Consider the following 57,671-nt stretch of genomic DNA (forward strand, 5'->3'; position numbering starts at 1 on the left):
CCCACTGGGCGCCGACGTCGGCGGCGGAGGGCGTGGAGAAGGGCGTGGCGGGGCTGGAGGGGGTGGGCATGCTGCTCGACTTCTCGCTCTCCATATTTGTTAGCTGGTGAACTATCGGCTACCTTTATTTTCATGGTAGCTCCGTCATCCTCGCGCAACCGCGCCGACGCCGTCCCCCACGCCGCCGGACCTGCCCCTTCGGGTCGTACCACCACCGCTCTCATCGCCGTGCTCGGCGCCCTGACCGCGGTCGCCCCGCTCGCGACCGACATGTACGTCCCCGGGTTCCCCGCGCTGGGGGAGGCGCTCGGGGCGAGCAGTCCGGCCGTGCAGCTGACGATGACCGCGTTCCTGGCCGGACTCGTCGTCGGCCAGCTGGTCATCGGCCCGCTCAGCGACGGGCTCGGCCGGCGCCGGTTGCTGATAGCCGGTGCGGCCGGGTTCATCCTCTTCTCCCTCGCCTGTGCCGCCGCCCCGAACATCGCCGTGCTGACCGGCGTCCGCTTCCTGCAGGGGGTGGCCGGTGCGGCGGGCATGGTGCTGGCCCGGGCCGTCCTCACGGACCGCTTCCACGGGCCCGAACTGCCGCGCTACTTCGCGGTGTTGTCCCAGGTGGTCGGGGTGGCACCGGTGGCCGCGCCGGTGCTGGGCGGGGCCGTGCTCTCGGTGTCCACCTGGCGGACGGTGTTCATGGTGCTGGCCGTGCTCGGGGTGCTGCTCCTGCTCGCCGTGGTGCGGGCGGTCCCCGAGTCGCTGCCGCCCGAGCGGCGCCACGGCGGCGGACTGGCCGGCACCTTCCGGGCCATGGGCGCGCTGCTCACCGGCCGCACGTTCATGGGGTACGTGCTGGTCGTCGCCCTCGTCTCGGCCGCGCTGTTCGCGTACATCGGCGGTTCCAGCTTCGTCTTCGAGAACCTCCACGGGGTCTCCTCGACGACGTACTCCCTCATCTTCGCCGCGAACGCGGGCGCGATGCTGGCCGCCGGGGCCCTGTTCGCCCGCCTGGCCGGGCGCGGCGTGCGCCTCAACACCCTGCTCTGCGCCGGAGTCGCCACCGCCCTGCTGGGAGCGCTGGCACAGGTCCTGCTGGTGCTGACCGCGGGCGAGACCCTCGCCGGCACCTGGATCACCCTGTTCGTGACCGCCGGCGGTATCGGCCTGGTCTTTCCGAGCGTCATGAGCATCGGCCAGGCGGTGGGCCGTACGGCGCCGGGCGCGGCGTCCGCACTCCTGGGCGGCCTGCAGTTCCTCTTCGGGGCGCTGGCCTCACCGCTGGTGGGGGTGTTCGGGGAGAACAGCTCCCTGCCGATGGCGCTCGTCATGCTGGTCGCGCTGGCGGGGGCGGGGCTGGCACTCGTGGGGCTGGCCCGGCCCTGGGAGGGGCATGGGGAGCCGGAGCCTACGGCGGCGATGCGTTAGCCGATACGGCGGCGCGCGCGAGCTGTTCGGGGACAGACGCGCGTACCGATTCGAGCCGTGCACACTGGCCGTCCCGCGCGCCCTGGCCCGGTCGGCCACCGAGAGGCCGCGATGAACGCCGGTACCCGTCGTACAGAGTCGGCCGAGGGCCCCGTCGAACTCGCCGGCCCCGTCCGGGCCGCGACGGTGCGATCACGGAAGCTGCCGGTGCGACTGCGACGCCCGGAGGAGATCAGCTCGACGGCGGGCTGAGCAGTCCGTCCACGATGTCGCGGAGCGGGCCCAGGAGATCGTCGGGGGTCGCGTCGGCCAGCGGGCGCAGGCCCACGGCGGAGCGTACGACGGCGACCCCGACGCCCAGGGCGACCAGCAGCTCCGCCCGCAGCAGGGCGTCGGGGGCCGGCGCGGCGCCCGACGCTTCGAGCACCTGCCGGCTGAACTCCTCCAGGGCCCGCCGGCGCAGCTCCGCCACCTGCTCGTCGCCGGAGTCCCGCAAGAGCATCAGCACCGGATGCTCGCCGAACTCCGCCCATGCCCCGGCCGCCAGCTGACGGCTGAGGGCCTCGGCCAGGGCGGCGGGGTCGCGCGGGAACTCCGCCTCGCCGCCCAGCAGCCGGGGTGTCGACGCCAGCGCCGCCTTGAACAGGCCTTCCTTGGAGCCGAAGTACCGCTTGATCAGCGCCAGGTTGACCCCGGCGTCCGCGGCGACATCCCGCAGCGTGGTGCGGTCGTACCCCAGCTGGGTGAACCGGGCGCGGGCGGCCAGGAGCAGGGCACGGCGTGTTGCCGCCGCGTCCCGGCGCCGGCGCCCGTCGGCGGCCTGATCGGTCGTGTCGTCCGATGACACAGCGGCTCCTCTCGTCAGCACAGAGTGTTCCTTCGGCGGACCGAGGTCGCGCCACCGGGTAATCATGCGTTGACATCGTCCCGGAGCGGTACTACGTTCCTAAGTAATCACTTGATGACTAACCCGGTCAGTGTGGAAGGAACAGCGACGGTGCCTCAGCAAGCCCTCCTCGTCATGGATGTCCAGCAGGTCGTCGCCGACCGCTTCCCCGCCCCCGATTACCTCCCACGCCTGAGCAAGGCGATCGACGCCGCCCGCGCGGGCGGCGTCCCGGTGATCTACGTGATCGTCGGCTTCCGCCCGGGATACCCGGAGGTCAGCCCCCGCAACAAGATGTTCCGCGGCCTCGTGGGCGCCGCACCCCGGCCGGCCGGTGACGACCGGGCCACGCAGGTCCATCCGGAGGTGGCTCCCGCGCCCGGCGAGACCGTCGTCACCAAGCGACGCGTCAGCGCCTTCGCCGGCAGCGACCTCGACATGGTGCTGCGGGCCCGCGGGATCGATCACCTCGTCCTCACCGGCATCGCCACCAGCGGCGTCGTGCTGTCCACCCTGCGCCAGGCCGCCGACCTCGACTTCGAGCTCACCGTCCTGTCCGACGGCTGCCTCGACTCCGACCCGGAGGTGCACCGGGTGCTCACGGAGAAGGTGTTCCCCATGCAGGCGGAGGTCACGACCGTCGACGAGTGGGTGGCGGCACTCTGACGCCTGCCGTCAGGCGAGGGTCACCTCCACCGGCAGCTTCTTGATGCCGTTCACGAAGTTCGAGCGCACCCGCGGCACCTCGCCGACCAGGCGGATGTCGGCGAGCCGCGGGATCAGCTCCTCGAACATGATCCGGATCTCGGTGCGGGCCAGCAGGTTGCCCAGGCACAGGTGCGGGCTGCCCTTGCCGAAGGTGACATGGTCGTTGTCCTGCCGGGCCACGTCGAAGTCGTACGGGTTCCCGAAGACCTCCTCGTCGCGGTTGCCCGAGGCGTACCACATGACGACCTTGTCGCCCTCCTTGATGTTCTTGCCGCCGAGCTCGACGTCGCGGGTCGCCGTGCGCCGGAAGTGGTAGACGGGGGACGCCCAGCGCAGGAACTCCTCCACCGCCGTCGGGATCAGCGACGGGTCGTCCCGGAGACGGGCCAGTTGCTCGGGGTGCTGGAGGAGGGCCAGCATGGAGTGGGTGATGGTGTGCCGGGTGGTCTCGTTGCCGGCCACCACCAGGAGCAGGAAGTAGTTGTCGAAGTCCTGCGCGGACAGCGGGACTCCGTCGCGCGGGGTGGTGTTGACCAGTTTGGAGATCAGGTCGGTCCCCTCGCCGCCGCGCCGCTGCCGGGCCAGCTCCCGCCCGTACTCGAAGACTTCGAGCGAGGCGGGGGAGCGGAACGGCAGGTCGCGGTACTTCTCGCTCTCCGCGCTGTGCAGCAGGACGTCCGCGTAGTCGGGGTCGGTGTTCCCGATGATGCGGTTGCCCCAGTCGATCAACTGCTGGTTGTCCTCCGGCGGTACGTCGAGGAGCCGGGCGAGCACGTTGATGGGGAAGTCGGCGGAGACCTCGCGCACGAAGTCGAACCGCCCTTTCGCCAGCGCCGCGTCGAGCGTCTTCGCGGTCAGCCCGCGCAGGAAGTCGGTGTAGCTGTTGATGACACCGGCGCCGAACTGGCGCTGGATCACGCTGCGCAGGGCGCGGTGCCGGACGCCGTCCAGCTCCAGGATGGAGGCGCGCTTCTTGATCTGGTCCTCGTCGACCTCCTCCAGGTTCACGAACTTCGTGGAGGTGAACGTCTCGGCGTCCCGGTCGACGCGTGCGACGTCGGCGTGCCGGGTCACCGCCCAGAAACCGGAGTTGGGCGCCTCCTCCGGCTGCCAGTGCACCGGGTCCTCGTGACGCAGGGTGTGGAACATTCGCCAGGGGGTGACCCCGTCGGTGAAGTTGTCGAGGTTCGCGAGGTCGACGTCGGCGAGGGCGACGGGCTCGACGCCGGTGGCGGCTGTGGTCATCGCTGATCCTTCACAGGTGGTAGGCGTACTCGGTGAACTCCCAGTCGGTGACGTGCCGTTGGAAGCGTTCGACCTCGTTGCGCTTGTAGGAGAGGTAGGAGTCGGTGAAGTCCTTGCCGAGCAGCTCGGCCAGGTCGGTGTCCGCCTCCAGCGCGTCCAGCGCGGCGGACAGGTCCATGGGCAGCACGGCCGCCTTCGAGGTGTCGTAGCCGTAGCCCTCCAGCGGGGCCGGCGGCTCCTCGCCCGCCAGGACGCCGAGCAGCGCGGCGGCCGTGGTCGCGGCGATCGCCAGATACGGGTTGGCGCTCGCGTCGCCGAGGCGCAGTTCGAGCCGGGCGCCGGTAGCCCGCTCGGGCGGGACCCGCACCATCGCGCTGCGGTTGTCCAGGCCCCAGTCGATCAGCCAGGGAGCGAGGGTGTCCGGGCCGAAGCGCTTGTACGAGTTGACGGTCGGGTTGAGCAGTGCGGCCAGGGCGGGCGCGTGGGCGAGGATGCCCGCGATCGCGTGCCGGGCGGTGGCGGACAGGCCGTAGGCGCCGGAAGGTTCGTCGAAGGCGTTGCGGCCCTCGGGGTCGGCGCAGGACAGATGCAGATGGAAGCCGGAGCCGCCCGCGTCGTTGAAGGGCTTCGCCATGAAGGTGGCCAGTCGGCCCTCGCGCCGGGCCAGCTCCTTGATCGCGGCCTTGAAGCGGAACGCCCGGTCGGCGGCGGACAGGGCCTCGGAGTGCAGCAGGTTGATCTCGAACTGCCCGCCGTCGAACTCGTGGTTCCCGCTCAGCACCCCCAGGTCGAGGCCGCGCACCTGCCGCAGGGTGCGCAGCAGGTGGTTGTCGGGGTCGGCGCGCAGGCCCGCGGTGTAGACGACACCGGGGTTGCCGCCGTAGCGCCGCCAGCCGCCGGACGGGTCCGGCTCGCACAGGAAGTACTCCAGCTCGGGTCCGACGACCGGGCTCAGCCCGTGCTCCTGGCACCGGCCCAGCACCGACCGCAGCAGATCGCGCGGCGACTCGGGCGCGGGGGCCCCGGTCGCCGGATCGATCACATCGGCCAGACAGGCGGCCACCCCCGGCTCCCAGGGCAGTGCGACCAGGGTGCCGAGGTCCGGCCGTACACAGATGTCCGGCAGACCCGCGTCCAGACCGCCGCTGACCGGGACCACATCGCCCTGCGGACTGGTGTGGTACACGGCCCGGCAGAAGGCCAGCCCGTGCTCCACGGCCCGGGGCAGCTCCTCCAGCAGGACGTCGCGGGCCCGGTCGGTGCCGATGAGGTCGGGAAAGGTCACCCGGACGACATCGATGCCGTCGGCGGCGAGCCGGTCCATGTGCCGGCGGACTTCTGACAGGTCTTGATCGCTCACCGTTGTCTCCTCGGGCGGACGGACGTCGGGGCACCGCCTCCGGGAATCCGGGAATCCGGGGATCCGGGAATTCATGGATCCGGGGATTCGTGGGTCCCGGGAGGCGGGTGGCGTGGGACATGAGGGCCGGGGCGCGTCTACTCGGCAGCTCTCCGGCCTGCTGTTTGAAGCCAAACGGTAGGCAGGGGTGCGTCTTGCCGCAAGGGGGCGGCGGAAAGAATTTATCCATACGGATAGGTATTGACCAGGGGGTGGCGCCTGCCTACCTTGTTTGAAGCCAAACGAGTTCGGGTCGCGGCTCGCCGCAACCCGTTGGCAGGGCCCGGTCGGCACGACCGGCCGGGCCCACTTCCTCCCCTCCCTTCGCTTCCGCTCCCTCAGGAGGACCGGCCATGAAGGTCGTCGTCGACATGAACAAGTGCCAGGACCACGGCCAGTGCGTCTTCGCGGCCCCCGACGTCTTCTCGATGGACGACGCGGGCCACCTCGTGTACGTCTCCGACCCGGACGACGCACTGCGCGACGAGGTCGAGGAAGCGGCCGACGTCTGCCCGCTCCAGGCCATCCGGATCGAGGCCTGACCGTGGACGCGCGCATCGTCGTGGCCGGCGCCTCCATGGCCGGCCTGCGCGCCGCCGAGCAACTGCGGGCTGCGGGCTGGACCGGCGCGATCACCCTCGTCGGCGACGAACCGCACATGCCCTACAACCGGCCGCCCCTCTCCAAGGAGGTCCTGGCCGGCAAGGCGCCCTTCGAGTCCCTCGCCTTCCGTCCGCGCGCGAGCGTGTCGGACGTCGAGTGGCGGCTGGGCAGGAGGGTCGTCTCGGCCGGGCTGGACGAGCGGACGGTCCGGCTCGACGACGGCGGTGCGCTGTCGTACGACGGACTGGTCGTCGCCACCGGGATGCGCCCCCGGCGTCTGAACTGCCCGGGACCGCTCGCCGGCCGGCACACCGTCCGCACCCTCGACGACGCCCAGGGCCTGCGCGAGGCACTGACCCGGCCCGGTGCCCGGGTCGTCGTGGTCGGCGCGGGATTCATCGGCTGCGAGGTCGCCGCGACCGCGGTGGGCCTCGGTGTCGCCGAGGTGACGGTCGTCGACCCGCTGCCGCTGCCGATGGCCGGGCCGCTCGGGGAACTGCTGGGCCGTTCCCTGCGCAAGCGGCACGAGGAGCGCGGGGTGCGCTTCGCGCTGGGGGTCGGCGTGGCCGGGTTCGCGGGCGAGGAGCAGGTCACCGGCGTGGTGCTGAGTGACGGCTCCCTGCTGCCCGCGGACGTGGTGGTCGAGTCGGTCGGGTCGGTCGCCAACACGGAATGGCTCGACGGCAACGGACTGGATCTGACCGACGGGGTCCTCACCGACGCGTACCTGCGGGTCGGCGGCCGGCCGGAGGTGGTCGCGGTGGGTGACGTGGCACGGTTCCCCAACGCCCGCTACGACGGCGTCCCACGCCGGGTCGAGCACTGGAGCATTCCGACCGACACTGCCAAGCATGCGGCGAAGACGCTGGTCGCCGGTGCCGAGCCGGTGCCCTTCGCGCCGCTGCCCACGTTCTGGAGCGACCAGCACGAATTCCGGCTCCAGTCCTTCGGCGCGCCCGTGCTCGGCAAGGACGACGTCCGGATCCTCGACGGCGACCCCGACGGGGACGTGCTCGTCGGGTACCACCGCGACGGCCGGCTCGTCGGTGTCGTGGCACTCGGCGGCCAGGCCGTCGCCGCGTCCGCCGCCCGTTACCGCACCGAGCTGCTCAAGCAGCCCGCCCTCACTGTTTAAGGAGCCCCAAGTGGCCAGTCTCCGTGGTTACTTCCATCCGAAGACGGCGAGCGGTGCCTCGTCGCTGATCCCCTCGCCGCCGTGGCGGTACTCCGGTGACCTGCTCACGATCGAGTACCGGACCGACCCCGCGCGGGTGCGTGAACTGCTGCCCGAGCCGCTGGAGCTGGCCGACGAGGATCCCGGGGCGGTCGCCCTGATCTGGGCCGACTGGCAGTCCTGCTCGGCGTCGGGGGAGGAGCTGCTCGATCCCGTGCGGGCGCAGTACAAGGAGGCCTTCGCGGTCGTGCGCTGCACGTACCGGGGGCAGACGTACTCGCGGTGCGTCTACATCTGGGTCGACAAGGACTTCGCGATCGCGCGGGGACTGCACCAGGGGTATCCGAAGAAGCTCGGGTCGATTCACCAGACCCGTCCGCATCCTTATGGGCCGGCGCCCCGGATCGAGGCCGGGGCCCGGTTCGGGGCGACGCTGGCGGCCGCGGACCGGCGGTTGGCGCAGGCGGTGGTGACCCTGCGGGAGCCGTCCGGGACCAACGGGTTCGTCAATGGGCACCCGATGGCTCATCACCGGTGGCTGCCTTCGATCGAGAAGGGGAAGGGGCTGGCGCTGGATGAGTTGATCGAGTCCGGGGCGGCGTCCTTCGAGGGCGGTCAGCCGTGGGTGGGGGACGCGGAGTTGGAGCTGTTCGAGGCGCCCACCGAGGAACTGGCCCGCCTGGAGATCCATGAACCGATCGCCGCGTACTACCGCCAGGTCGGGGTCGTGTGGGACGGCGGTCGCCTGCTGGAGAGCGGGATGTCCGGAGCGGCTGCCGGGTGAGCTGCGTGGTCGGGTGCGGGTGCGTTGTGGCTGGTCGCGCCCACGCGGCGGTAGCCGCAAATTCAACACAGCCCCGCGCCCCTGAGGTAAGTGGCGGACCCCTTCGTATGAATGGAAACCCTTCTCATGCCTGACAAGATCATCGTTGCCGGTGTGTCCGTCGATACCCGGCACTGGATCGGTGGTGAGCGTGTCGCCTCTGCCGAGACGTTCACCGACCACTCGCCCATCGACGGGCAGCCGGTCGGCGAGATCGCCCGCGGCGGTCCCGCCGAAGCCCAAGCCGCCGTCGCCGCTGCCAAGGCGGCTTTCCCCTCCTGGGCCGCCACCTCCCGCGCCGAGCGCGCACGCCTCCTCCACGCCATTGCCGACGGTGTCGAGAAGCGGCTCGAAGAGCTCGCGATCGTCGAGACCACCGACAACGGCGCACTGCTCCGGTCCCACCGCCGTGGCGTGATGCCTCGCGTCGCCCACAACTTCCGGTTCTTCGCCGACTGGCTGCTGACGCTGGAGCACGAGGACTTCGAGACCCGCGGGCACACGAACCACGTCAGCTGGGATCCGGCGGGTCCGTGCGTGCTGATCACCCCGTGGAACGCCCCGCTCATGCTGTCCACCTGGAAGGTCGCCCCGGCCCTCGCCGCCGGGAACACCGTGATCCTCAAGCCCGCCGAGTGGTCCCCGCTCACCGCCTCCCTCCTCGCCGACATCGCCGCCGAGGCCGGGCTGCCCGCCGGTGTGCTGAACGTCGTGCAGGGGTACGGCGCCGAGATCGGCGACGCGCTGACCTCGCACCCGGACGTACGCCGGATCAGCTTCACGGGGTCCGTGCCGACGGCCACCCGGATCGCCGCCTCGGCCGCCGCCAACCTGACGCCCCTGAGTCTCGAACTCGGCGGCAAGTCGCCTCTGTTGGTGTTCGCCGATGCCGATCTCGACCTCGCCGTGGACCTCGCGGTGGAGCAGTACGACAACGCCGGGCAGGTGTGTCTGGCCGCCACCCGGTTCCTTGTCGAGGAGCCTGTTGCCGAGGAGTTCACGCGGCGGTTCGTCGAGAAGGCCACGGCCCTGAGGCAGGGCGACCCGCGCGACGAGGCCACCGACATCGGGCCCAACATCCATCCCCGTCAGCTGGAGAAGATCGACGGGTTCGTGCAGCGGGCGGTCGCCGCAGGGGCGCGGGCCGTGATCGGAGGGCAGCGCAAGGACGGGCAGTTCTACGCGCCGACGCTCCTCACCGATGTCGCGCAGGACTCCGAGATCGTCCAGGAGGAGGTCTTCGGGCCGGTCCTGACCCTCCAGACCTTCACCGACGAGGAGGAGGCAGTACGCCTCGCCAACGACACCCGGTTCGGGCTCGCCGCCACCCTCGCCACCGGCGACCCCGAGCGTGCCGAGCGCGTCACCGCGCAGCTGGTCGCCGGCACCGTCTGGGTCAACTGCTTCTTCGTCCGCGACCTCCAGGCACCCTTCGGCGGCTCCCGCCTCTCCGGTGTCGGGCGCGAGGGCGGCACCTGGAGCTTCGACTTCTACTGCGACCTGAAGAACACCGTCACCGCACCGAAGGGCTGGAAGGACCATGGGTGAGATCGTCGGGGCGGGGCTTCTCGCCCATGTCCCCACCATCGTGCTGCCGGAGGCCGACCGGCTGGAGCTCAACGAGGGCAAGGAGATCACCCTCGTCACCGGACTGCGGGAGCTGCGCCGCGAGGTGTTCGAGCGGGACGACTACGACACCGTCGTCGTCCTCGACTCGCACTGGGCGACCACCGTCGAGTTCGTCGTCACCGCCCAGCAGCGGCGGGCCGGGCTGTTCACCTCCGAGGAACTGCCGCGCGGGATGTGCCGGATGCCGTACGACTTTCCCGGTGACCCCGAACTCGCCCGGAACATCGAGCAGTTCGCCGACAAGCACGGCACCTGGATCACCGCGATCGACGACGAGTACCTGCCGATCTACTACGCCACCCTCAACCTCTGGAAGTACCTGGGCGAGGGTCTGCCCGACAAGCGGTGGGTGACCATCGGGGTCTGCCAGACCGGGGACATGGAGGATCATCTGCGGTTGGGGCGGGCGCTCGCCGACGGTATCGCCGCGACCCCGGGGCGACGGGTGCTGCTCATCGCCTCCGGCGCCCTCTCGCACACCTTCTGGCCGCTGCGCGAGCTGCGCGACCACGAGGCCAGCGACCCGGTGCACATCCGGACCCCGGAAGCGCGCGAGGCCGACTACCAGCGCATCGCCTGGTTCAAGGAGGGCCGTCACGACAAGGTCCTCGACACCATGGACGAGTTCTGGAGGTTCAAGCCCGAGGCGAAGTTCTTCCACTACCTGATGATGGCCGGCGCCCTCGGCGAGCAGGCGTGCGTCGCCAAGGCCCGGCAGTACGGCGCGTACGAGAACTCCGTCGGCACCGGCCAGGTCCACCTCTGGTTCGACCGGCCCGCCGACGGCTGGACCGGCACGGAGGCATCCGCGACCACCGCGCCCCGGAACCCGCACCGTCGCCCCTAGGAAGGCAGCCATGCCCGAATACCGCCGTATCCTCCTCGACGGCGCCGCCGTCCAGGTCACCGTCGACGGGGACGAACTCGTCGCCGGGGACGGCCGCCGCGTGAAGACCGAGGACGCTCAGCACCTGCCGCCGGTCGTGCCGTCGAAGGTGATCGCCGTCCACCTCAACCACCGCAGCCGGGTGGACGAGTTCCGGATCGAGCTGCCCGACACGCCGACGTACTTCCACAAGCCGACCTCCTCCCTCAACTCCCACAAGGGCGCGATCGTCCGGCCCGAGGGCTGCAAGTGGCTCAACTACGAGGGCGAGGTCGCCATCGTCATCGGGAGGACCGCCCGGAACATCTCCCCGGCCGAGGCGGGGGAGTACATCGCCGGGTACACCGTCGCCAACGACTACGGGCTGCACGACTTCCGGGACACCGACGCCGGGTCCATGCTGCGGGTCAAGGGGTCGGACACGCTGTGCCCGCTGGGCCCGGGGCTGGTGACCGACTGGGACTTCCACGGCAAGCGGCTGCGGACGTACGTCAACGGCGAGGTCGTCCAGGACGGTTCGACCGACGAGATGAAGTGGGACATGCACTACCTCGTCGCCGACATCGCCCGGACCATCACGCTGTACCCCGGTGACGTGCTGCTGTCCGGGACCCCTGCCAACTCGCGGCCCGTCCAGCCGGGCGATGTCGTCGAGGTGGAGGTGGAGGGCCTCGGGCGGCTGACCAACCACATCGTCACCGGGCCCACCCCGGTCCGCAGCGACGTCGGCGCGCAGCCCACCGAGTCCGAGGAGGTGCTGTCCACGGCCCTCGGCGGCGACTGGGAGTTCCGTGGCATCCGCGCGCCCCGCAGGTAGACGTCACGACAGGCGCCGGGACCCGGCGGGTAGGGTCGCGACCATGACCGAATCCGCCGGGACCCCGCAGCCGTCCGACGCCCGGTCGCGCAAGCGGCTCGGGTACGGGGAGGGGCGCGAGGCGCTGCTCAAGGCCGCGGTCCGGGTCGTGGGGCGGCGGGGGCTGCGCCACCTCACCTACCGCGCCGTGGCCGAGGAGGCCGGGGTCACCCACGGCCTGGTCGTCCACCACTTCGGCTCCCGCGACGCGCTGATCGAGGAGTCCCTCGCCTACGCCATCCGCCTCAGCCTCAGCAGCAGCCTGCTGGAGCCCGGCACCGGGAAGCCCGAGGACTTCGTGGCCGGGCTGACCGACATGGTGGAGGACGACGCGGACGGGCAGGCGTACCAGTACGAGCTGCTCCTTGAGGCACGGCGCCGCCCCGAGCTGCTGCCGCAGGTCCGCGCGCTGTACGACGAGTACTTCGGCGCCTCCCAGCGCGAGCTGGCCCGCATACTGCCCGGCGACGCGAGCCCGGCGTTCAACCGGCTGGTCTTCGCCGCGCTGGACGGCCTGGTGCTGCACCAGCTCACCGGGCTGGGTGACCGCACCGACACCGAGGCCGCGCTCGCCGAGCTGCGTGCGCTGCTGCGCACGCTGGGTGAGCGTCCGCCGGAGAACCACGACTGAGCGTGCCCGACCCGGAACCCCCCGTCGCGGTCGCGCCGGGGGGTTTGCCATGCCTGGGGAGCGCCGGTTTCCCTGGCGTAAATTCCCTTTCCCACCCCCTTGTCAGATGGATAGTTCCGGCCCACCATGAGGCAACTCGTTTGGCTCAAAACGAAAACTCCTCCCTTCCCCTCAGCAGGTGATCCGAGTGGACAGTCAGACGGTCGACGCCTCTCCGCAGACCGGAGAGGGCAGCCGCCCCGCGGCCACCCTCAAACGCAACGCCCTGGGTGTCCTGGGCATCCTCTTCTTCGTCCTGTCCGCCCAGGCGCCGCTCACCGGTATCGCGGGCGCCGTCCCGATCGCCGTGGCCGTCGGCAACGGCGCCGGGGCCCCGGCCGCCTACGCCATCGCCGGAGCCGTGATCCTGCTCTTCTCGGTGGGCTTCGTGGCCATGGGCCGACACGTCGTGAACGCCGGCGCCTTCTACACGTACATCGGCAAGGGGCTGGGCCGGACGACGGGCAGCGGCAGCGCCGCGGTCGCGCTGTTCGCCTACTGCACGGTCCAGGCCGCCATGTACGGCCTGTACGGGTTCACCGTCAGCGGCCTGGTCGAGCACTACTCCGGCGCGCACATCGCCTGGTGGGTGTGGGCCCTGGTGACCATGGTCGTCGTCCAGGTGCTGGGCGCCGCGGGCATCGAACTGGGCGCCAAGGTGCTCGCCGTGTTCGTGCTGGCCGAGTTCAGCATCCTGCTCGTCTTCGCCCTGGTCACCTTCGTCAAGGGCGGCGGCCCCGAGGGCCTCGACTTCGGCGGCACCTTCTCGCCCGGTGCCGTGCTCCAGGGCGCGCCCGGCGTGGCCCTGATGTTCGCCGTCGCGTCGATGTTCGGCTTCGAGGCCACCGCCATCTACGGCGAGGAGGCCCGCGAGCCCCACAAGACCGTCCCCCGGGCCACCTATCTGTCGGTCGCCGTCGTCACCGGCTTCTTCGCCTTCGTCTCCTGGATGCTGGTCTCCTCGTACGGCCCCTCGAAGGTCACCGCGGCCGCGGGCAAGGCCCTGTCCGGCGGCGACTCCACCGTGTTCGTCTTCGCGCCGATCGCCGCCCAGTTCGGCGGCTGGGTCAACGACGTGCTGCCGATCCTGCTCGGCACCTCCCTCTTCGCCGGCATCCTCGCCTTCCACAACTCCGCCAACCGCTACCTCTTCTCGCTCAGCCGCGAGGGCCTGCTGCCGGGCCGGCTGCGCACCCTCAACCACCGGCACTCGCCGTGGGCCGCGGGCCTCGTCCAGACGGTGATCGCCGTGCTCCTCGTGATGCCCTTCGCCCTCGCCGGCAAGGACCCGGTCCTCACCCTCTTCTCCTGGTTCAGCGGTGTCGGGGTCCTGGCCTGCATGCTCCTGTACTTCCTGACCTCGGTCTCGGTGATCGTCTTCTTCCGCCGGGAGCGCCTCGACACCCGGCGCTGGAACACGCTGATCGCCCCGGCCCTCGGCGCCCTCGGCATCGCCGCCGTGATCTGGGTGGTCCTCACCAACTTCACGACCCTCATCGGCGGCGACCCCACCACGGCCACCTGGCTGGTCCTGGCCGTACCCGCGGTGCTGCTGCTCGGGGCGGGGACCGCACGGGTCGTCCGCGGTCGCTGACCCACCTTCGCCGGGCCCGGCCGCCACGCGGCCGGGCCCCCGACCCCCCGACGGGACCCCCATGCTGGATCTCACCCACGACGAACTGCTCCACCGGGCCAAGGCTCTCGACCTGCCCGCGCAGCACCACATCGACGGAACCGACGAACCCGGCGCGGGGGCGGCCTTCGAGGTCGTCTCGCCCCGCGACGGACAGGTCCTCACCCGGGTCGGCGACGCAGGCCAGGCCGAGGTCGACCACGCGGTCGCCGCCGCCCGCCGCGCCTTCGACTCCGGCCCCTGGCCACGCCTCGCCCCCGCCGAGCGCGGCCGGATCCTGCTGCGGATGGCCGAACTCCTCGAAGAGCAGCGGGAGAAGCTCGCCCTCACCATCACCCTGGAGATGGGCAAGCCGATCACCGAGTCGTACGCCATCGAACTGCGCGCCGCGATCAACACCTTCCGCTGGTACGGGCAGTTGGCCGACAAGCTCACCGACGAGTCCCCGCACACCGCCCCCGACGCCCTCGCCCTGATCACCCGCGAGCCGACCGGTGTCGTCGGCGCGGTGGTCCCCTGGAACTTCCCCCTCACCCTGGCGAGTTGGAAGGTGGCCCCGGCGCTCGCGGCCGGCTGCACGGTCGTCCTCAAGCCGTCGGAGTCCTCCCCGCTCTCCGCCCTGCTGCTCGGCCGCATCGGCACCGAGGCCGGACTCCCGCCGGGCGTCCTGAACGTCGTCACCGGCGACGGCCCCACCGCCGGCCGCGCCCTCGGCCTCCACCCGGACGTCGACGTCCTGGCCTTCACCGGCTCCACCGCCGTCGGCCGCCACTTCCTGCGCTACTCCGCCGACTCCAACCTCAAGCGCGTCTGGCTGGAGCTCGGCGGCAAGTCGCCCAACATCATCCTCCCGGACGCCCCCGACCTGGACCGGGCCGCCGCCACCGCCGCCTGGGGCATCTTCTTCAACCAGGGCGAGATGTGCACCGCGCCCTCCCGGCTCCTGGTCCACTCCTCGATCGCCGAGCGCGTCACGGACGCGATCGTGCGCCGCGCCGAGGAACTGCGGATCGGCGACCCGCTCGACCCCGCGACCGAGATGGGCGCGCTGGTCGGGGAGGCCCACCTGGGGCGCGTACAGGACCACATCGCCGACGGCCGATCGCAGGGTGCCAGGCTGCGTACGGGCGGCGAGCGCGCGCTGGCGGAGACCGGCGGCAGCTATCTGCGGCCGACCGTCTTCGACCGCGTCGACCCCGGGATGCGCCTGGCCCGGGAGGAGATCTTCGGCCCCGTGCTGTCCGTGCTCGCCTTCGACGACCTCGACGAGGCGGTCCGGCTCGCCAACGCCACCGAGTACGGGCTCGCGGCCGGACTGTGGACCTCCGACCTGTCCACCGCGCACCGGGTCTCCCGCGCCCTCAAGGCCGGCACGGTCTGGGTCAACTGCTACGAGGAGGGCGACCTGACCGTGCCCTTCGGCGGGATGAAGCAGTCCGGCAACGGGCGGGACAAGTCCGCGCACGCGATCGACAAGTACACCGAACTCAAGACGACCTGGATCCAGCTGTGACCCGTCCGCTCATCGCCGTACCCGCCCGCTTCTCCGCCACCACCTCGGCCCTCCGCTTCGCCGCCGAGGTCAACGCCCGCGCCCTGATCGAGGCCGTCTGGCGGGCCGGCGGCGAACCCGCGAGCATCCACCCCGCCGACACCGACGTGGCAGGCCGGCTCGCCCGCTTCGACGGGGTGCTGCTGCCCGGCGGCGGCGACCTCGCCCCGTACCGCTACGGCGCCGGCGACACCCACGAGAGCGTCTACGACGTCGACGACCTCCAGGACACCTTCGATCTCGAAGTCGCCCGCCGCGCACTGGAGTCGGGGCTGCCGCTGCTGGCGATCTGCCGGGGGCTCCAGGCCGTGAACGTGGCGCTCGGCGGCACCCTGGAGCAGGACATGGGCGGCCCGGACCGCACCCACCGGCACCTGCGGCACCCGGTGACCGTGCGAGCCGGCTCCCATGTCGCCCGGGCGCTGGGGGAGGAGAAGGCGGACGCCTCCTGCTACCACCACCAGCGGGTGGACCGGCTCGGCGACGGGCTCACCGTCACCGCGACCGCCGCGGACGGCACGGTCGAGGGACTGGAACTCCCCGGCGCCCGGGGCTGGTTCACCGCCGTGCAGTGGCATCCGGAGGACACCGCGCACGAGGACCCCGTCCAGCAGCGGCTCTTCGACGCGCTGGTGCGGGCCGCCGCCTGATCAGGCCTTCGGGCGGCGCCCGCTGCGACGCGGTGCGGGCTCGGCCCCGTCGAGCAGCTCGCGGCGCCGCTCCTCACCGTGCTCCTCCACCTGGAGCACGACCCGCCGCAGCCCCTCCGCGAGACCCCGGCACTCGGCGTCGCTGAGCCCGGAGGTCACGAAGGCCTCCTCCTCGTTGAACGCCGGGAACACCCGCTGCATCAGCTCCTCGCCCTTGTCGGTGAGGCTGAGCAGCACCAGCCGGCCGTCGCGCGGATGCCCGGACCTGCTGAGCAGCCCGCGAGACTCCAGCGTCCTGGCCACCCCGGTGAGCGTGCCCTTGGAGATCCCGGCCTCCTCCGCCACATGCCGGGTCTCCGACTCGCCCCACACCCAAACGACCCACAGCACCACGAACGCCGTCCAGGTCAGGTCGGAGCCGCGCAGCACGGAGTTCTCCAGGTGCTGGCGCACGGCGGAGGCGGCCCGGTAGATGTTCGCCACGGTCGCCATCTGGTCCCGGCGGATCGGGGTGCCGCCGAGCTTCGCCGAGGCGAGCTTCTCGGCTTCGGTGATGGACCGCTGACCGGGCACGGGTGGCTCCTTCGCGAATTTCGTTCGGCCTCAAATTGTACGGAACGCCGCGTGCCCTCAGCGCGCGGCCGGATGGGGCAGGTCGTGGGCCTCCAGACTGATCAGCTGCTCCGGCGTCGGGGCGGCGAGCTCGGCGACGCGCTGGGCCTGGCGTTCGGTCGTCTCCTGGAAGATCTGCCGGGCCGAACGGCCGTTGCCGAAGCCCTCGCCCCGGGGCATGGCCTCGAAGAGGCCGACGAGCTCGGTGCGGGCCGTGGGCGTGAGCTCGTAGCGGTGCTGGCCGGCCTGGTACTCGACGATCGACACCAGCTCGGCCGGCTCGTAGTCCTCGAAGAGCAGGGTGCGGCCGAACCGGGAGGCGAGGCCGGGGTTGGATCCGATGAAGCGGTGCATGTCGCCCGGGTAGCCGGCGGCGATGACCACCACGTCGTCGCGGTGGTCCTCCATCAGCTTCACCAGGGTCGCCACGGCCTCGGTGCCGAAGTCGTTGCCCGCGAAGGCCGGGGCCAGCGAGTAGGCCTCGTCGATGAAGAGCACACCGCCGAGGGCCCGGTTGAAGGCGGCGGTGGTCTTCGGGCCGGTGTGGCCGACGTACTCGCCCACGAGCGCGGTCCGGTCGACCTCGACCAGATGACCCCGGCGGAGCAGGCCGAGGGCCTTGAGGAGGCGGCCGTAGAGGCGGGCGACCGTGGTCTTCCCGGTGCCGGGGTTGCCGGCGAACACCAGGTGGCGGCTGAGCGGCGGGGCGGGCAGCCCGGCCTCCTCACGGCGGCGGACCGTCTGCATCAGCTTGACCAGGGAACCGACGTCCTGCTTGACGCGGTCCAGGCCGACCAGCTCGTGGAGTTCGCCGAGCAGGTCCTCCAGGTTCTCCTCCTCCGGCTCCTCCGCGTCGGCGGCGGACTTGGCGGCAGTGGGGGAGGGGGCCGTGCCGGGCGTACCGTTCGCCGGGGCCGCGGCCGGGGTGCCGAAGGTCAGCGGGGTGCCGTCGGCCGAGCAGTCCTGCAGGACCGGCTTGGCGCCGTCGTCCGTGCCCAGCGCCTCCGCGCAGTCACGGATACGGCAGTGCCGGAAGACCGGGTCGGCGCCCTTGGCGACATGCAGCGCGGGGAAGCCGGAGCGGGTGACGTCGAGGGAGGTGAACGTGCCGCCCGCGCCCTCCGCCAGGAACACGCCGTTCTTGCCGGGCCGGTCGATGTGCAGCCCGGTGACCTCGGGTCTGGCGCCGGTCCACACGACCGCGCCGGAGCCCGCGCAGTCCTCGACCCAGCCGCCGGTGACCGTCGCCTCGGCGCCCTCGTCGACCACCAGCCCGGCCGCCCCGGCGCCGCTGATCCGGATCCCGGCGAGCGAGGCGACGGCGCCCTTGGCGACCTGGACGCCGATCTCCTTCGTCCCGGTGACCGTGCTGTCGGCGACCGTGCTGCCGGCGGGCGAGCCGATACCGATCCCGGCGGCGGACCCGGCGACCCGGCAGCCGGTGAGCGTGGCCGTCGCCCGCTCCAGGACGCTGATCCCGGTCATGGCGACGTCGGCGATCCCGCAGTCGGTGAGCTCCACCCGCGCCTCGCCGGTGGCGTGCACACCGTGCTCGGCGCCGCCGCGCACCCGGCAGTCGGCGAGCCGGCCGACCGCCGTGCCCGCCAGGTGGATCGCGCTGAAGGCGCTCCGGTCGATCCGGCAGTCGGCCAGGTCCGCCTCGGCCGAGCCCGTGACCAGCAGCCCGTTGGCCCCGGCATCGGCCACCGAGCAGCCGGAGGCGCTGAGCCGGGCCGTCTCCTGCACGACCAGTCCGCTCGCGGCCGCGCCACGGATCCGGCAGTCGGTCAGCTCGGCACACGCCGACCCGGTCAGATGCACCCCCGCCGCACCGGACGTCTCGATCCGCGACTCCCCGGCCGTGGCCTCGGTGGAGTCCTCCAGGAGCAGCCCCGCACGACCGCTCCCGGCCAGCACCGAGTCCGTCAGCCGCAGCCGGGCCCGGCCGCGCAGCCGTACCCCGGACCCGGTCGTGCGCTCCAGACGCAGCCGTACGGCGTCCAGGCTCGCCGTACCGGACAGGACGACGCCGGTGCCGTCGATGCCGGTGACCGCCGTGTCCTCCACACGCGCGCGGACACCCCCCGCGAGGTGCAGACCCGCCAGCCGGGCGCCCTCCACACGGCAGCGGCGCAGTACGACGGCCGTCGTACCGCCCTCCTCGTCCTCCGGGCCCTTCACCTGCACCCGGCCGCCTTCCACCGAGCACTCCTCCAGGACCAGCCCGGCGCCGGGCGACACGCTCACGGCCGGCAGGCTCGCGTCGGAACCCCACACGGTGATGTTGTGCAGGGCGCAGTCCGGCCCGTCCACGGCCACCGCGGGTGCCTCACCGGGCGGCGCCGCGATCACCACGCTGCCCCGGCCGTGCTCAGCCGTGAGCACCACGGCACGGTCGAGGACCAGGTTCTCGGTCCAGGTGCCGGGGGCGATCACCACCAGATCGCCGGGCGAGGCGGCGCGTACCGCCTCGCCGATGGTCCGGTACGCGCCCCGGCCGCCCTGTCCCTTGGGCGCCACGGTGTGACGGGTGGTCATCTACGTTCCTCAGTCCTCGGTGATCGCCGCTGCCTTGATCACGGTGCCTGGTAATAGGTGGGATTGATGCTCGCACGGTAGGTACTGGTCAGGTACAGCGACTGGATCGACTTCTCGAAGATCTTGAAGGGTAGCTGGATCCAGAAGTCGGCGAAGCCCTGGCGGTGGAAGAGCCGGCTGCCGGCGCTCATCACGAAGACGTTCTTGACCAGTCCGGTGGTCGCGGCCGTGGTGACGGAGGCGGCGGCGTTGATCCCGCCCTCCCACACCGCGTCCCCGCCGTGCAGCTTCACGGTCTGCCCGTCGGCGTTGGTGACGCCCCAGACGGCCGCGTTCATACTGCCGTTGACCCAGCCGGACAGCGCGCTGCTGAACACACCGAACGAGTAGTCGTAGATGCCGCCGCGCCAGCGGGTCGGCGTCTCGTTGCCCGCCCACTCGTTGACCCAGGTCTTGTCGTGGTTGAGCGGACGCCGGGTCCACGGCTTGCCGCCGTCCACGTTGGCGATGCCCGCCTTGAACTTGCCGAGATTCTCGAACCCGAGGGCCCGGTTCTCGTGCACCGCGGTGCTCAGACCGGTCTTGATACCCGCGCCGACCGCCGCGTTCGCGAACGACTTGAGCGCGTCCTTGCCGGTGAACGGCTTGTTCTGGACGGCGGCCACGATCCCGTTGACGGCGAGGTTCGCACCGAACTCCAGGATGAACTCCTGACCGAACTCCAGCGCCGCCTTCTTGGCCACGCTCTTCCAGTACGGCTCGTAACGCGCCTCGCGCAGCGCCGCGTTGCCGTCCGGCAGGACGGTCCCCGACCAGGGCATGCGCTGGGCCTCACGGGTCGTACGGCCCCAGCCGCGGATCTCGGTGAGCGGACCGCGGAAGTCGTACTCGTTGCCCACCAGCCGCCAGGTGTTGAACGTGTCCCGCTCGAACACCAGCCCGTTGGCGGTGCGTTGGGCGATCAGATCACCGTTCCCGTTGTAGCGGTTCCACTGGCCGCGCCAGGCGTCGGTCTCCAGGAACCCCCCGCCGTCCGCCTTGCGTTCCCGGACCACAGCGCCGTGGTCGAACTCCTTCCAGACCGAACCGGCCGGGGTGTTCGGGGTGACCGCCGTGCTGTACGCCCGTACCCGCACCGGACCGCCGTTGTGCAGCGGCGTCTCGCGCAGCACGACGGGCGGTGCCTGACCGGGACCGCGCAGCTCGTCCCGGAAGTGCCGGGCGCCGTCCGTCCACCGGTCCTGCCAGGCACGGCCGTTCCACCAGCGGCGGACCTGGTCGCCGTTGCCCACGGCGATGGGAGTGCCGTTGCGTTCACGGGCACCGGCGTGCCAGGCGCCCTGGTTGTCGCGCCAGGCGTCGACATACCGGCCCGAGTCGAGCATGCGGCGTTCGCGCACCAGGTTCCCGTGGGCGTCGTAGTCCCGGTAGGAGTCGTCCCACGGGAGCCGGGAGTCGGTGGAACCGCGGAAGAACTCCCGCCGTCCGGACCCGACTTCGGCACCCTGGGCGTCGAACTCGCGCCAGGTCCAGCGGCCGGAGTCGGCGCGGCCGGAGCCCTGGACCACATGACCGGCGGTGCCGTCCGGGTTGGCATGGCTCTGCCCGACGAGATTGCCGTGCGGGTCGCGGTCGACCCACAGGCGGTCACCGGTGAACTCCCGGACGACCCCGCCGGGGCGGCCCTCCCGGGCCACCTGGAGGTTGCCCGCGTCCATGTGGACGTCCCGCCAGAGCACACCGTTCGGGTCGTTCTGAACCTGCACGCGGAAGCCCCGGCGGCCACCGGACTCCGACCAGGCGTGGGCGTTGCCACCGGCGGGCGGCTGGTGGACGGCCGGGTCCGGGACCTGGGCGTGGTCGCCGACCTTCAGGGTGCTGCCGTCGTGCAGCTTGCCGCTGAACCGTGCGAAACCGCCGTCGGCCGCCAGGTCGAGGGCGCTGCCGTCCATGCCGACGTACCGCACACCGGAGCCGCTCACGGTGCCGTCGCCGGCCTCCCTGCTCCAGGTGAACACCTGGTAGGTGTCGTCGCCCCGGACATGGGCGTATGGCGGCCGGGTGTGTTCGGCGCCGGCCAGCCAGCGGGTACGGACCCAGGTGGGCGGGCGCTGCTCGCGCCACCGGTCGGTGGTGAGGAAGCCGTCGCCGAACACCTCGTGCTTGCCGACCTCCTTGCCGTGCGGGGACTGCCGCTCCCAGGTGCCGCGCAGGGAGCCGTCCGCGTTCATGGCGTGCTCCTGGTACTGGCCGGCCCGCTCGGGCCACTCGGCCATGCCCCACTGCCGCTGGGCGAGGTCACCGCCCGCGGTGCGGTCGGTCCAGCCGCTGCCGACGTGCTCACGGGTCCGCGGACCCGAGGCGATCTCCGTGCCGGTGCCGTCGTAACGGTGCCAGGTCCAGGCGCCGTTGCCGTTGTCGACGCCCAGGGTGTGCCCGGCCCGGCCGTTGAACTTCTGCAGCCCGTCGCGGTACTCGCGCACCGTGCGGCCCCAGCCGTCGGTGTCGCGCCAGCCGGTGCCCGCCGTGTCGTAGTGCCGGCTGCCGGTGCCCACCGGAGTCCCGGTGTCGTCCCAGCGCACCCAGTGGGTACGGGGGTTGGTACGGGCGAAGGCGATCGTGTCGGTACGGCGGAAGGAGTCGACGACATCGCCGGCCGCACCCGGCAGCACCCGCCGCTCGAAGACCGGCACCTGCGTCCTGGTCGAGCCGAGCAGCCGGATCTGCCCGCGGGCGGCACCGGAGAGGTCGGCGGTGCCGTGGTGGAACGCACCCGCGGCCGTGGGAGCCCCGGCCCGGGTGGTCCGTCGCCAGGTACCGGCGTTGTGGTCGACGACGTACAGGAAGTCCGTGCGCCGTCCCTTGTCCAGCACGTTGAAGCCCTGCCGGACCGCGGCGCCGCCCGCGTCCAGCTCCAGGAACTCGCCGTGCCGCGGACTCGTGCGTCCGTTGAACTCGATGCGCGTGGTGCCCTGGGGCCGGTGTACGACGTCCCAGTGCGGGAGCCTGGTGCCCGCCGCGTCCTCCAGCCAGGCGCCGGGACGCGCGGCGGTCGGCGGCTCCATGACGAGGAAGCGTCCGCCCTGGCCCGCGGGCAGCGGTGAGCCGGTGGCCGTGACGGCGCCCTGGCCGTCGTACCGGGTGAAGGTCCGGTCGGACAGGGTGATCCGGTGGCCGCCGCCGGGCAACCCGACCCGGTCCCCGACGAACAGGCCGGTGTTCCGGTCGAAGAGCTCGTGGCCGCCACCCGGCAGCGCGATCTCGATCCGGCCGGCCGCATCGATGGTGACCGCGCGCGTCGGGTCCGGTGCGAAGCCGTCGTCGAGGCGGCGGGGGGCGTGGCCGCGCGGGCGGTCGAGATGTCCGGCCGGACCGCCGTCGCGTCCCGTCAGCCGCAGTCCGTCGCCGGCGAAGTCGCCGTTGGGCCCGAAGGTGTGGTGGCCGGTGGCGTGGACGGTGCGGAAGCCGCCGTTGCCCGGGAGGGCGGTGACCGCGTCGGGCAGCGGGTTGCCGTCGGCGTCCGTGAGGCGGTGGCCGCCCGCCCCGTCGGGTCCGGCGAACCGCCCGCCGCGCTGCCCGCCGGCCGGGTCCGCCAGCGCGGTCGAGGTGCCGGCCGGGCGGCCCTGCGGGTCGTGCAGCACGGAGTCGCCGGTGATGTCGTCGATGGTGCGCAGCCGGTTGCCGCCCACCTCCACGACCCGCTGCGGCAGCGGCTGCCCTGCCATGTCGGTGAGCCGGTGGCCGCCCGCGCCGTCCGGTACGGCGATCCGGCCGCCGCGCGCGTTCGCCGCCGGGTCGAACAGGGCCACGCCGGTGTCCTGGAAACGGCCGTCGACCGCGTACCGGGTGGTGACACCGGTCGTGTCGTCGGTGACCCGGAACCCGGCGCCGCCGGGCAGCTCGGTGACCGTCCCGGTCCCCCGGGTGCCGGCCGCGTCGGTGAGGGCGAAGCCGCCGGGGCCGTCGTCGGCCAGGAAGCGCTGCCCGCGCCCGCCCTGCGGGTCGGTGAGCGACACACCGGTCTCCTGGAGCCGGCCCTGGCCGTCATGACGCACGGACACGCCGGTCGTCCCGTCGGTGACCCTGACCCCGTTCCCGTCACCCAGGTCCTGGACGTGCCGGTCCAGGCGGTCGCCCGCGAGATCGGTGACATGGACGCCCGTGCCGTCGGCGACCCGGACCAGGTCGCCCTCGGCCGGGACGCCGTTCCGGCCGGTGAGCTGGACGCCCTCGTCGAGCCGGAGGCCCAGCGTGTCGACGCGGTGGGTGACGCCGGTGTCGAGGTGGGTGATCCGCGTCGTGTCGCCGGGCAGCGTGAAGGCGGTCAGACGGTCCGCGCCGGGGCCCTCGACGGTCACGGTCGCCGGACGGCCGTGACCGTCGAGATCCGTGTGCAGACGCAGGCCCGTAGGCTGCCCGCCGCCGTCGTACAGCGGGATGTCGTCGGCGATCCGGTGACCGTCCGCGGTGTACGTCGTGACGGTGTCCGACGCGGTGTGCCGCACGTCGAAGCCGCCGTCCTGTTGACGGGGGGTGACCGTGCGTCCCGGGTCCGGCTGCAGCTGCCCGTCGAGCACCCGCAGCGTCACCGCGCCGTTCTCGCCCACGCTGCGCTCGATGGTGAGGTGGTTCGGCCCGGACACACCGGAGTTGCTCAGCGCGATGTGGTTGACCGTGGCCGGGACGGAGTCGGGCAGCGTGTTCAATTTGCCCGCGCCCAGCGTCGCGCCGCGCCGGGTGGCCTCCACGTCGATCTCGTGGATCCGCGCCTCGATGTCGGTCGGACGGACGCCGATGTCCTCCAGCCTCTGGTACGCGGCGCGGAAGTTGTCCTGGGCGGCGATCAGTTCGTGGTTGAGCTGCACGTCGAAGGCGCTGACACCCTGCGAGGTGCTGGCTCCGCCCGGTCCACGGCGCAGTTCCTCGACCCGGTTCAGCTCCTGCCGGGCCGACGCGAGGTCGGTCCAGGCCTCGCGCAACGGCCGGCCCTCGCCGCCGAGGAACTCGTCGAGCTGGGCGGAATCCCCGGCCCACGGCGTCTCACCGCCCTGCTGCGCAGGCATGGCCCGGCCCTTGCCGCGGCCTTGGCCGGGCGGCGTGGTGATGGTGGTGTCGCCGTCTTGGAGGTGGGGTGTGGTGATGGTCGGGTCGCCGTCCTGGCGGTGGGGTGTGGTGATGGTCGGGTCGCCGTCATGGCGGAGGGGGGTGGTGACGGTCGTGTCGACGTCCTGGCGAAGGGGGGTGGTGACTGCGGTGTCGTCGCCCTGCCGGACGGGTGCCGCGGGGGTGGTGTCGCTGTCCAGTCGGACCGGTGCCGCGGGGGTCGTGTCGCCGTCCAGGCGGACCGGTGCGGGCGGAAGTGTGTCCCCGCCGTTCCTGACCGGTGCGGGCGGGGCGATGTCGAGGAGGTCCAGGGCGTCGGTCCGGCGCTGGGCCTGCTGGATCCGTTCGAGGCTGCCGAGCATGGTCTCGAGCCGGGTGCGCGTTTCCGGGCCGGTGCCGCCGGTCGCGAGGGCGGAACGAGTGCGGTCGGCCAGCCCGTTCGCGCCGCCGAACCGCCGGTAGTCGTCGAGCAGACGGTACGCGTCCGCCTCGGCCCGTACCTGGTGCAGGAGCCGTTCCACACCGGCCCTGCGCACCGACTCCGGACGGACCCCCAGGAAGTGCTCGGCGGCTCCGGCCAGGTTGTCGAGGGCCTCGGCCCGCCGAGCCAACTGGTCGGCGGGGACGCGGTGGAAGGCGGCCAGCGCGTCGTCGACATGGCGGATCTGCGACTCGGAGCGGATGCCGGTCGTGCGCCAGGTACTGCGCCGGAAGACGGCCCGGTCGAGGAGGTCGGGCGCGGCGGCCTGGTGACTGGTGCCGCCGGGCGCGGTCGTGCTCGGGGTGGTGTCGGTGTTCCGCCGCGGGGGCTGGAGCATGTCGTCGAGGACGGAGTCACCGAGCGGCCGCCCGGAGCCGCCGCGACCCGGCCGGCCGCTGTCGTTCGGGGACAGCGGCGCGGTGCCGCCGGTGTCGCTGTGGTGGGGCGCCGGCGTGTGGATGTCGCCGAAGTCGCGCACGACGGTGCCGGTTTCGGTGTCGGCGGTGTGCGGGGTGATCGGGTGCGTGTCCGCGGGGTGCGGCGTGATGGTGTGCGTGTCCGAGAGGTGCGGTGCGGTCGTGTCCGTGTCCGCGAGGTGGTGCGTGACGGTCTCGGTGTCGGCGAGGTGCGGTGTGGTCGTGTCGGTGTCCGCGAGGTGGGGCGCCGTCGTGTCGGTGTCGAGTGGGTGAGGGCGGAAGGAGTCCGTCTCCGTGAGGCGGGACGGTGTGGTGGTGTCCGTCAGGCGCGGGGGTGCTGCCGTCTCCGTGTCGGTCGGGTGCCCGATGGTCACGGGGTCGTCGATGCGCGGCGGTGGCGTGCCGGTGTCGATGCGGTGCGGTGCGGGGGAGTGGGTGTCGAAGGCGTGCGCCGTGGTGCCGTCCGAGGCGAGGGCCGGCGGCTTGGTCTCGGGGCCGAACGGAGCGTGTCCGAGGGGCGGTTGGCTGTGCGCCGGGCCCGCGAGGCCCTCGGTCACGGTGGACGTGGAGGGCACCGGCAGGTCGGTGTCGGGCTTTGCCGGCAGCAGCAGCCTGCGGCCGTCGGCGGTGAGGCGGAGACCCTCCGGTTCCCCCTGTACCAGCCCGGCCTTGTGCATGTGCTCGAACGCGGCCTTGAACTCGGTCTTGCCGAGACCGACCGCCGCCTTGGTGTGGGAGGGCCTGCTGGCGTTCTTGAGAACGCGGAAGCCGTCCGAGTGGCCGAGCGCCCGGGCCATCTGCTTCATGTCCTCGGTGATGCCGGGGATCGACGCCAGCGCGTGCTCGGCCCGCTGCGGCAGCTCGCTCAGGTCGACCGTGCCCGCGCCGGGGGCCGCCGTGGAGGTCCCGGCATCCGGGGTCTTGACGGCCGGGGCCTTGGCCGCCTTCGGCTCCGTCCTCAGCTGTGTGATGCGGTCGTCGATGTCGCCCAGGAGCTTCACACGCTCTCCGAGCAGCTTCTGCGCCATGTCCTTGCGCGGGCCGTCGGCGACGGCGTGGAACTCCCGCGTCAGGTCGACCGACTGCTCCGCGTGCGGTCGCGCCTTGTTGAGGTTGTAGCGGAGCCCCTTGTTGTTGCCGCTCTTGACGGCGTTGTCCGCCTGGCGCACCCGGTCGGACGCCTCGTCGAACGCCTTGCCCGCCGCCCGTGCGGCCGGGTCGACCGTGCCGTCGGCGAGATAGCGTCCGTCGCCGTCCTTGTCGTGGACTTCGAGGGGTTGCGGCCACTCGGTCCTGACGTCGCTCCCGTGCGGGTTGATGGGCAGTCCGGAACCGAACTTCGCCTCCGGCCGATACAGCTTGGAGATGACCGCGCCCAGTTCCTCCGGGCTCTTGGCGTCGGCGAGCAGCCGGAAGACGTCGTCCTTGAAGGTGCCGCCGATGAGGTGCACTTCGCGCACCACCGACAGGGAGAGCGCCTCCCGCACGTGCTCACCGTGGAAGACCTCCTGCTCGAAGGAGACCTGGCGGGTTCTCGTGCCGTTGTACGTGTACGTCCAGCGGCCGCGCTTGCCGACCTCGTCGAAGCCGTCGTCGTACTTCGCGCTGCGGACGACGTCGTCGCCGACCTTGAGCCGGCTCATCGTGTCACGGTCGAGCGGGTGCAGCTGGTCGTGCAGCGAGACCCAGCCGCCCCGCTCCTCGAGCACCTTCGCGTCGAAGACGAGGGTGGTCGGCCCGTACCGGGTCGCCATCGGCTTGTCGCCGACCTCCATACGGAAGAACACGAAGTCGTCGTTGCCGAGGTTGGAGGTGTTCTTCGCCGAGCTCTTGCCGGAGGCGAGGAACTTCATGCCCCGGCGGGCGAGGTCGCCCTGGGACGACATCACACCGCTGTTGGCGATGGCGTGGTAGGCCGGAGTGGCGTGCTTGATCCGGTAGGGCAGGTCCTGAAGCCTGTCCAGCAGCTGCTCGAACTGCGCGCGCTCCGTGGCCGGCATGTTCTTCAGCAGGTCGTCGACCTCGGTGCGCAGGTCCTTGATGTTCTTCTCGGAGAGCGCGCGCACGAACCCGTGCTGCTGGGACCGCGACAGCTTGTCGAAGTCCTGGAACTTGTCGAACACCTTCTGCCACTGTGCCTCGGTGCCGGGCAGCACGGCTTTCCACTGGGTTCCGGTGTGCACGTCCCCGAACGCCTGGTTCTCGCGGTAGCGCCGGACCAGAGCGGGCAGATCGCGCTGCACATGGGCCACCGAGGCGTCGGTGCCGAGGAAGCGCTCGAGGACGATGGAGTCGCCCGGCTTGGCGGCCTGGGCGGCCTCGTCGACCAGCTTGGCGAGGTGGTGGGCGACGGCGGCGACGGGACCGTGCTCGTTGCGCAGGGTGTAGCCGCCGCCGAACCGGGCGGCGTCGGTGACATGGCCCTGCAGTGCCGCGTCGAGTTCGGTGGCGGCCTTGTCGAGCTTGCCGGCCAGCTCCTTGAGTTCCGCCGGGGCCATCGAGCCCGCCTTGACGTGCCCTTCGAGGTCGTTGGCGAGCTGCTGCACATGGCGCGACTGGTCCTGGATCTCCTGGCCGGTCCTGATGAACTGGTCAGGGCGGGCCGAACCGTCGGCCGTGGCGCGGGTCCGGACGTCGAGCTCCAGCGCGTGGCTCTGCAGGGCCCGTGCCCGCCCGATGTCGCCCGCGCCCGCGAACTGGTCGACGAGCTGGTTCAGTTCACGCTGTGAGAGCCGGCTGTTGTCCAGCTCGTGCTGGAACGCGTCGTCCAGTTCGCGGGAGGTCTCCTTGAACTTCGTGTCCGCCTGGGTGAACTCGTCCTTCGCCTCCGCGATCTTGTCGGCGTCCTTGCCGGCCTGCGTCCGCTTGATCTCCGCCTGCTGCAGCTCCTGATGGGCCTTGGCCTGGTCGTTGAGGATCTCACCGAGCCGGCGGGGCGGCGGCGCGGCGGCGGCCGCGTTCGTCTCGCCGTGGACGGCGGGAGCGGGCGTCGCGGGCGTGGGTGTCGCGTCGCTCGCCGGGGTGGCCGTGCCGCCGGTCAGCCGGGGCCGTTCCTTCAGGCTGAGCTGGCGCAGGGCGGTGAGGTCGGCCTCCATGCGTACCGGGTCGATGCCGAGTTCGGACAACCGGTGGTGGGTGGCGTCGTACCGCTGCTGCGCCATGTCGACGTTCTCGCGGGCGCGGATCTCGTCGGGGCTGGGGCCACGGGAGCCGCCCGCGAGGCCGTGGTCGGGCAGCAGTTGCTCGGCGCGGCCCAGGTCGTAGCGGGCCTGCACATGATCCCGCCAGGCCTCGCGGCGGGCCTGGCGCAGCGGGTTGTCCACGTGGCCGAACAGCGCGTCGACCCGCTGGCCGTCCCGGAACCACGCCTGCTCGATCTCGGCCGGAGTGAGCCGCGCCCCGCGCCCCGGCAGCTCCTGGCCCCCGGCGTGCGGGGCGTCCGGCCGCGGCGCGGTCGTCGTGCCGGGGGTGGAGTGGGTCGGGCTCGGGACGGTCGTCTCGGCGTCGGGGGTGGTGTGGACCGTGGCGGGGACGGCGGTGTCCGTGTCGGGGTTGGTGTGGACCGTGGCCGGGACGGTCGTCTCCGTGTCGGGCGTGGCGTGGGTCGGGCCGGGGACCGCCGTCTCCGTGTCGGGTGTGCCGCGCGTCGGGCTCGGGACGGTCGTGTCCGCGTGGGTGGTGGGGCCGGTCGGGCGTGGGACCGTCGTCTCTGCGTGGGTCGTGGGGTGGACCGGGCTCGGCAGCTCCTTGCCCCATGACGTGGGTGTGGGCAGGGAGTTGAGCAGCTCGTTGTTGTGGAGCACATGGCCGCGCAGGTCGGCGGCGAGCTCGTTGAAGCCCGTTCCGCTCCACTCCTTGCTGAACGTGCGGGCACCGCCGGTCATCGTCACCGAGACGGCGTTGTCGTCCACCTTGTGGGTGACGGCGATGGTCATCTCGTCCGCGAAGCCCGGTCGGCTGACGGTGAACGTCTTCACATGCGGGCCGTCACCGCCCTCCCGTACGACCGCGTCGCCCAGGCCCTCCCAGCGGCGCACCGCGTCCTGCCCGAAGGCGCGGCCGAAGTCCTCGAACGCCTCGCCCGACGGCAGCCCTTGCCACTTCTCCTCGATGAGCTTCCCGAGCTGGCCGTCCGGAATCTGCTTGGCGCGCACCGGGACGATCGTGATGCCGTCCTCGACCCGGGCCGGTCCGGTGCGCTCGAGCCGGGTCGGGGAGAGGGTGATCTCCCACTGGTCCTGGTTGAGCGCGACCGCGTCGTCGGCGGCCCGCTCGTATCCCGGCGGGTAGGCCATGGCGACCTTGCCGTGGTCGGCCGGTACGTCGATCTCGAAGACGACCCGGTTGCTGTTGACGCCGTTCTTCGCCCACTCCGCCTGGAAGGCGCGGTTGTTGGAGGTCGAGGCGGGCAGCCGCTCCACGAACACGTCGGCCTGGGCCGCCCGCGGGTCCATGGACACGCCCCGCCACACGGTCATGCGCTGGTTGGGACCCTCGAACATCAGGTCGGTGGCGACCTTGTTGAACCGCTCGACCTTGCCGACCAGGCCCGGACTCGCCTCCAGGGCACTGGGGTTGACGAAGCCGCCGTACCCCTTCTTCGAGGTGAAGGCGCCGCCGATGACGCCCTGCATGAACAGCTTGACGTCGGTGTCGGCCGCGGCCGTGCCCATGTGGCCGCGGGCCGCGTGGGCGGCGGCGTCCCAGCTGTCCGCGGCCGCGCCGGTGAGCTCGGCCGGACGCGGGGGCAGGGCGACGTCCGCCGTCGCGGAGTGGAGGAGTTCGCCGGTGGACCGGTTGTAGACATGGCTGCCGGAGGACGAGGCGATCATGATCCGGTTGTCGCCGAGCAGCTTCGCCGGCCAGGTGCCCGTGCCGTCGGTCACGGCGCCGACGGACCTGCCCGCGACCTTGACGCTCACGCCGCCGAACGGTCCGTCGCCGAACCGCACGGTCTCCTCGGCGAGGCGGATGCCGCCCAGCCGCTTGAAGGTCCAGGTGTGCACGACGGTGCCGCCGACGGAGTCCAGCTGCTGTACGACGAAGCCCATGCCCTGCTTCTGGACGGAGTACAGGCCCGAGTCGACCGCGGTGCCGTGGAGTTCGGGGGTGCCGCCGCGCGGGGCCTTGACCGCCAGCTCGTGGTTGCCGGGGACCCTGATGACGTCGGCGTCCTGGAGGAGCTGGTGGAAGGGGACGCCGCCGTCGGCCGTGTGCGGCGCGGGCGCCGGGGTGTGCTGCCCGGCGAGCGGCGTGTGGGTCTCCGGCGGGGTCGGCGTGGTGTGCGGCGACAGGCTCTCCGGGGTGTGCCCGGAGGCACCCGAGGCCGAGCCGGCCAGGCCCTTGTCGGTGTCCGTATGGGCGGGGGTACCGGCGAGGGCGGGGGTGTCGGTCCCACGGGCGCTGCGACCGGTGTCGACGAGGCCGAGCGCGGAACGGCCGTGGTCACCGCCACCGGGGCCGCCCGGGTGCCCGGAGCCGCCGACGGGGGCGGGAGCCGACTCGTGCGTGCCGGGGTTGACCGTGACCCGGTCGGGGGTCGTGGAGGACCCGGGGCCGACCGTGAGCCGGTCGGGCGTGGCGGGGTGCACGGTCAGCCGGTCCGGTGTCGCCGGAGTGATCGTGAGCCGGTCCGACGCGCCGGGGCGGACGGTCAGCCCGTCCGACGCACCGGGGTTGACCGTCAGCCGGTCCGGCGTGCCCGGCGCCGGGCTCGGCGAGCCGTGCGGCAGTTGCTCCGGCGGGGTGCCGGGGCGCGGCGAGCCCGGGTGGTGGACCAGTTCGTCGAGGTGGAGCCGGGTCTGGTTGGCGTGCAGGGCGCTGGTGGTGCGGTCGGCGAGGGTGCTGCCGGTGCCGGGGGCCACGGGGGTGTTCGGTGTGTTGCGGTGGCCGCCCGCCAGCAGGTCGAACGCCGAAACGTTGGCGTCGACGGCGCCCGGCCCGCCGTGCCCGATCCCGGTCGGGGACGGGTGGGCCACCGTCGTCGGGCCGGTGAGCAGGCTGTTCGGGGCCGTCACGTCGTGCGGGGCCCCCGGCGCGGGGGACGAGTTGAGTGCGGTGTGCGCGAGGTTCGTGCCCGGCGTGCCGGTCAGCGTGGTGTGGACGGCGCCGAGGCCGGGGGTGCCGGGCGCGTGGACGGTGCCCACGCCCGGGTTGCCGGTGAACGCGGAGTGCAGGGTGCCCGCCGTCGGCGAGCCCGGCGTGGACAGGTCGCCGAGCGTGGCGGCCACCGGGGGCGGCGAGGCGTGGGTGCCGGTGAGGATCGAGGTGCCCGGTGCGTGCGTGCTGCCGTGCGCGCCGCCCGGCACCAGGACCTCGCCGGTGGCGGTGACGGCGTGCGGGGTCGCGGGCAGCCCGGTGAGCGTGGTGTGGGCGCCCCCGGAGACGGCCGTGACCGGGGTGTTGGTGATGCCGTGCGTGGCGCCGGGGACACCGGCCGACGCGGGCACATGGAGGCCGGACGCGGTGGTGATGGTCGGCGTGGCACCGACGCTCACCCCGACCGGCTCCGAACGCCCGCCCAGCGCCCCGAAGTTCTCCACGTGGACGTTGCCCAGCTGCACATGGGGCATGTCGACCAGCGCGTCCACCGTACGCGCCGCGTGGACACCGAAGTTGCCGCGGTGGGCGATCGCGCCCACGTCACCCAGGTTCAGGGTCGGCGGGCGCAGGGTCGAGGTGACGTCCAGATGCGTGCTGGGGATGTTGAGGTCGAGGTTGCGGATGCTGCTCTGCCCGGAACCCGTCCCGAACCGCACCTCGTTCAGCTGGATGCGCGGCATGTCGACGAGGGCGTCGACGGTGCGCGGGTCGACCGGGACCGAGCTGATCGTGCGGCCGACGGCACCGGTGATCGGGGCGCCGAAGACGTGCTGCCCGAGCACTCCGCGGTCGAAGAGGCTGATCCGCAGGGCGCGCGCGAAGCCGTACTCGCCGATCTCCGCCGCGTCCACCGGCAGGAAGATCCGCAGCCACTTGGTGCCGCCGAACTCCTGGCCCACCCATGTCTTGGTGGCCTGCCAGCCCCGGGAGAAGGTCTCGGGCAGTCCGCGGACGAACCCGGGGATCGCCTTGAAGCCCTGCACGATCGTCAGGCCGACGGAGTTGACGCCGTGGCTGATGATGTTGGGCAGGTTGTGGATGCCGTCCAGCACCCACAGGCCGCCCTTGTAGACCCAGGTGCTGCCGAGCCGGACCAGGTCCCTCAGCCCGAGCAGCAGGGTGGTGGGGCGGAACCCGTTGGTGAACAGGTTGCGCAGGGCCTGGAAGGTGCCCCGGGCGATGTTGGCGAAGCCCTTGGCGAAGGCCGTCGTACCGACACCCTTGATGATCTGGAAGATCGGCAGCGCCTTGGTGGTGGGCGCCAGGATGCCGAGCCCGGCGAGGAACAGGTCGAGGAAGCTGGCGTCACCGTTGGCGAAGTCGACGATCGTCTTGATGAAGAGGGTCAGGTTGACGCCGAGGGCGAGCAGCGCGATCGGGCCGCCGAAGATGAGGGCGGGCACGATCAGGATGATCGCCAGCCACTGGAACGCCTCCCAGAAGATCTGGCACTTGGAGATCGGCAGCTGGATGTTGGAGACGCCCGAGATGCTGCCCGCCGCCGTGGCGGCGCCCTCGCCGTGCTCGGTGCCGGCCTGCCGGGCCGTCGAGGCGTAGGTGTCCCGGTTCGGATCGTCCTCGGACAGCCCCCGGCCCGAGTTGAGGGCGCCGTCGGCGCGTGACTGGAGATCGACCAGCTTGTCCGCCCAGGTGGTCAGCGCGCTCGCCGCGGTCTCGAAGGACTGCGCCACGTCCTCGATGTGCCCGCGCAACCGGTCGTTGACCTTGTCCCGCAGGGCGTTGGCGGCCTCGCCGACGAAGACGCTGTCACCGGCGGTGTTCATCACCGCGTCGATCGCCGTGCTGATCCGCCGGGCTTCGGAGCCCAGGTTGTTGAGCTCGGTGGACAGGGTCCGGATCTGGTCGGGATCGCCCGGTGTGGGGTCGCCGTCGAGCCCGATCGCGTTCCAGTCGGTCGGGCGTGGCATACGAGTTCCTCCCGGAAGCTGCGGGGCTCGGGGCGGTCACTCCCCAACAGACCACGCCACAGCGGCCGATGCGGTTCACGTGATCTGAGTTACACCCTCCGTTTGCGGTGAACCGGCGGGGCGTGTGCGGCGTGGTCCAACTGACCGGAGTCTCGACTGGGAGGCCCACGCATGGCCGATTCACTGAAAATCGAATACAACGTCCTGAACGACGCCAAACGGGACCTGGAGAACCTGGCCGGTGACATCGGTCCGCTCCTCGACAACAGCACGTTCTCCCGGCTGGGCCAGACGGACTACGACGGCTACACCTCCAGCGACGCCCTGACGGTCCTCGGCGACCAGACCCTGGCCGACGCGCTCGCGGGCTTCTACGACAACGCCAGCAGCACCATGTCCCACGCGGACAAGGGCCTCAAGGAACTGGCGGGCGCCTTCGGCTCGGTGGGCGAGGCCTTCCTGTCGTTCGACTCCGAACTGGCCCAGGGCATGGGCATCACGGGCAGCAACCTGGGTCTGCAGAACTACTTCCGGGACAAGGACCTGTGGGACTACAAGCAGTCCCACCTGGACCAGTGCGTGCCGGGCCCGGACGGCACGATGCCGGACTTCTGCTCCGCCACCGATCCCGGGGACCCGCCGCTGGACCAGACGATCACCACGGAGCGGGGCAGCGTCCACACGCATCTCACCCTGGACGACCAGCACCATGTGATCAAGGAGGAGTCCACGGTCACCTACGACGGCAAGACGTACACGTCGGTGACCAACTACTCCAGCGACGGCAACCACTACACCACGGACACCTCCTACCCGGACGGCAGCACCGTCCACTCGGAGACCAACCTCAACTCCGACGGCAGCGGCACGATGGTCACCACCGGCAGTGACGGCGACCGCACCGAGTACACCCGCGGCCCCAAGGACGCCAACGGCAACCAGCCGGACTGGCAGCAGGTGGGCGGCAACACCGACGACGGCGGCGGGAACGACGACTACAACTCCACCCCCGCCGCCTGGTGACGAGCCGACAACCGCAACGAGACCGACAGGAACGGACAGGAACCCCATGGCCAGCTACAACGGCATCAACCTCGACTACCACAAGATCGAGGAGGTCGTGAGCCTGCTGCACGACGCCCACGAGAACCTGCTGCCGGTGCTCAGCAACCTGCGCAACCGGGTCAACACCCTCGTCGACGACGGCATGGTCTTCCAGCAGTCCAGCGAGGTCATCCGGACCACCTACAACAACTTCGACACCAGCCTGCTGGCCGCCGTGAAGGGCATCAACGACTTCTCGGAGATGTTCAACGGCATCAAGGAGAACGCGATCCAGTTCGACCAGGGCATCAGCAGCAGCCTGCAGAACAACTCGTAGGACCCCGGCACGTGAAAGGGCCCTCCCGGACGCGCCGGGAGGGCCCTCTCACGTCGTACGGTCAGGCCCGCAGCGGCGTCAGCGGCACCTGGAGGGCCAGCAGCGCGCCGCCGGGCCCGGCCATCCACGCCCGGCCCGGGTGCGTCGTCGCCCGCACCACACTGGGCATCAGCCGTACGCCGACCAGGTCGCCCTCGGTGAGGTTCTTCGGCGCGAGCAGCAGACCGCGCCGCGCCCGCCGGGCCGCGAGCGTCCAGCCGCTCATCCCGCTCTGGAAACCCTCCGCCGAGGCCGCGTAGACCAGTCCGAGTCCCTGGTCCCGGCCGGAGACGGCGATCTCCTTGAGGAGCTTGTCCGCCGCCGAGCTGGTGATCAGATCGGCGTCGTCGATCATCACCACCCGCGGCCCCGGCAGCGCGTCCAGCGCCGCCCGCACGGCGTCCGCCGACGGGTCGTTCTCGGTGAGCACGGTGGCCGTGGCGTGCCGCTCCAGGGCACGCAGCGGCGACTCCCGCGGGGTGAGGACGACCAGCGAGGTGCCGCCGGCCAGCAGCGACACGGCGATCGACGCGAGGGCGTTGCTGCGGCCCGACCCGGCCGGGCCGAACACCCCGAACGCCGACGCGGAACCCGCGAGGTCCGCGCCGACCGCGCCGCCCTCGTCGCCGCCGACACCGAGCAGCCCCCACATCGGCCGCCGGTCGGTCTCGGCGACCTTCTCATAGGCCTCGGCGAACTCCACCGAGCGCGGCAGCACCGCGACCTGGAACGGCCGCCGGGCGTCCGGGACCCGGGCGTCCCGCTTGCGGGCACTCTCGCCGATCGCCCGCAGCGCCTCGGCCTGCTCCGTGCCGCCGCCGGCGGCCAGCAGCGCCACCTGGGTCTCGGTGCCGCTGAGGACGTGCCAGCCGCGGCCCGGCGGAATGTCGGCCGGGATCTTGTTGGGCATCATGCCGACGGCCTGGTAGTCACTGCGGTCGCCCTGCCGCAGCAGCAGCTTGTGGTCGTTGTGCGCGGCCATCCGCCCGCCCAGCAGGGAGCGTTCGGAGGTGGCGATGACATGGATGCCCGCGGCGGCTCCCTCGCGGATGAGCCGGGTCACCTCCTGCACCAGCTGACCGTGGTCGTGCTCGTCGATGATGACCGAGAGCGAGTCCCAGCCGTCGATGAACAGCAGGATGTGCGCGGGCCGCTCGGCCTTCGGCAGCAGCTTGCGCAGCTCCCCGATGCCGGTCGCGCTGTGCGTCTGCGCCAGGTCCTGGCGGTCGGTCAGCTCCCGGTTCAGCCGGCGCAGCATCCGGCCCAGCCGCTCCAGGTCGTGCCGGGAGACCACACCGCCGCAGTGCGGCAGCGCGCCGAGGGCGGTGAGGCCGCCGCCGCCCGCGTCGATGCCGTAGATGTGCACGTCGGCGGTGCTCGCCGTCCGGGCCGCGGACCCGGCGATGGTCCGCAGCACCTGGGTACGGCCGGAGCGCGGGGCGCCGATGACGTACAGGTGCCCGAAGGTGGCCAGGTCGGCCACGGCCACCCGGCGCTGCTGGAGCTGCGGCACGTCCTCCAGGGCGTACGGGACGATCAGCCGGCCCTCGCGGGTGGCGCCGAGCTCGTCCAGGTCGTCCAGGACCAGTTCGCGCTGGAGCGGGGGCAGCCAGGGGCTGGGCTGCGGGGTGAAGTCGTCGAGGAGGTCGGCGGTGGTGCGGATCTCCTCGACGAGGGCCTGGAGGTCGGTGGGCGCCGGGCCCTGCGGCGAGGAGACCGTCACCGTCCGTGCCTCCGGCGGGAGTTCGGCGGGCCGGCCGAGCGCGTCCCAGCCGACGTCCACCGCGCGCACCGGCTTGCGGGGACCGGCCTCCGGCTCGGCCGTCGCGGCCGGGGTCTGACGGGGACGCTCCCCGCCCACCCAGGCGGTCTGGAACGGGTCGGCCTGCTTCGGCCCGCGCCGGACCAGGGCACGGCCGGGCGTGCCGGAGGAGATGTCGACGGCGTCCTTGACGTCGATGATGTCCTGGCTCTCGGTCATGTCCGTCACCCGCAGCGCGATCCGCAGGTTGGTGTTGGCGCGGATGTCACCGGTGACCACACCGGCCGGGCGCTGCGTGGCCAGGATCAGGTGGATGCCGAGGGAACGGCCCCGCTGGGCGATGCTGATCAACCCGGGCACGAAGTCGGGGACTTCGCGGACCAGGGTGGCGAACTCGTCGATGACCAGCAGCAGTCGGGGCAGCGGCGCCAGGGAGGGATCGGCGGCCCGCTTGGCCCGGTACTCCGGGTGGTCCTTGGCGTCCGCGGCGGCCAGCACCTGCTCACGGCGGCGCAGTTCGGCCGCGAGGGACTCCAGGGCCCGCTCCACGAGGTGGGCGTCGAGGTCGGTGACCATGCCGAGGGTGTGCGGCAGGTTGGCGCACTCCTTGAAGGCGCTGCCGCCCTTGTAGTCGACCAGCACGAAGGTGAGTTCGTCGGGCCGGTTGGCGGCGGCCAGCGAGGCCACGAACGTCTGCAGCAGCTCCGACTTGCCGGAACCCGTCGTACCGGCGACCAGACCGTGCGGCCCGTCCTGTACCAGGTCCAGCGAGAGCGGCCCGTCGAAGCCGGTGCCGATCACGAAGGAGGTGGAGGCGGGCTCGGACTGCCAACGCTCCAACAGGGCCTGGGCGTTGGGCGGTTCCTGCGCCAGCAGGTCGAGCAGGCGCACCCGCTGGGGGAGTCCGGCGTCGTGCTCGGGGCTGACGTCACGGATCGGGGCCAACGCACGGGCCAGTTGCTCGCACCACTCGGGCGAGACCCGGTCGGCGCGCACCGCGGGCAGGTCCGGAGCGCCGGGGCGCCGCACGGTCAGTCGGCCGTCGGCCGCCAGCACCACACCCGTGCTCTCCTCGGGCAGCAGCCGCTCCTGCTCGTCCAGACAGACACTGAAGATCCGCACCCGCGGGCCGTCGGTGAGCACCTGGACCATGCCGGGAACGTCGCGCAGCCGCCGCGCCCCGTCCGCGATCACCAGCACATCGGGGTCGGTGAAGACCACGTCACGGTCGTTGCCGGCCTGCCGGCGGCGCGACTGCACCTGGGAGACCAGCTCGCTGATCCGGGCCGAGGTGGACTCGGGGTCGTTGCCGATCAGCACCACGGGACCACCCGCCGTACCAGGCCTCAGATGCGGCAGCCAGCGCGTCCACGCCCAGTCCGCCACCCGGTCCGGCTCGGTCAGGACGACGATCCTCAGGTCGCGCGGACTGTGCAGCACACCCGCCTGCGCCACCAGCCAGCGGGCCAGCGGCTGCACCTCGGAGGCCGGACCCGCGACGCCCACGACTCCGTGCGCCGCGATGTCGACGCCGATCGGCGTGTCGGGGATGTTCCAGCGGATGGAGCGGTGGTTCTCGTCCCGCGCCGGGTCCTCCAGCTCCCGTACCGACGGCTGGTCCACCGTGCCGAGGCGCAGCACCAGATGGTCGGGATCGCGGCGGCGCCGCTCCCACAGCCGGCCGCCGGGTCCGGTCGCGATCAGGGCGACGGCCGCCGGGTCCGGACCGGTCTTGTCCCGCACCCGGCGCTCGCCCACCACCGCGTCCCGGACCTGCTCCTCGAGGACGTCACGGCGGCGCTCGTAGGCCGCCTCCGACTCCAGGAACTGCTTGCGGGCCGCACGCCGGCCCGTCGCCCAGTTCGACAGCATCATCATCGGGCTGAGGAACAGGAACACCAGGAAGTAGTACGACTTGAAGATGCTGACCATGAACAGACCGAGGGCGATCGGGGAGATCATCATCACGGTCGGGAACGGCCGCTTCTGCGGCGGCGACGGCGGCTGCGGCAGCCGCACCCGCTCCGCGTCCAGGTGCGGGGCGATCCGCGGCGGCCGGTTGTAGTCCACGCCGTAGCCGTCGGCGGACGGGGTGACCGCCGCGTCGGCCTCGACCGGCGCGCTCATCCGCAGCAGCAGCGGACCCACGGTCAGGTCCTCTCCGGCCGGCCACGGCACCGGGCCGGGCCCCGCCGGACGTTCGCGCGGCGGCTGGGGACGGGGCCGGCGCAGCTGGGTGATGGCGTCGTCGGGCGGCGGCGAGGCGAGCCGGGCCCGGACCGCGTCCTCGGGGTCGTCGTCGATGCGGTGCCAGGTCGCGGTGCCGTCCGCGCCGACCGTCACCCACAGCCCGGACTCGGGCACCCCGTCCGCGGCGTCGAGCCGCAGGGCGCACAGCGGGTCGGTGCCGATCTCGTGGCTGCCCGCCCCGAGCCGCCAGGTACGTCCGGCACCCGGCCCGGAGACGATGTGCACCTCGGCGAGCACACCCTCCGGGTCACCGTCGTCATGGACCCGGACCAGGTCGGCCGGGCGCGCCGGACCGCCGAGCCCGAGCAGCCCGCCGTCGTGGATCCCGCTGCCGGACACCGGCGTGGCGGGGTCGAGCCGGTGGCCGTCGGCGTAGAGGTTCCGGGCGCGCGGCGCGCCGGCCGCGGCCCAGTCCGCACCGCCGCCGACGGCGGCCTCGTCCTGGGTCAGGGCGGCGGCGAGATCGCCGACGGTGGCGTTCGAGGGCAGCCGGACCTGGTGGTCGCGGCGCTGTCCGTCCGTGGCGTCCACGGTGGTGATGGTGAGGTTCACGGCTCCCAGCCGGGCGGTCGTTCGTACGGGATCGGGGGACGGGTACGGCGGTTGCGCCGGTTACGGCGCCGGCGGCGAGGCCGCGGAGACACCGGCCGTACCGGAGGTGCTCGGCTCCGCGAAGTCGTCGTCGCTCCCGACGGCCGCGGCCGGAGCGGGGACCGGCGCGGCGGCGGGCTCGGGCTCGGGGGCCGGCCGGGTCGCGGAGACACCGGTCGGACGGGCGGCGACGGGTGCCGCGCCGGCGTCCAGGTCCGGCTCGTCCGCCAGCAGGTCGGGATCGGCGGTGGCCGGCACGTCCGCCGGACGCGCGCCCTCCTCGTCCGGCCGGTCGGGGTACGGCGGCAGCGCGGGCAGTGTGCGGGCGACGGCCCGCGACAGCGGGAGTACGTCGACCCGGGCGGCGGCGGGAGCGCCGTGGACCGTGAGCATCGCCTCCGGGCCGATCTCCAGCAGCCGGGTCCGGCCCCGGGCGACGCCCAGGCTCAGCAGCCGGACACCGGACGGCAGCGGCCGCTCCAGCGGGTCGGCGCACACCGCGACCTCGATGCCGGGTTGCCCGACGGTCGCCGCGGCCGGCAGCCCCGGATGCCGGGGGTGCACCCCGTCGGCGATGGCGACCCGGCCCTCGGGCAGCCGGGTGTCCAGCTGGGCGGCGAGCGCCTGGAGCACGGCGCGGGCCGTACGGGCGGCGCGCGGCGGCCCGTACACGGACAGCGCGGGCGGACCGGAGCGCACGTCGAGCAGGACGGCGTGCCCCATGTGGTGTCCCACGCACACCAGCAGCGGTACGGCGGACTCCGCGCCGTCGTCCGTCAGATCGGACCGGTCGATCCACCACAGGCGCGGGTCGGTCTCGTCCGCGGCCCAGGGCTCCGGAGGCTCGCGCAGCGCGTCGCCGTCCGCCGCGACGAACACGGCCATCCACTCCGGCCCGGCCAGCACACCGTAGGGACGGACCCCGGGCCGGACGGACGCGGCCAGGGCCGTGGCCCGCTCGGCGTCGGCCCACACGGCCGGGTCGCGCAGCAGCCGGACCAGCAGGCGCAGCCCGCGCCGGTAGCGCAGCTCGGTCCGTACCGGACCGGTGAACGCCCGGACGGTGAGGGCGGTCTCACGCCGGAGCCGGCGCCACAGGGCCTTCCAGCCGCCGCCGCGCCGCACCAGCCAGTGGGTGACGGCGAGGACGAGGACCAGGATGCCGACAAGGCCGAGCAGGGTGGTGATGGTGTCGGAGGTCATCGCGTCTCTCTCCGGAGATTCTCGGTTCCGGTCGCGTACAGGCCATGGGGTTCCAGGGCGGCGCGCAGCGCGCGCACGCCGTGATGGGTGCGGGACTTGACCGTGCCCGGGGGCAGCCCGAGCTGGCGGGCCACGTCGTCGCCGGGCTGCCCCAGCAGATGGACGCGGGCCACGGCTTCGCGGTGTGCGGGAGCCAGGGTGCGCAGCGCGGAGACCAGCACCCTGCGGTCACCGACCTGTTCGGCGTGGTCGGGCACGGGCGCCGGCCCGGCAGTACCGAAGTCCGCCGCCGTGATCCCCACCGGAACGGTCCGGTCCCGGCGCCGGCCGTCGACCACGAGGTTGCGGGCCACCCGGAACAGCCACATACGGATGGGCCGGTCCCGCCAGTCAAGCCGGCCGGCCGACTGCCAGGCCCGCAACAGGGTTTCCTGGACGACGTCCTCCGCACCGTGGGGGTCGCGCCCCATCATGCCGGTCACGAAGCGGCGCAGACTGTCGCGCTCCGCGAGCAGGAGGCCGAGCGTCCGGTCCGCGCCGTCGGCGCGGTCATGGTCGATGAGGCTCACGGCCTCCGCCTTCCGGTGTCGGGTGTAGCTGTCGTGCTGTCATGCCAGGTCGCTGTGGTGCCCTGGGTCGCTGTGATGCGCTGCAGAGGCGAACGCTAGCGCGAAGAACGGAAGATCCCGAAGTCGCCCTTGCCGCGGATCTCAACAAAGTCGTCACAGCCAACTTCCCATAGGTGGACGGAAGGTGACGTTCGGCGGGATCTTCGTGGTCGAGCGGGCGGATCGGCCCCGGCCCTTCGTTACTGTTCCTGTGTCCGGCCCGTCCCGGGCGTTCCGGGACCTTCACGAGACCTGCAGGAGACGACGTGCCGCCCCTTCGCAAACCCCGGCCCTCAGCGGACCGGCCCGGCACCCCGGCGGGACGTTTCAGCGACACCTTCGCCCGCCGTCCCGCCATGCCCCGTCGCGGTCTGGTGCCCGGCCTGCGGGTGTGGGCGACCGTCGGCGGGGCGGCCGCACTGACCGTCGTCACCGCCCTGGCCGTACCGCTGTTGAGTCATGTCGACCTCTTCCCGGACCCGGACACCACGACGGCCGCCGCGGTGGCGGCGGGGGAGCCGACAACGCTGTCCAGCACCTCCGAATCCCCGTCGCCGTCCCCGTCACCGACGCCCTCCCACACCCCCTCCCACAAGCCCGCGAAGACCACCTCCGGCGGTTCCGGGTCGGCCGGCGGAACGGGCGGCGGCTCGACCGGGCAGCAGTCCGGCGGCGGTTCCGTCAGCTCCGGTTCGAACTCGGACTCGGGCTCCACGTCGTCCGGTTCGAAGTCCAGCGGCTCCAAGTCCTCCTCGTCCGGCTCGTCCGGGAAGTCCTCCTCCGGGAGCTCCTCGTCGAGCGGCGGCACCAAGACCACCACCGTCCCCGGCGTGGCGCTGATCGGCACCGGATCCAACCGCTGCATCGACGTCACCAACGCGGGCGGGGACGGCACCCGGCTGCAGATCGCGGACTGCTCCGGCGCCGCCCGGCAGAAGTGGGTCTTCAACTCGGACGGCACCATCCGCTCGCTCGGCCTGTGCATGGACCTGGCCTGGGGGAACAGCGCCGACGGCACCGCCATCCAGGTCGCCAACTGCAGCGGCAACCGCGCCCAGCTGTTCTACCTCAGCTCGGCCGGCGACCTGGTCAGCGCCCTGGCCGACAAGTGCGTCGACGTCACCGACAACGGCACGGCGAGCGGCACCAAGCTCCAGCTGTGGACCTGTGCCGGCACCGCCAACCAGAAGTGGCGCAAGGGCTGACCGAGGCCGGTCACCTGGTCCAGTAGCGGAGGTTGCGGAAGCGGGCCTCGGCGCGGCCGGTGCCGTGGTTGTAGACGCCGTTCTTGAAGTAGCGGGTGGCCGGGCCCCGGTCGTCGACCGTCAGGACGAGGGAGTCGTCGAAGTAGACCCTGATGGTGCCGGTCCCGCTGCCCGCCTCGTGGGCGATCTTGACGTTGAACCAGGTGTCGTACGCGTCGGTCTTGAGCACCGTGCCGTCGTAGCGGCGCACGGTGCCGCCGCCGGTGTCGTACACGTCGAGCATGATGTCGGTGGCCGGGGTGCCCGAGGGGTGGACGCTGCGCAGGATCTGGACGAAGGTCGCGCCGTCGGTGCCGGACGGAAGGTAGACGTCGGCGTCCCACATGTGGTCGCCCGTGCTGTAGTCGACCTTCCAGCGCATCTCGGTGCGCGGGTCGGTGTCGCTGCCCTCCTCGAACGGCTCGTCGGTGGCGTACACCCACATCCGGTCGACGCCCCCGCTGGAGCTGTGCCGGTCGCTCAGGTCCAGGTTCCAGGGTTTCTGCCAGCTGTAGGTGAACGAGGTCTGCGTCCAGCCGTCGGTGGGGTCGGTGGCCGCGACGGCGACGCCGGTGGTCAGCGGGAGGGCGAACAGCGCTCCGGCGCCGGCCCATAAGACGGTTCTCCGGTTCATCGAGTGTCCTTTCCGGTGAGGGAGTCGAGGTCGACGGCGTCGGCCATCGCCTGCAACCCCGTGTCGTCGAAGTGCAGATGGTCGCCGGCGTCGTAGGCCGGCAGGATCCGGTCGGGTGCGGCGGGGTCGCGGACGACGGCGTCGAAGTCCACCACCGCGTCGAAGATCCCGCCGTACCGGATCAGCTCGTTGACCGACTGCCGTACCGCCTCGCGGGCGGCGGTCCAGCCGCCGTTGCCGCCGTACGGCGTGATGGTGCCGCCGACGGCCCGGATGCCGTGGGCGTGCGCGCGGGCCACGATCTCCCGGTACGCGGCCGCGAAGGCGGCCGGATCGGTCTGCTCGGGGCTGCCCTTGATGTCGTTGATGCCTTCCATGACGACCAGCGCACGCACCCCGCTGCGGGAGAGCACATCGGCGTCCAGCCGGGACAACGCGCTGGGGCCGGTGCCGTCGAGGAGCACCCGGTTGCCCGCGACACCGGCGTTCAGCACGCCCAGCCGTGTGCGCGGGGGCAGTTCGCGCAGCCGGGCGGCGAGCCGGTCGGGCCAGCGGTGGTTGGCGCTCGACGTGGAACCGGAGCCGTCGGTGATCGAGTCGCCCAGCGTCACGACACTGCCCACGGCCGGGGCGGCGAGCACGTCGACGCCGGTCAGGTAGTACCAGGAGCCGGTCGTCGTGGTGTACGACGTGCCGTCCGGGTCGGCGGTGTGGTCGCCGTCCGGGGCGATGAAGGAGGTCTGGAGGGCGGAGCGGTGATATGTCGCCGGGCCCGAGTCGGCCGGGGTGTACAGGCTGACCATGAGGTTGGCACCGGACGGCACCCGCAGGGGTACCGGGTCGCTCACCGCGTCCCGACCCGCCGGTACGTCGGTGGTGGCGGCGCCGTGGAAGCTGACCGTCCGCACCGAACCCGGCACGGTGTTCGGGCTCTTGGGAGCACCGGCCTCCTGTACGGCGACGGTCACGGCGCCGAGGCGCAGCGGAGCCGTGCCGAGCCGGTTGGAGATCCGGATACGGGCCGCGCGGCCCCCGACGCTGGTGTGGATCACGTTGCGCACGGTCTGCCCGGGGAGTTCGGCGACCGTGCCGGAGGCGGCGGCCTCCCAGGTGCCGGTCCAGCGGGCGGCTTCCCGGTGGTGGGCCGCGGCCGCCGGTAGTGGCTGCAGAGCGAGGGCCAGTGCGGCCGTGACAGCCGCGAACATCGACGCGATCGTGCCTCTGCGCATGGGGTGCCGTCCTTTCCGTCGGGTGGCGGAGGCGGGGCGGGAGAGCGGGAACGCGATGGCAGGCAACCTCAATACATCGGAGGAGTCAAGGACTTGAGTAGGGGTTATTGATATGAACGCGAAGCTCAAGGCCGCTTCTCGGCCTCAAGGTGGCGTGATCCTGTAACTGTTGGGATTGTTGACAGGTGCTCGCGCGGTCCCTAGGTTCCCCGATACACCCGATGTATCGATGATCCGTCAGGTCTGGAGGACGATGATGACCTCGCAGCCGGAGGAACGTTCACCGGTGCGCCGCAGAGCCGTGCTCGGCACCGCGCTGGGCGGAGCGGCGGTCGCCGCCCTGCCCGCAACCGCCCACGCGGCCCAGGCGGGACCGCCCGGCGCCCGGGCCGCACGCCCCTGGAAACTCCGCGACACCATGACCACCGACAGCGCCTGGGACCGCTTCCTGCGCGACCAGGACCTGCTGTGGAGCAAACTGCCCACCCTCTGGTACGAGGGCCCGTTCCTCGGCGACGGGCTGCTCGGCAGCATGATCTACCAGGAGCCGGGCGCCAACCAGGTCCGCTTCACCGTCCAGCACGGCCGGGTCCAGGACCACCGGCCGGAGTTCGGCAGCGGCTGGGGCACCGCCCGCCTCCCGGTCGGGCACCTCACGCTCGAACCGGTCGGCACCATCACCGCCGTCGACTGGCGGCTGAGCCTGTGGAACGCCGAACTCACCGGCACCGTCACCACCACCGCCGGCACCCTCACCCTCGCCGCCCTCATCCACGACGAGGTGCTGGCCCTCCGCGCCACGGCCGCAGGCGGCGAACAGGTCACCTGGACCTTCCACCCCGAGGAGGCCATCAGCCCCCGCAAGATCCAGGAGTCACCGCCCGCCGGATACACCGCCAACCCGCCCTGGACCACCAGGACTTCGGCCGACGGCACCGAACAGGTCCTCCAACCCCTCACCGGCGGCGGCCAGACGGCCACCTCCTACCGCCGTACCGGCGACGAACTGCTGGTGAGCGTCGGGCACAGCTTCCCCTCGGACACCGCCGCCGAGACCGGCTCCCGGCGGAACCTGGACCGTGCCGTGTCCTACAGCACTCTCAGAGGGCGCCACACCCGCTGGTGGCACGCCTTCTACCAGAAGAGCTTCGTGTCGTTCCCCGACCAGCGGCTGCAGAGCTTCCACTGGATCCAGCTCTACAAGGTCGCCTCCGCCAGCCGCGCCGACGGCCCCACCATGGCGACCTCGGGACCCTGGCTGGAGCCCACACCCTGGCCCGCGATCTGGTGGAACCTCAACGTCCAGCTCGAATACTGGCTCATCCACGGCTTCAACCACCCGGAACTGGACGCCCTCGCCACCACCCTGCGCCAGAGCCAGGAGCAGCTCACCGCCAACGTCCCCGCCGCCTACCGCTCGGACAGCTCCGGCATCGGCCGCAGCTCCGACATGTTCGCCGACCGGGAGGTGGGCCAGCCGGGCACCGGCGCCGAGACCGGCGACCTCACCTGGGCACTGCACAACGTCTGGCTGTCGTACCGCCACTCGATGGACGAGTCCCTCCTCCGCGACACGATCTACCCGGTGCTGCGCCGCGCGATCACCTACTACCTGCACTTCCTCACCCCGGGCAGCGACGGCAGGCTGCACCTGCCGAGCACGCTCTCGCCCGAGTACCCGATCGTCCCGCCGCAGGACACCAACTACGACCTCGCGCTGATCCGCTGGGGCTGCCGGACCCTCCTCGACTCCGCCGAACTGCTCGGCATCGACGACGAGTTGGCCCCGCGCTGGCAGGAGGTGCTGGCCCGGCTCACCCCGTACCCGGTCGACGACAACGGCTTCATGATCGGCGCCGACACCCCGTACGCGCAGTCCCACCGCCACTACTCGCACATGCTGATGGTGTACCCCCTCTACCTCGTCAACTGGGACCAGCCCGAGAACCGCGACCTGATCACCAGGTCCGTCGTCCGCTGGCACGCGCTCACCGGCGCCCATCGCGGCTACAGCTACACCGGGGCCGCCTCGATGTACGCGATGACCGGCGACGGCGACACCGCGATCGGCTATCTCCGCAAGTTCTTCGACCCCACCACCCGCTATCCCTGCCGGGCCAACACCCACTACACCGAGGCCGGTCCGGTCATCGAGACCCCGCTGTCCGCCTCCCAGTCCCTGCACGACATGTTCTGCCAGAGCTGGGGCGGGATCATCCGCGTCTTCCCGGCCGTCCCGACCGCCTGGGCGGACCTCACCCTGCACAACTTCCGCACCCAGGGCGCCTTCCTGGTCAGCGCGGTGCGCAAGGCGGGCAGTACCCGGTTCATCCGGATCCGCAGCCTGGCGGGCGAGCCGCTGTGGCTCCGGCACGGTCTGACCGGCCGGCTCACCGTCCTGCTCGACGACGGCTCCCCGGCCCGCACCCACGACCTCGGCGACGGCACCCTCGCCATCGACCTGCCCCGCGGCCGCGAGGTCCTCGTGCACTCCGGCTCCCGCCCCGACCTCGTCGTCGCACCCGTCGCCGTCAGCGAACCGGGCGCGGCGTGGGGACTGCCGTAACCACCGACCGGAAGGCAGGGTTCTCATGGCTGTTCCACCGGCCGTTCCCATCAGACGAACCGTGGTCGCCGCGCTCTGCGCCGGACTGGCCGCCGCTTTTCTCACCACCGCCCCCGCACGGGCCGGGCAGCGGCAGGCGCACGCCTGGACCGTGACCGAGGCGGCCCACGCACCCCGCGCGAGCATCGCCCTCGACGACAGCACCGGCACACTGAGCCTCTCGGTCACCCGTGACGGCCGTACCGTCATCGAGCCGTCGCCCGTCGGCATCGTCACCGAACAGGCCGATCTGTCCCAGGGGTTGCGCTTCCTGAACCGCAGGGACCGTACGGTCGACGAGCGTTACCGGGCGAAGTCCGGCAAACGCCTGGACCGCAGGGTGCACATGAACGAGACCCGGCTGTCCTTCGCCACCGCCGCGGGCGCCCGCCTCGACCTCGTCGTCCGCGCCTCGGCCGACGGCATCGCCTACCGGTACGTCCTGCCCACGGGGTACGGCGACGTCCTCGGCGAGACCTCCGCCTTCAACCTGCCGTCGGACGCGGGCGCCTGGCTCAGCACCTACCGGGTCGACAACGAGGGCCAGTTCAACCAGTACACCGCGGCCACCGCCCCCACCGCCGCCTACTCGGACCAGGCCCTGTTCGCCACCGACGGCGGCTACACCCTGCTCGCCGAGTCCGACCTCTCCGGCACCTACTCCGGCGCGCGACTCGCCCACACCCAGGGCACCGGCACCTACCGCGTCCAGCTCGCCGACGACCGCGTCCACACCGACGGCCCCCTCACCACCCCCTGGCGGGCCATGATCACCGGCGACCTCGCCACCGTCACCCGGTCCACCTTCACCGACGACCTCGCCCCCGCCTCGAAGGTCGCCGACACCTCCTGGATCCGCCCGGGCACGGTGCTGTGGACCTGGCTGGCCGGCGGCCGCACGGCGGGCCAGAGCCTCGACGCGCAGAAGGCGTACGTCGACTACGCGGCCCAACACCACTGGCCCTACGAGGCGGTGGACTCCGGCTGGTACTTCAAGAAGGACGAGTGGGACGTCACCGACCCCGACTGGGCGACCGACAGCTGGATGCCGGAACTGGTCGACTACGCACGCGCCAAGGGCGTCGGGATCATCGTCTGGATCCACCAGCGCGACCTCGACACCCCCGAGGAACGCGCCCAGTGGCTGCCCACCCTGGAACGCTGGGGCGTCAAGGGAGTCAAGATCGACTTCATGAACTCCGAGGCGCAGTCGATGTTCCAGTGGTACGACACGATCCTCGCGGAGACCGCCGCGCACCACCTCATGGTCGACTTCCACGGCGCCACCCTGCCCAAGGGCATCCAGCGCACCTGGCCCCAGGTGATGAGCATGGAGGCCGTCGGCGGCGAGGAGAAGCGCACCAACACCGCCGCCCACCTCACCACCCTCCCCTTCACCCGCAACGTCATCGGCTCCATGGACTTCACCCCCGGCGGCTTCCAGCGCGTCGGCCTGCGCCCCAACTCCGACGCGGCCGAGGTCGGGCTCACCGTCGCCTACGAGTCGGGGCTCCAGATGTTCGCGGGCACCCCCGAGTCGTACGACGCCCGACCGCTCGCCCGGGACTTCCTCGACCAGGAGCCCGCGGCCTGGGACGACACCCGTCTGCTGGCCGGCAGCCCCGCCCAGGAAGCCGTCCTGGCCCGCCGCAGCGGGGACCGCTGGTTCCTGGGCGGGGTGTACGCGGGCGCCGCCCACACGGCCACGGTGCCGCTGACCATCGGCCGCGGCCGCTGGCTGGTGGAGACGATCCGGGACGGCGCCGACGGCCTCGTCCAGGACCGGCAAGTGCTGCGCGGTGGCGAGGAGTTCAGCGTCGACGTCGTCGCCAACGGCGGTTTCGCGGGGATCGCCTGCCCCTGGCACCCGGGCCTCACCACCTGCTACCGCTGACCGCTCACCTCGTACGCGGACGCCGTCCCCGGCGACGGCGTCCGCGCCCGGCGGCCCCGGAGCACCCGCGAGCCGCAGCCCATGCCGGTCGGCGCCGGCACCCGCGGCGCCGGGCAGGCATGGATCAGCGGGCCGCCCGGGCCCTGCGGCGGGCGTCGCGCAGCACCCGGAGCGTGGCCGGCACGGGCGGCGACGCCGAGCCGCGCAGTACGTCGGCACCCTTCGTGAGCAGCGCCTCGGCGGTCAGCAGTTCGATCTCGATGAGCGCGCCCACCATCGGACGGTTGGCGGCCGGGATCAGGTCGAGCACCGCCCGGGCGGACCGCAGGTCGGCCCGGGCCGCCTCGACTTCGTGCTCCACGAGCGGGCGGAGGCCGGGGGAGGCCTGGCCCGCCGCCAGTTCCTCCACCGTGACCGAGAAATGCTTCAGGGTCTCCGCCGGGATGCCCGGCCGCCCCTCCCGCAGGTCCTCGGCGAGGTCGTTGACGAAGTCCAGCCGCTGGCTGCCGTCGACGAGCGTGCGGCAGGCGGCCCGGAACGCGCCGTCGGGATCGGTCTCGGGACCCATCAGTGCCGCGATGGTGAAGAAGGCCGGAAGCGAATAGGCGTCCACGTAGGCTTGGTAGTCGCCCTCGGTGACGAAACCGGTGAACTCCAACTCGGCGCCGGCGGTGGGCAGATACGACTCCACGACCTCCCGGTGACGGGGGTGCGCGGTGAGCGTGTGCAGCAGGGTGCGGATCAGCGGGTCGTCGCTGGTGCCCGTCTCCAGGGCCGTGCGGACCTGCTGTTCCCAGGCGGCCCAGGCCGCCGCCCGCTGCGGCTTCGGGCCCGTGTCCAGGAGGTTGTCGCCGTGATGCATCACGGCCGTCGCCGCCATGACATGGGGCAGCACCGCAGGCGGCAGCAGCAGCCGGCAGGCCAGGTAGGCGCTGCGCCGGTACCGCCGCACCACGCGCCGTTGGGTGCTGTAGTCCCGGCGCAGCCGCGGCTCCCGGATCCCGGCCGCGGTCAGGCTCTGATTCCACGTGCTCACGAGATGATCGTAGAGGTAGGCGTGGAGAGGGAGCCCGACCGCTCGGGAAGCTCAGGTAAGGGACTTGAGGAAGTCGAGGAGCGCCGCGTTCACCTCGTTCGGGCGCTCCTGCTGCGTCCAGTGGCCGCAGCCCGCCAGTTCGAGGGGCTTGCGCACCAGGTTGGGCATCAGGTCGGGGAGGGCCTCGATGAGTTCGGGCGTACCGGGGAACGCGGGAACCACGTCCCGGTCGCCGTAGACGTACAGCGCGGGCGGGGTGACGACGGCGCCCTGCCAGGGAGCGGTCAGTTCCCAGTTGCGATCGAGGTTGCGGTACCAGTTGAGCGCCCCGGTGAAGCCCTGGGAGAAGCTCTCGGTGAGGGCGTCGAGGTCCGCCTCGGTGAACCACTCCGGCAGCTCCTCCGGCTCCGGCATGTCCGCGAGCCAGCCGCGCTCGGGGTCCACCAGCGGCTGCGCGATCTCACCGGAGCCGTCGCCCGCCGCCATGGTGAAGAACTTCCGCAGCGTGGTGCGCGTGTCGCGGGCGAACTCGGCGTCGGCGACACCCGGGAGGTTGAAGTAGTTCCAGTAGAAGTGGCCCCCGAACATCTTGTTCATGACCTGCAGCGGCGGCTCGTCCCCCCGGAACGGCGGCGGCACGCTCAGCCCGGCCACCCCGCGCACCAGGTCCGGACGCAGCAGCGCGGTGTGCCAGGCCACCGGCGCACCCCAGTCGTGCCCGACGACGAACGCCTTCTCCTCGCCCAACTCCCGGATCAGCCCGACCACATCGCCGACCAGGTGGAAGATGCTGTACGCCTCGACATCCCCGGGGTGGTCACTGCTCCCGTACCCGCGCTGGTCGGGCGCGACCACGTGGTAGCCGGCCGCGGCCAGCGGGCCGAACTGGTGCTGCCAGGAGTGCCAGGACTCGGGGAAGCCGTGCAGCAGCACCACCAGCGGGCCGGAACCCTCTTCCGCGATGTGCAGCCGGATCCCGTTCACGTCGATCATTCGATGCTGAACCATGTGCACGAGCGTACGCGCAACGATCTTCGACGCGAGTCTCCGGCGTGGATTACCGGCCGTCGGCGATCGACGCCCGGGTCGGCCTCCCCAGCGCCCAGAACAGCACGCCGAGCAGCATGAACCCGACGAGCGGCACCAGCTCCGTCAGCAGGTACTTCCCGCGCTCGGCGTGGGTCCAGCCGGCCGGCGCGTAGGCGGTGCCGAACCAGTGGTCGCCGGCCCCTGGCGCGATCAGCTGCACGCTGGCGAACAGGATGAGCAGGGTGAGCACCACGCTGATGGTCCACGGGAACGGGGTCCGGTACGGGCGGGGCGTGTCCGGGAACTTGCGGCGCAGGAACGGCAGCGCCGGGAAGATGCCCAGGTAGCTGACGAGCGTGGTGGACACGGCGAGCCCGAGGACCGCACCGAAGAGCTTGGCCGCGCTGCCGTTGGTCAGCTGGTGGGCGAGGATCAGCACGCCGGTGGAGACCAGCCCGCTCAGGATGTTCACCCGGACCGGGGTGCCGAACCGGCTGGAGATGACGCCCAGGAAGCGGGGCGCCGCACCGTCGTAGCCGGAGACGGCCAGGGCGCGGTCGGAGCCCATGATCCAGGTGACGCCGGAGGACAGCACCGTGAGGATGAACATGATCGCGGCCAGGTCGCCGAGCACACTGCCGACCCCGCTGAGCGTGGCCGTGCCGTCGGCGGAGACATGGCCGCCGTACACGGTGAACACCTGCCGGATGGCGTCGACGAAGCCGCCGAGGCCGGTGATCGCCTTGACCGGCAGGACGAGCAGGATGCCGAGGATCGGCAGCGCGTAGAGCAGGACGGAGAGGACGGCGCTGCGGAAAATGCCGTAGGGGACGTCCTTCTGCGGGTTCGTCATCTCGTCGCCGGCCGTGTTGGGCAGCTCGAAACCGACGTAGTTGAACATCAGGACCGGCACCAGGCCGACGAAGCCCGCGTACGTCGGCGAGAAGTCGCCGATGCCGAAGCCGTGCAGACCGTGCTTGACGCCGTAGACCACGACCGTGACCGTGAACAGGCCGAGCAGCAGGAAGCGGCTCCAGGCGCCGATGGTCGGGATCCACTTGCCGATGTCGAAGGAGAGGATCGCGGCGAGCACGCCCACCCAGACGAAGACCAGGGTGAAGGCGTAGAAGGCGGGGGTGCTCAGGTCCTTCCCGTCGTTGAAGAACGTGGTGTAGGCCGTGACGGCGGATACGGCGAGGGTGCCGCCCAGCCACACCGGGTTGGTGATCCAGTACAGGAAGTTGTTGACGGCGCCCGCGAGCCGCCCGAAGGCCCGGCTGGTCCAGATGTACGGGCCGCCCTCGTCGGGGAACGCGGCCCCGAGCTCGGCGATCAGCAGCGCGGACGGTACGAAGAACACCACGGCCAGCACGATGAGCCAGGTGAACGCCTCGGCACCGCGGGAGGCCACGGCTCCGATGGTGTCCACGCCGACGATCGTGCAGAGCAGGAAGAACAGGATGTCGAAGCGGCCGAAGTGCTTGCGCAGCTTCTGGCGCTCGGTCTGCGCCGCGGCCGGCGCGTCGACCGGCTCGGATGCGATGGGGCCAGCGGTCACCGGGAGCTCCAGCGTGCGTGCGAGAGGGGCGGGATCCGGCCAATGATCCGCTGCGCCGCACAACCGCACAAGCGCTCAGGTACAAGTCTTGACCATTACTTCTCCACTGAAAGCCGACGGAAATCCCACCGAAACAGAGTGGCTATCAGCCGTGCTCGTGGTGGTTCTCGTCCATGGCATCCGGTGCGCCGCCCATCATGGCGAGCATCCGGCGGCCTCCGGTGCGGAAGAACCGGACCAGGAGCGCGGCGGCCAGCAGCAGGAAGGCGATGTTGAGGAACGTGGTGTAGTTCCAGCTCACCCCCTCCATCGGGATCTTCGCGTCGGCCTGGTCGGGCACCAGCCCGAGGCCGCCGAAGAGGAGCTCCACCACGTAGCCGGCGGCCACCATGGCGGCGTAGAAGGTGGCGGCGAGGTAGAGAGCCGTCCTGAGGCCGTAGTACTTCCGGTAGATGCTGAGGATCGGCAGGATCAGCAGGTCCGCGAAGATGAACGCGACCACGCCCCCGAAGCTGATCCCGCCCTTCCACAGCACCACGGCCAGCGGCACGTTCCCGATCGAGCAGACGAACGAGATCAGCGCCACGACCGGGCCGATCAGCGGTCCCCAGACCTTCGACAGCAGGGGGTGGCCCGCGAAGAAGAAGTTCTGCCAGAAGGAGTCCGGCACCCAGGCCGCGATCGCGCCCGCGATCAGCAGGCCGAGGACGAGGTCGCGCAGGATCGCCGCCCACTCCATCGTGAAGACGTGGGAGACCGAGGTGAAGCCCCGGGGTGACAGCAGCCGGCGCCAGAACGATCCGGTGCCGCCGACGGACATGTCCATCGCGGCGTGCCCCTCCATCGAACCGGCCAGTCCGCGGGCGGCCTGCTCGCGGGCCTCGCTCAGCAGGCGGCTGCGCAGAGTCAGCCGGAACAGCAGGGCGAGTACCACGATCATGACCGGCCCGCCGACGAACTCGGCCAGCGTGAACTGCCAGCCCATCAACAGGGCGAGGATCACCCCGAGTTCGACGACCAGGTTGGTGGACGCGATCTCGAAGGCCATCGCCGCGGTGAAGTTCGCGCCCTTGCGGAAGAGCGAGCGGGCCAGCGCGACGGCGGCGTAGGAGCAGGACGAGGAGGCCATCCCGAACAGGGAGGCCAGGGTGAGGGTGCGGGGCCGGTCGTCGCCCAGCAGCCGGACGACCGTCTCCTTGCGGACGACCGCCTGGACGATCGCCGAGAGCAGGAAGCCCAGGATCAGCGCCCAGGTGATCTCCCAGGTCATCGACCCTGTGATGGACAGGGCGTGGAGGACCGCATGCGCCACCGACATCGTCTGATCATCTCCGGATCGTCCGCGTGGCACGGAACCATACCCCCATGGGGTATGCAGGGCAAGTCGCGCCGGCTCACGGTTGCCGTGCCTCTCAGCCGATCGGGTGCCGCGGTCCGGCCGCGCGGGTGTTTCACGGCGGTGGGCCACTCGCCTCGTGCCTGCCGGGCAAGGGATGCCGAGAGCGAGGAGGGCGCTGGGTGAATCCTGGGCACGGTTCGGCGGGAGAGCGGCTCGCGGACGCGGTCGACGCCCGGCTGCCCGTCCACGACGGGCCCGGTCGGCTGCTGCGCAAGGCATTCCCCGACCACTGGTCGTTCCTGCTGGGCGAGATCGCCCTCTACAGCCTGATCGCCCTGGTGCTCACGGGCGTGTGGCTGACGTTCTTCTTCACACCCGAGATGAGCGAAGTCGTGTACCACGGGTCGTACGTCCCCCTGCGCGGGCAGCTCATGTCCCGGGCCTTCGACTCCACCCTCCACATCAGCTTCGACATCCGCGGCGGACTGCTCATGCGCCAGGCCCACCACTGGGCCGCGCTGGTCTTCGTCGCCGCGGTCGGCGTGCACCTGCTGCGGATCTTCTTCACCGGCGCGTTCCGCCGGCCCCGGGAGATGAACTGGGTCATCGGCGTCACCCTCCTCGTGCTCGCCCTGGCCGAGGGATTCGCCGGCTACTCCCTCCCCGACGACCTGCTCTCCGGCACCGGCCTGCGGATCGCCCAGGGCATCATGCTGTCGATCCCGGTGGCCGGAACCTATGTGAGCATGTTCGCCTTCGGCGCCCTGTTCCCCGGCCACGACATCGTCCCCCGGCTGTACAGCCTGCACATCCTGCTGCTGCCGGGCGCGCTGATCGCCCTGCTCACCGTCCACCTGATCCTGGTCTTCTACCTGAAGCACACCCACTGGCGCGGCCCGCGCCGCAGGAACTCCAACGCGGTCGGCAAGCCGCTCTACCCCCAGTTCACGGCCTCCTCCCTGGGCCTGTCCCTCACCGTCTCGGGCGTGCTGGTGCTGCTCGCCGGGGTCGCCCAGATCAACCCGGTCTGGGTGTACGGCCCCTACCGCCCCGACCAGGCGTCGACCGGCTCCCAGCCGGACTGGTACGTCGGCTTCCTGGAAGGCTCGCTGCGGCTCGTCCCGCCCTGGGAGACGAACCTCGCCGGGCACACCCTCATGTGGAACGTGCTGCTGCCGGCCGTGGTGCTGCCCGGGGTGCTCTTCCTCGTCCTGTACGCCTACCCCTTCGTCGAACAGCGACTGACCGGGGAGTGGCGGCAGGAGCAGCACTTCTGCGACCGCCCCCGCGAGCGGCCCGTCCGCACCGGCCTGGGCGCGGCCGGCATCACCTTCTACGCCGTGCTGCTGCTGGCCGGCGGCAACGACGTCATCGCGCAGTCCTTCCGGATCTCGGTGAACGCCCTGACCTGGATCTTCCGGATCTCCCTGGTCGTCGCCCCGGTCCTGGCCCTCTTCCTCACCCGCGCGCTGTGCCGTGCCCTGCTGCACGCGGAACAGGAGCGGCTGACCGAGGGCGAGGAGACCGGCGAGGTACGGCAGACCCTCGCCGGCGGCTACGAGAGCGGCCACCGCCCGGTGACCTCGTTCCGGCCGGGCGCCCCACGGCAACCGCTCAGTCCGCCTGATCATCCCCCCGGTTCACGTACTGGAACACCAGCCCGGCAACACCCCGAGCCAGAACCCCGAAGCCGATGAGGAACAGCCACAGCCCGAACACCACCCCGGTCGCCGCGACGGCGAACCCGAACGCCGTGACGATCGGCCAGGGGCTGTGCGGCGGGAAGAACTCCAGCGGCCCGGCGGAGTCCGCCACCTCGACCTCGGTACGGTCCTGGGGGCGCGGGCCGCGCCGGACGTAGTGCGTCGCGCAGAAGAACGACACCACGGAGGCCATCCCGAACGCCACGACGAGCGCCGTCGTTCCCGCGGGGTCGGCGTGCGACCACACCCCGTAGAGCGCGGCGGCGGCGCCGAAGAAGACGGCCACACCACCGAAGAGCAGCGCCTCGACCTTCACCGGAGACCTTCTTTCACCGCTTGCTCTCCTTCACCGCAGGCCTTCCTCCTCCGTCTGGCGGACGATCTCCGGATGGTGCAGGTCGAACGCGGGCGACTCCGACCGCACCCGGGGCAGCGCCACGAAGTTGTGCCGCGGCGGCGGGCAGGAGGTGGCCCACTCCAGGCCACGCCCGAACCCCCACGGGTCGTCCTCCTCGACCTGCCGTCCCCGGTGGGCCGTACGCCAGACGTTGTAGAGGAACGGCAGGGTGGAGACGCCGAGCAAGAAGGCGCCCGCCGACGAGATGGTGTTCAGGAGGGTGAACCCGTCGCTGGGCAGGTAGTCGGCGTACCGGCGGGGCATGCCCTCCGCGCCGAGCCAGTGCTGCACCAGGAACGTCAGCTGGAACCCCGGGAAGAGCAGCCAGAAGTGCACCTTGCCGAGCCGCTCGTCGAGCATCCTCCCGGTGAACTTGGGCCACCAGAAGTAGAACCCGGCGAACATCGCGAACACCACGGTCCCGAACAGCACATAGTGCAGATGGGCGACGATGAAGTACGAGTCGGTGACATGGAAGTCGATCGGCGGCGACGCGACCAGCACCCCGCTCAGCCCGCCCAGCAGGAACGACACCAGGAACCCCGTCGCCCACAGCATCGGCGTCTCGAAGGAGAGCGAGCCGTGGTGCATGGTCCCGATCCAGGCGAAGAACTTGATCCCGGTCGGCACGGCGATCAGGAACGACATGACCGAGAAGAACGGCAGCAACACCGCCCCGGTGGCGAACATGTGGTGCGCCCATACGACCGCGGACAGCATGGTGATGGCGATCGTGGCCCCGATCATCGGCAGGTAGCCGAACATCGGCTTGCGCGAGAACACCGGGATGATCTCGGAGATGATCCCGAAGAACGGCAGCGCGACGATGTACACCTCGGGATGCCCGAAGAACCAGAAGAGGTGCTGCCACAGCAGCGCCCCGCCGTTGTGCGCGTCGAAGACGTGCGAGCCGAACTTCCGGTCGCACTCCAGGGCGAGGAGGGCGGCGGTGAGCACCGGGAACGCGGGCAGCACCAGAACGGACGTGAACAGCACGTTCCAGGTGAAGATCGGCATCCGGAACATCGTCATGCCGGGGGCGCGCAGGCACATGATCGTCGCGGTGAAGTTGACCGCACCCAGGGTCGTCGACACACCGGTGACCACCAGCCCCATGACCCACAGGTCACCGCCCGCGCCTGGGGTGTAGTACGCGCTGTTGAGCGGGGCGTAGGCGAACCAGCCGAAGTCGGCGGCACCGCCCGGCACCAGGAACCCCGACACCACCATCAGGCCGCCGAACAGGTACATCCAGTACGACAGCGCGTTCAGCCTGGGGAAGGCCACGTCCGGGGCGCCGATCTGGAGCGGCATCACGGCGTTCGCGAACCCGGCGAACATGGGGGTCGCGAACAGCAGCATCATGATCGTGCCGTGGACGGTGAAGAACTGGTTGTAGGTCTGCTGGCTCATCAACTGCAGCCCGGGGCGCGCGAGTTCGGCACGCATGCCGAGCGCCAGCAACCCGGCGAGGAGAAAGAAGCAGAACGCCGTCACCATGTACAGCCGGCCGATCACCTTGTGGTCGGTCGTGGTGGCCCAGCCCAGCAGCCGACGGCCCAGCGGTGCCGGAGCGGCGGGAGGCGCCGGCGCTTCGTCGACGCGCAGCGACAGTTCGCTCATGATCCTCCTCAGCCGTGCCGAGCGCCGCCGCAACGAAACCGATATGACGGGTAGGTGGGGGTTTACGCGCTCCGGGGCGACGCTACCGGTGACCGGACGAATGCCACGTCCGCCACGCCCCGCCCCCAGGCATTCGACGGCGGCCCCCAGGGGAGATCCCGGGCCCGGACGGGGATGTGTGCCGCGCGACCGGGTACCCCGAGGGGGGAGAATTGTCGTGATCGGTGTAGTTC

At 71.8% G+C, this 57,671-nt stretch carries 36 protein-coding genes (1 of these 36 running past the window's edge); 18 read left to right on the forward strand and 18 right to left on the reverse strand.

The features are described from left to right. Positions 1-70, reverse strand: partial view of a MarR family transcriptional regulator gene (locus AB0D85_RS16270; RefSeq protein ID WP_362319836.1) — the 5' portion only. Its footprint begins 458 nt before the window's first position; 70 of the gene's 528 nt are visible here — the first part of the coding sequence; its start codon is at positions 68-70; its stop codon lies off the left edge, out of view. Between the two features lie 62 nt (positions 71-132). Here AB0D85_RS16270 and AB0D85_RS16275 point away from each other — a divergent pair, with 62 nt between their 5' ends. Continuing rightward, on the forward strand, positions 133-1,419 hold the full coding sequence (locus AB0D85_RS16275) for a multidrug effflux MFS transporter (RefSeq protein WP_362319839.1): 1,287 nt from the start codon (positions 133-135) through the stop codon (positions 1,417-1,419). Between the two features lie 232 nt (positions 1,420-1,651). On the opposite strand, the gene AB0D85_RS16280 is transcribed toward AB0D85_RS16275, so the two are convergent. Continuing rightward, the gene (locus AB0D85_RS16280; protein WP_362319841.1) at positions 1,652-2,266 is read right to left on the reverse strand and encodes a helix-turn-helix domain-containing protein; all 615 of its coding nucleotides are present in this window, start codon (positions 2,264-2,266) and stop codon (positions 1,652-1,654) included. Positions 2,267-2,416: 150 nt separating this feature from the next. Here AB0D85_RS16280 and AB0D85_RS16285 point away from each other — a divergent pair, with 150 nt between their 5' ends. Further along, positions 2,417-2,971: a cysteine hydrolase gene (locus AB0D85_RS16285; protein ID WP_362319844.1), complete on the forward strand. Its 555-nt coding sequence runs from the start codon at positions 2,417-2,419 to the stop codon at positions 2,969-2,971. A gap of 9 nt (positions 2,972-2,980) precedes the next feature. Here the strand turns inward: AB0D85_RS16285 and AB0D85_RS16290 are convergent, their stop codons facing one another. Together AB0D85_RS16290 and AB0D85_RS16295 are read right to left on the reverse strand one after the other, a co-directional pair. Beyond that, entirely contained in the window at positions 2,981-4,258 is a 1,278-nt protein-coding gene (locus AB0D85_RS16290) for a cytochrome P450 (protein WP_362319847.1), read from the reverse strand. Between the two features lie 10 nt (positions 4,259-4,268). Beyond that, complete coding sequence (locus AB0D85_RS16295) at positions 4,269-5,618, reverse strand: glutamine synthetase family protein (RefSeq protein ID WP_362319850.1); 1,350 nt, start codon at positions 5,616-5,618, stop codon at positions 4,269-4,271. A gap of 392 nt (positions 5,619-6,010) precedes the next feature. On the opposite strand from AB0D85_RS16295, the gene AB0D85_RS16300 reads away from it, so the two are divergent. From AB0D85_RS16300 to AB0D85_RS16345, 10 genes are all read left to right on the forward strand, one after another. After that, positions 6,011-6,199, forward strand: a complete 189-nt coding sequence (locus AB0D85_RS16300) for a ferredoxin (RefSeq protein WP_362319853.1) — start codon at positions 6,011-6,013, stop codon at positions 6,197-6,199. A 2-nt stretch (positions 6,200-6,201) separates the two neighbouring features. After that, positions 6,202-7,395: an FAD-dependent oxidoreductase gene (locus AB0D85_RS16305; RefSeq protein ID WP_362319856.1), complete on the forward strand. Its 1,194-nt coding sequence runs from the start codon at positions 6,202-6,204 to the stop codon at positions 7,393-7,395. A 10-nt stretch (positions 7,396-7,405) separates the two neighbouring features. Next, complete coding sequence (locus tag AB0D85_RS16310; protein ID WP_362319859.1) at positions 7,406-8,218, forward strand: acetoacetate decarboxylase family protein; 813 nt, start codon at positions 7,406-7,408, stop codon at positions 8,216-8,218. Positions 8,219-8,344: 126 nt separating this feature from the next. Next, entirely contained in the window at positions 8,345-9,805 is a 1,461-nt protein-coding gene (locus AB0D85_RS16315) for an aldehyde dehydrogenase (RefSeq protein WP_362319862.1), read from the forward strand. After that, the gene (locus AB0D85_RS16320; RefSeq protein WP_362319865.1) at positions 9,798-10,733 is read left to right on the forward strand and encodes a 3,4-dihydroxyphenylacetate 2,3-dioxygenase; all 936 of its coding nucleotides are present in this window, start codon (positions 9,798-9,800) and stop codon (positions 10,731-10,733) included. Before AB0D85_RS16315 ends, AB0D85_RS16320 begins: the two co-directional genes overlap by 8 nt. A 10-nt stretch (positions 10,734-10,743) precedes the next feature. Continuing rightward, a complete protein-coding gene (locus tag AB0D85_RS16325) occupies positions 10,744-11,589 on the forward strand; it encodes a fumarylacetoacetate hydrolase family protein (RefSeq protein ID WP_362319867.1) in 846 nt (281 codons plus the stop codon). Positions 11,590-11,632: 43 nt separating this feature from the next. Further along, positions 11,633-12,259, forward strand: coding sequence for a TetR family transcriptional regulator (locus AB0D85_RS16330; RefSeq protein WP_362319870.1), 627 nt, complete (start codon positions 11,633-11,635; stop codon positions 12,257-12,259). 187 nt (positions 12,260-12,446) lie between these two features. Beyond that, a complete protein-coding gene (locus AB0D85_RS16335; protein ID WP_362319873.1) occupies positions 12,447-13,892 on the forward strand; it encodes an APC family permease in 1,446 nt (481 codons plus the stop codon). 61 nt (positions 13,893-13,953) lie between these two features. Then, positions 13,954-15,444, forward strand: a complete 1,491-nt coding sequence (locus AB0D85_RS16340; protein ID WP_362319876.1) for an aldehyde dehydrogenase — start codon at positions 13,954-13,956, stop codon at positions 15,442-15,444. Beyond that, a complete protein-coding gene (locus AB0D85_RS16345) occupies positions 15,441-16,133 on the forward strand; it encodes a gamma-glutamyl-gamma-aminobutyrate hydrolase family protein (protein WP_362319879.1) in 693 nt (230 codons plus the stop codon). Before AB0D85_RS16340 ends, AB0D85_RS16345 begins: the two co-directional genes overlap by 4 nt. Here the strand turns inward: AB0D85_RS16345 and AB0D85_RS16350 are convergent, their stop codons facing one another. From AB0D85_RS16350 to AB0D85_RS16360, 3 genes are read right to left on the reverse strand one after another with little or no spacing between them, the layout of a single operon-like run. Beyond that, positions 16,134-16,706 (reverse strand): MarR family transcriptional regulator, encoded by a 573-nt coding sequence (locus AB0D85_RS16350; RefSeq protein ID WP_362319881.1) that lies wholly within the window; start codon positions 16,704-16,706, stop codon positions 16,134-16,136. A gap of 57 nt (positions 16,707-16,763) precedes the next feature. Further along, a complete protein-coding gene (locus AB0D85_RS16355; RefSeq protein WP_362319884.1) occupies positions 16,764-19,283 on the reverse strand; it encodes a right-handed parallel beta-helix repeat-containing protein in 2,520 nt (839 codons plus the stop codon). Positions 19,284-19,321: 38 nt separating this feature from the next. Beyond that, positions 19,322-33,313 (reverse strand): hypothetical protein, encoded by a 13,992-nt coding sequence (locus AB0D85_RS16360; protein ID WP_362319887.1) that lies wholly within the window; start codon positions 33,311-33,313, stop codon positions 19,322-19,324. A 171-nt stretch (positions 33,314-33,484) separates the two neighbouring features. On the opposite strand from AB0D85_RS16360, the gene AB0D85_RS16365 reads away from it, so the two are divergent. Next, the gene (locus AB0D85_RS16365; protein WP_362319890.1) at positions 33,485-34,336 is read left to right on the forward strand and encodes a hypothetical protein; all 852 of its coding nucleotides are present in this window, start codon (positions 33,485-33,487) and stop codon (positions 34,334-34,336) included. A 46-nt stretch (positions 34,337-34,382) separates the two neighbouring features. Next, positions 34,383-34,694: a hypothetical protein gene (locus tag AB0D85_RS16370; protein WP_046730425.1), complete on the forward strand. Its 312-nt coding sequence runs from the start codon at positions 34,383-34,385 to the stop codon at positions 34,692-34,694. 61 nt (positions 34,695-34,755) lie between these two features. Here AB0D85_RS16370 and AB0D85_RS16375 read toward each other — a convergent pair whose 3' ends face one another. The 3 genes from AB0D85_RS16375 to AB0D85_RS16385 are packed head-to-tail and all read right to left on the reverse strand — an operon-like array spanning position 34,756 to position 41,108. Then, entirely contained in the window at positions 34,756-39,297 is a 4,542-nt protein-coding gene (locus tag AB0D85_RS16375) for an FtsK/SpoIIIE domain-containing protein (RefSeq protein ID WP_362319894.1), read from the reverse strand. 60 nt (positions 39,298-39,357) lie between these two features. Next, complete coding sequence (locus AB0D85_RS16380; protein WP_362319897.1) at positions 39,358-40,539, reverse strand: hypothetical protein; 1,182 nt, start codon at positions 40,537-40,539, stop codon at positions 39,358-39,360. Continuing rightward, positions 40,536-41,108 (reverse strand): sigma-70 family RNA polymerase sigma factor, encoded by a 573-nt coding sequence (locus AB0D85_RS16385; RefSeq protein ID WP_362319900.1) that lies wholly within the window; start codon positions 41,106-41,108, stop codon positions 40,536-40,538. Before AB0D85_RS16385 ends, AB0D85_RS16380 begins: the two co-directional genes overlap by 4 nt. A 305-nt stretch (positions 41,109-41,413) precedes the next feature. Here AB0D85_RS16385 and AB0D85_RS16390 point away from each other — a divergent pair, with 305 nt between their 5' ends. Then, on the forward strand, positions 41,414-42,352 hold the full coding sequence (locus tag AB0D85_RS16390; RefSeq protein ID WP_362319902.1) for an RICIN domain-containing protein: 939 nt from the start codon (positions 41,414-41,416) through the stop codon (positions 42,350-42,352). A gap of 10 nt (positions 42,353-42,362) precedes the next feature. Here the strand turns inward: AB0D85_RS16390 and AB0D85_RS16395 are convergent, their stop codons facing one another. Both AB0D85_RS16395 and AB0D85_RS16400 read right to left on the reverse strand, forming a co-directional pair. Then, entirely contained in the window at positions 42,363-43,025 is a 663-nt protein-coding gene (locus AB0D85_RS16395; protein WP_362319905.1) for a polysaccharide lyase family 7 protein, read from the reverse strand. Continuing rightward, a complete protein-coding gene (locus AB0D85_RS16400) occupies positions 43,022-44,254 on the reverse strand; it encodes an SGNH/GDSL hydrolase family protein (protein ID WP_362319908.1) in 1,233 nt (410 codons plus the stop codon). Before AB0D85_RS16400 ends, AB0D85_RS16395 begins: the two co-directional genes overlap by 4 nt. 256 nt (positions 44,255-44,510) lie before the next feature. Here AB0D85_RS16400 and AB0D85_RS16405 point away from each other — a divergent pair, with 256 nt between their 5' ends. Further along, on the forward strand, positions 44,511-46,820 hold the full coding sequence (locus AB0D85_RS16405; RefSeq protein ID WP_362319911.1) for a Tat pathway signal sequence domain protein: 2,310 nt from the start codon (positions 44,511-44,513) through the stop codon (positions 46,818-46,820). 25 nt (positions 46,821-46,845) lie between these two features. Next, positions 46,846-48,753 carry a glycoside hydrolase family 97 catalytic domain-containing protein gene (locus AB0D85_RS16410; protein WP_362319914.1) on the forward strand — a complete coding sequence of 636 codons (1,908 nt, stop codon included), beginning with the start codon at positions 46,846-46,848 and terminating at the stop codon, positions 48,751-48,753. 124 nt (positions 48,754-48,877) lie between these two features. On the opposite strand, the gene AB0D85_RS16415 is transcribed toward AB0D85_RS16410, so the two are convergent. The 4 genes from AB0D85_RS16415 to AB0D85_RS16430 form a co-directional block, all read right to left on the reverse strand. Then, a complete protein-coding gene (locus tag AB0D85_RS16415) occupies positions 48,878-49,789 on the reverse strand; it encodes a squalene/phytoene synthase family protein (RefSeq protein ID WP_362319917.1) in 912 nt (303 codons plus the stop codon). Between the two features lie 51 nt (positions 49,790-49,840). Next, a complete protein-coding gene (locus tag AB0D85_RS16420) occupies positions 49,841-50,797 on the reverse strand; it encodes an alpha/beta hydrolase (RefSeq protein WP_362319920.1) in 957 nt (318 codons plus the stop codon). A 49-nt stretch (positions 50,798-50,846) separates the two neighbouring features. Then, entirely contained in the window at positions 50,847-52,376 is a 1,530-nt protein-coding gene (locus tag AB0D85_RS16425) for an APC family permease (protein WP_362319923.1), read from the reverse strand. A 145-nt stretch (positions 52,377-52,521) separates the two neighbouring features. After that, entirely contained in the window at positions 52,522-53,694 is a 1,173-nt protein-coding gene (locus AB0D85_RS16430; RefSeq protein ID WP_362319926.1) for a permease, read from the reverse strand. 200 nt (positions 53,695-53,894) lie between these two features. Between AB0D85_RS16430 and AB0D85_RS16435 the strand changes: the two genes are divergently transcribed. Next, the gene (locus tag AB0D85_RS16435) at positions 53,895-55,412 is read left to right on the forward strand and encodes a ubiquinol-cytochrome c reductase cytochrome b subunit (protein WP_362319929.1); all 1,518 of its coding nucleotides are present in this window, start codon (positions 53,895-53,897) and stop codon (positions 55,410-55,412) included. Here AB0D85_RS16435 and AB0D85_RS16440 read toward each other — a convergent pair. Both AB0D85_RS16440 and ctaD read right to left on the reverse strand, forming a co-directional pair. Then, positions 55,330-55,734 carry a cytochrome c oxidase subunit 4 gene (locus AB0D85_RS16440; RefSeq protein WP_362319933.1) on the reverse strand — a complete coding sequence of 135 codons (405 nt, stop codon included), beginning with the start codon at positions 55,732-55,734 and terminating at the stop codon, positions 55,330-55,332. The two genes, AB0D85_RS16435 and AB0D85_RS16440, sit on opposite strands and share 83 nt — an antisense overlap. Before the next feature lie 30 nt (positions 55,735-55,764). Further along, the gene (ctaD, locus tag AB0D85_RS16445; RefSeq protein WP_362319936.1) at positions 55,765-57,438 is read right to left on the reverse strand and encodes a cytochrome c oxidase subunit I; all 1,674 of its coding nucleotides are present in this window, start codon (positions 57,436-57,438) and stop codon (positions 55,765-55,767) included. Positions 57,439-57,671: the final 233 nt, after the last annotated feature.

The organism is Streptomyces sp. NPDC048277 (assembly GCF_040652235.1).
Taxonomy (GTDB): Bacteria; Actinomycetota; Actinomycetes; order Streptomycetales; family Streptomycetaceae; genus Streptomyces.

Bases quoted from the DNA above. Each gene is read 5' to 3' on its own strand.
- AB0D85_RS16275 (WP_362319839.1), top strand. From the start codon at position 133: ATGGTAGCTCCGTCATCCTCGCGCAACCGCGCCGACGCCGTCCCCCAC.
- AB0D85_RS16290 (WP_362319847.1), bottom strand. From the start codon at position 4,258: ATGACCACAGCCGCCACCGGCGTCGAGCCCGTCGCCCTCGCCGACGTC.
- AB0D85_RS16300 (WP_362319853.1), top strand. From the start codon at position 6,011: ATGAAGGTCGTCGTCGACATGAACAAGTGCCAGGACCACGGCCAGTGC.
- AB0D85_RS16315 (WP_362319862.1), top strand. From the start codon at position 8,345: ATGCCTGACAAGATCATCGTTGCCGGTGTGTCCGTCGATACCCGGCAC.
- AB0D85_RS16320 (WP_362319865.1), top strand. From the start codon at position 9,798: ATGGGTGAGATCGTCGGGGCGGGGCTTCTCGCCCATGTCCCCACCATC.
- AB0D85_RS16325 (WP_362319867.1), top strand. From the start codon at position 10,744: ATGCCCGAATACCGCCGTATCCTCCTCGACGGCGCCGCCGTCCAGGTC.
- AB0D85_RS16330 (WP_362319870.1), top strand. From the start codon at position 11,633: ATGACCGAATCCGCCGGGACCCCGCAGCCGTCCGACGCCCGGTCGCGC.
- AB0D85_RS16340 (WP_362319876.1), top strand. From the start codon at position 13,954: ATGCTGGATCTCACCCACGACGAACTGCTCCACCGGGCCAAGGCTCTC.
- AB0D85_RS16355 (WP_362319884.1), bottom strand. From the start codon at position 19,283: ATGACCACCCGTCACACCGTGGCGCCCAAGGGACAGGGCGGCCGGGGC.
- AB0D85_RS16360 (WP_362319887.1), bottom strand. From the start codon at position 33,313: ATGCCACGCCCGACCGACTGGAACGCGATCGGGCTCGACGGCGACCCC.
- AB0D85_RS16365 (WP_362319890.1), top strand. From the start codon at position 33,485: ATGGCCGATTCACTGAAAATCGAATACAACGTCCTGAACGACGCCAAA.
- AB0D85_RS16370 (WP_046730425.1), top strand. From the start codon at position 34,383: ATGGCCAGCTACAACGGCATCAACCTCGACTACCACAAGATCGAGGAG.
- AB0D85_RS16380 (WP_362319897.1), bottom strand. From the start codon at position 40,539: ATGACCTCCGACACCATCACCACCCTGCTCGGCCTTGTCGGCATCCTG.
- AB0D85_RS16395 (WP_362319905.1), bottom strand. From the start codon at position 43,025: ATGAACCGGAGAACCGTCTTATGGGCCGGCGCCGGAGCGCTGTTCGCC.
- AB0D85_RS16400 (WP_362319908.1), bottom strand. From the start codon at position 44,254: ATGCGCAGAGGCACGATCGCGTCGATGTTCGCGGCTGTCACGGCCGCA.
- AB0D85_RS16405 (WP_362319911.1), top strand. From the start codon at position 44,511: ATGACCTCGCAGCCGGAGGAACGTTCACCGGTGCGCCGCAGAGCCGTG.
- AB0D85_RS16410 (WP_362319914.1), top strand. From the start codon at position 46,846: ATGGCTGTTCCACCGGCCGTTCCCATCAGACGAACCGTGGTCGCCGCG.
- AB0D85_RS16420 (WP_362319920.1), bottom strand. From the start codon at position 50,797: ATGGTTCAGCATCGAATGATCGACGTGAACGGGATCCGGCTGCACATC.
- AB0D85_RS16430 (WP_362319926.1), bottom strand. From the start codon at position 53,694: ATGTCGGTGGCGCATGCGGTCCTCCACGCCCTGTCCATCACAGGGTCG.
- ctaD (WP_362319936.1), bottom strand. From the start codon at position 57,438: ATGAGCGAACTGTCGCTGCGCGTCGACGAAGCGCCGGCGCCTCCCGCC.